Source organism: Pseudomonas sp. C7.1, assembly GCF_056312395.1.
The window spans coordinates 114,258-168,841 of sequence record NZ_JBWDTL010000003.1 but is presented as its reverse complement, the minus strand read 5'-3'; the positions used below and the strand labels follow the sequence as shown (position 1 = coordinate 168,841).

Annotated in this window: 55 protein-coding genes, 3 pseudogenes and 1 riboswitch (2 of these 59 cut by a window edge); of the genes and pseudogenes, 26 read left to right on the top strand and 32 right to left on the bottom strand. The window is 59.7% G+C overall.

Features of this window, described 5'->3' with window-relative positions:
* Positions 1-933, bottom strand: the beginning of a protein-coding gene (gene dnaK, locus AC0T4W_RS04125) for a molecular chaperone DnaK (RefSeq protein WP_476316497.1). It extends 984 nt beyond the left edge of the window; only the first 933 of its 1,917 coding nucleotides appear in the window; the start codon lies at positions 931-933; its stop codon lies off the left edge, out of view.
* Positions 934-1,032: 99 nt separating this feature from the next.
* Complete coding sequence (grpE, locus tag AC0T4W_RS04120) at positions 1,033-1,602, bottom strand: nucleotide exchange factor GrpE (protein ID WP_476316494.1); 570 nt, start codon at positions 1,600-1,602, stop codon at positions 1,033-1,035.
* A gap of 155 nt (positions 1,603-1,757) precedes the next feature.
* Between grpE and recN the strand changes: the two genes are divergently transcribed.
* Complete coding sequence (gene recN / locus AC0T4W_RS04115; protein WP_476316491.1) at positions 1,758-3,431, top strand: DNA repair protein RecN; 1,674 nt, start codon at positions 1,758-1,760, stop codon at positions 3,429-3,431.
* Positions 3,432-3,493: 62 nt separating this feature from the next.
* Here recN and fur read toward each other — a convergent pair whose 3' ends face one another.
* Complete coding sequence (fur, locus tag AC0T4W_RS04110; protein WP_476316489.1) at positions 3,494-3,898, bottom strand: ferric iron uptake transcriptional regulator; 405 nt, start codon at positions 3,896-3,898, stop codon at positions 3,494-3,496.
* Positions 3,899-3,995: 97 nt separating this feature from the next.
* On the opposite strand from fur, the gene AC0T4W_RS04105 reads away from it, so the two are divergent.
* Positions 3,996-4,514 (top strand): outer membrane protein assembly factor BamE, encoded by a 519-nt coding sequence (locus AC0T4W_RS04105; RefSeq protein ID WP_476316486.1) that lies wholly within the window; start codon positions 3,996-3,998, stop codon positions 4,512-4,514.
* 73 nt (positions 4,515-4,587) lie between these two features.
* On the opposite strand, the gene AC0T4W_RS04100 is transcribed toward AC0T4W_RS04105, so the two are convergent.
* From AC0T4W_RS04100 to AC0T4W_RS04090, 3 genes are read right to left on the bottom strand one after another with little or no spacing between them, the layout of a single operon-like run.
* Positions 4,588-4,908, bottom strand: coding sequence for an RnfH family protein (locus AC0T4W_RS04100; protein WP_476316483.1), 321 nt, complete (start codon positions 4,906-4,908; stop codon positions 4,588-4,590).
* A complete protein-coding gene (locus AC0T4W_RS04095) occupies positions 4,901-5,335 on the bottom strand; it encodes a type II toxin-antitoxin system RatA family toxin (RefSeq protein WP_476316480.1) in 435 nt (144 codons plus the stop codon). The genes AC0T4W_RS04100 and AC0T4W_RS04095 overlap by 8 nt, the downstream gene beginning before the upstream one ends.
* Before the next feature lie 34 nt (positions 5,336-5,369).
* On the bottom strand, positions 5,370-6,773 hold the full coding sequence (locus AC0T4W_RS04090) for a sodium-dependent transporter (protein ID WP_476316477.1): 1,404 nt from the start codon (positions 6,771-6,773) through the stop codon (positions 5,370-5,372).
* A gap of 166 nt (positions 6,774-6,939) precedes the next feature.
* Here AC0T4W_RS04090 and smpB point away from each other — a divergent pair, with 166 nt between their 5' ends.
* The gene (smpB, locus tag AC0T4W_RS04085) at positions 6,940-7,422 is read left to right on the top strand and encodes an SsrA-binding protein SmpB (protein ID WP_476316474.1); all 483 of its coding nucleotides are present in this window, start codon (positions 6,940-6,942) and stop codon (positions 7,420-7,422) included.
* 200 nt (positions 7,423-7,622) lie between these two features.
* On the opposite strand, the gene AC0T4W_RS04080 is transcribed toward smpB, so the two are convergent.
* Complete coding sequence (locus AC0T4W_RS04080; RefSeq protein ID WP_476316471.1) at positions 7,623-8,252, bottom strand: LysE family translocator; 630 nt, start codon at positions 8,250-8,252, stop codon at positions 7,623-7,625.
* 82 nt (positions 8,253-8,334) lie between these two features.
* Here AC0T4W_RS04080 and AC0T4W_RS04075 point away from each other — a divergent pair, with 82 nt between their 5' ends.
* The 4 genes from AC0T4W_RS04075 (at position 8,335) to AC0T4W_RS04060 (ending at position 11,703) form a co-directional block, all read left to right on the top strand.
* Entirely contained in the window at positions 8,335-9,300 is a 966-nt protein-coding gene (locus AC0T4W_RS04075; protein ID WP_476316469.1) for a 2-hydroxyacid dehydrogenase, read from the top strand.
* 28 nt (positions 9,301-9,328) lie between these two features.
* Positions 9,329-10,327: a methyltransferase gene (locus tag AC0T4W_RS04070; protein ID WP_476316466.1), complete on the top strand. Its 999-nt coding sequence runs from the start codon at positions 9,329-9,331 to the stop codon at positions 10,325-10,327.
* A gap of 35 nt (positions 10,328-10,362) precedes the next feature.
* A riboswitch (yybP-ykoY riboswitch) is annotated at positions 10,363-10,494 on the top strand.
* A 76-nt stretch (positions 10,495-10,570) separates the two neighbouring features.
* Positions 10,571-11,155, top strand: coding sequence for a TMEM165/GDT1 family protein (locus AC0T4W_RS04065; protein ID WP_476316463.1), 585 nt, complete (start codon positions 10,571-10,573; stop codon positions 11,153-11,155).
* A 104-nt stretch (positions 11,156-11,259) separates the two neighbouring features.
* Positions 11,260-11,703, top strand: coding sequence for a ketosteroid isomerase-related protein (locus AC0T4W_RS04060; RefSeq protein ID WP_476316460.1), 444 nt, complete (start codon positions 11,260-11,262; stop codon positions 11,701-11,703).
* A gap of 58 nt (positions 11,704-11,761) precedes the next feature.
* On the opposite strand, the gene AC0T4W_RS04055 is transcribed toward AC0T4W_RS04060, so the two are convergent.
* Positions 11,762-12,574 (bottom strand): M48 family metallopeptidase, encoded by an 813-nt coding sequence (locus tag AC0T4W_RS04055; RefSeq protein WP_476316458.1) that lies wholly within the window; start codon positions 12,572-12,574, stop codon positions 11,762-11,764.
* A gap of 168 nt (positions 12,575-12,742) precedes the next feature.
* Between AC0T4W_RS04055 and AC0T4W_RS04050 the strand changes: the two are divergent.
* Together AC0T4W_RS04050 and AC0T4W_RS04045 are read left to right on the top strand one after the other, a co-directional pair.
* A pseudogene (locus AC0T4W_RS04050) lies at positions 12,743-14,035 on the top strand (PDC sensor domain-containing protein); the annotation flags it as partial.
* Between the two features lie 15 nt (positions 14,036-14,050).
* The gene (locus AC0T4W_RS04045) at positions 14,051-14,893 is read left to right on the top strand and encodes a methyl-accepting chemotaxis protein (RefSeq protein ID WP_476323447.1); all 843 of its coding nucleotides are present in this window, start codon (positions 14,051-14,053) and stop codon (positions 14,891-14,893) included.
* Between the two features lie 62 nt (positions 14,894-14,955).
* On the opposite strand, the gene AC0T4W_RS04040 is transcribed toward AC0T4W_RS04045, so the two are convergent.
* The 3 genes from AC0T4W_RS04040 to AC0T4W_RS04030 all read right to left on the bottom strand — a co-directional run bounded on the left by AC0T4W_RS04040 (position 14,956) and on the right by AC0T4W_RS04030 (position 16,098).
* Complete coding sequence (locus AC0T4W_RS04040; protein WP_476316455.1) at positions 14,956-15,573, bottom strand: SOS response-associated peptidase; 618 nt, start codon at positions 15,571-15,573, stop codon at positions 14,956-14,958.
* Positions 15,574-15,655: 82 nt separating this feature from the next.
* A complete protein-coding gene (locus tag AC0T4W_RS04035; protein ID WP_305594336.1) occupies positions 15,656-15,916 on the bottom strand; it encodes a putative signal transducing protein in 261 nt (86 codons plus the stop codon).
* Positions 15,916-16,098: a CPXCG motif-containing cysteine-rich protein gene (locus AC0T4W_RS04030; protein ID WP_476316451.1), complete on the bottom strand. Its 183-nt coding sequence runs from the start codon at positions 16,096-16,098 to the stop codon at positions 15,916-15,918. Before AC0T4W_RS04030 ends, AC0T4W_RS04035 begins: the two co-directional genes overlap by 1 nt.
* A gap of 128 nt (positions 16,099-16,226) precedes the next feature.
* Here AC0T4W_RS04030 and AC0T4W_RS04025 point away from each other — a divergent pair, with 128 nt between their 5' ends.
* Positions 16,227-17,393: a 1-acyl-sn-glycerol-3-phosphate acyltransferase gene (locus AC0T4W_RS04025; protein WP_476316449.1), complete on the top strand. Its 1,167-nt coding sequence runs from the start codon at positions 16,227-16,229 to the stop codon at positions 17,391-17,393.
* Positions 17,394-17,456: 63 nt separating this feature from the next.
* Here the strand turns inward: AC0T4W_RS04025 and AC0T4W_RS04020 are convergent, their stop codons facing one another.
* Positions 17,457-17,744, bottom strand: coding sequence for a hypothetical protein (locus AC0T4W_RS04020; protein ID WP_476316446.1), 288 nt, complete (start codon positions 17,742-17,744; stop codon positions 17,457-17,459).
* A gap of 270 nt (positions 17,745-18,014) precedes the next feature.
* Between AC0T4W_RS04020 and AC0T4W_RS04015 the strand changes: the two genes are divergently transcribed.
* Positions 18,015-18,221: a hypothetical protein gene (locus AC0T4W_RS04015; RefSeq protein WP_476316443.1), complete on the top strand. Its 207-nt coding sequence runs from the start codon at positions 18,015-18,017 to the stop codon at positions 18,219-18,221.
* A gap of 67 nt (positions 18,222-18,288) precedes the next feature.
* Here the strand turns inward: AC0T4W_RS04015 and AC0T4W_RS04010 are convergent, their stop codons facing one another.
* On the bottom strand, positions 18,289-18,873 hold the full coding sequence (locus AC0T4W_RS04010; RefSeq protein WP_476316440.1) for a YajG family lipoprotein: 585 nt from the start codon (positions 18,871-18,873) through the stop codon (positions 18,289-18,291).
* Between the two features lie 206 nt (positions 18,874-19,079).
* Between AC0T4W_RS04010 and AC0T4W_RS04005 the strand changes: the two genes are divergently transcribed.
* Both AC0T4W_RS04005 and mqo read left to right on the top strand, forming a co-directional pair.
* Positions 19,080-19,313: a hypothetical protein gene (locus AC0T4W_RS04005; protein ID WP_476316437.1), complete on the top strand. Its 234-nt coding sequence runs from the start codon at positions 19,080-19,082 to the stop codon at positions 19,311-19,313.
* A gap of 456 nt (positions 19,314-19,769) precedes the next feature.
* Complete coding sequence (mqo, locus tag AC0T4W_RS04000; protein WP_476316435.1) at positions 19,770-21,272, top strand: malate dehydrogenase (quinone); 1,503 nt, start codon at positions 19,770-19,772, stop codon at positions 21,270-21,272.
* 63 nt (positions 21,273-21,335) lie between these two features.
* On the opposite strand, the gene AC0T4W_RS03995 is transcribed toward mqo, so the two are convergent.
* The 3 genes from AC0T4W_RS03995 to AC0T4W_RS03985 all read right to left on the bottom strand — a co-directional run bounded on the left by AC0T4W_RS03995 (position 21,336) and on the right by AC0T4W_RS03985 (position 22,623).
* Entirely contained in the window at positions 21,336-21,698 is a 363-nt protein-coding gene (locus AC0T4W_RS03995) for a PilZ domain-containing protein (protein ID WP_476316433.1), read from the bottom strand.
* Between the two features lie 60 nt (positions 21,699-21,758).
* A complete protein-coding gene (locus AC0T4W_RS03990) occupies positions 21,759-22,181 on the bottom strand; it encodes a DUF4124 domain-containing protein (RefSeq protein WP_476316430.1) in 423 nt (140 codons plus the stop codon).
* Between the two features lie 67 nt (positions 22,182-22,248).
* Positions 22,249-22,623 carry a tetratricopeptide repeat protein gene (locus tag AC0T4W_RS03985; RefSeq protein WP_476316427.1) on the bottom strand — a complete coding sequence of 125 codons (375 nt, stop codon included), beginning with the start codon at positions 22,621-22,623 and terminating at the stop codon, positions 22,249-22,251.
* 148 nt (positions 22,624-22,771) lie between these two features.
* Between AC0T4W_RS03985 and AC0T4W_RS03980 the strand changes: the two genes are divergently transcribed.
* From AC0T4W_RS03980 to AC0T4W_RS03970, 3 genes are all read left to right on the top strand, one after another.
* Positions 22,772-23,569, top strand: coding sequence for a tetratricopeptide repeat protein (locus AC0T4W_RS03980; RefSeq protein WP_476316424.1), 798 nt, complete (start codon positions 22,772-22,774; stop codon positions 23,567-23,569).
* Positions 23,570-23,657: 88 nt separating this feature from the next.
* Positions 23,658-25,109: a pyruvate kinase gene (gene pyk / locus AC0T4W_RS03975; RefSeq protein ID WP_476316421.1), complete on the top strand. Its 1,452-nt coding sequence runs from the start codon at positions 23,658-23,660 to the stop codon at positions 25,107-25,109.
* A 520-nt stretch (positions 25,110-25,629) separates the two neighbouring features.
* The gene (locus tag AC0T4W_RS03970) at positions 25,630-26,637 is read left to right on the top strand and encodes a hypothetical protein (RefSeq protein WP_476316419.1); all 1,008 of its coding nucleotides are present in this window, start codon (positions 25,630-25,632) and stop codon (positions 26,635-26,637) included.
* Positions 26,638-26,952: 315 nt separating this feature from the next.
* Here the strand turns inward: AC0T4W_RS03970 and AC0T4W_RS03965 are convergent, their stop codons facing one another.
* From AC0T4W_RS03965 to AC0T4W_RS03955, 3 genes are read right to left on the bottom strand one after another with little or no spacing between them, the layout of a single operon-like run.
* Entirely contained in the window at positions 26,953-27,726 is a 774-nt protein-coding gene (locus AC0T4W_RS03965) for an enoyl-CoA hydratase (protein ID WP_476316417.1), read from the bottom strand.
* A 46-nt stretch (positions 27,727-27,772) separates the two neighbouring features.
* Positions 27,773-28,714, bottom strand: coding sequence for an iron-sulfur-binding ferredoxin reductase (locus AC0T4W_RS03960; RefSeq protein ID WP_476316414.1), 942 nt, complete (start codon positions 28,712-28,714; stop codon positions 27,773-27,775).
* The gene (locus AC0T4W_RS03955; protein WP_476316411.1) at positions 28,707-29,834 is read right to left on the bottom strand and encodes a GGDEF domain-containing protein; all 1,128 of its coding nucleotides are present in this window, start codon (positions 29,832-29,834) and stop codon (positions 28,707-28,709) included. Before AC0T4W_RS03955 ends, AC0T4W_RS03960 begins: the two co-directional genes overlap by 8 nt.
* Positions 29,835-30,135: 301 nt before the next feature.
* Between AC0T4W_RS03955 and AC0T4W_RS03950 the strand changes: the two genes are divergently transcribed.
* Both AC0T4W_RS03950 and AC0T4W_RS03945 read left to right on the top strand, forming a co-directional pair.
* Positions 30,136-31,659, top strand: coding sequence for a fumarate hydratase (locus tag AC0T4W_RS03950; RefSeq protein WP_476316409.1), 1,524 nt, complete (start codon positions 30,136-30,138; stop codon positions 31,657-31,659).
* A 322-nt stretch (positions 31,660-31,981) separates the two neighbouring features.
* On the top strand, positions 31,982-32,635 hold the full coding sequence (locus tag AC0T4W_RS03945) for a TIGR04211 family SH3 domain-containing protein (protein WP_476316406.1): 654 nt from the start codon (positions 31,982-31,984) through the stop codon (positions 32,633-32,635).
* A gap of 53 nt (positions 32,636-32,688) precedes the next feature.
* Here AC0T4W_RS03945 and AC0T4W_RS03940 read toward each other — a convergent pair whose 3' ends face one another.
* Together AC0T4W_RS03940 and AC0T4W_RS03935 are read right to left on the bottom strand one after the other, a co-directional pair.
* On the bottom strand, positions 32,689-33,459 hold the full coding sequence (locus tag AC0T4W_RS03940) for a methyl-accepting chemotaxis protein (protein WP_476323444.1): 771 nt from the start codon (positions 33,457-33,459) through the stop codon (positions 32,689-32,691).
* 90 nt (positions 33,460-33,549) lie between these two features.
* Positions 33,550-34,656: pseudogene (locus tag AC0T4W_RS03935) on the bottom strand (HAMP domain-containing protein); the annotation flags it as partial.
* A gap of 334 nt (positions 34,657-34,990) precedes the next feature.
* On the opposite strand from AC0T4W_RS03935, the gene AC0T4W_RS03930 reads away from it, so the two are divergent.
* The 3 genes from AC0T4W_RS03930 (at position 34,991) to AC0T4W_RS03920 (ending at position 38,048) form a co-directional block, all read left to right on the top strand.
* Positions 34,991-36,010: an IS110 family RNA-guided transposase gene (locus tag AC0T4W_RS03930; protein ID WP_476316403.1), complete on the top strand. Its 1,020-nt coding sequence runs from the start codon at positions 34,991-34,993 to the stop codon at positions 36,008-36,010.
* A gap of 369 nt (positions 36,011-36,379) precedes the next feature.
* The gene (locus AC0T4W_RS03925; RefSeq protein WP_476316401.1) at positions 36,380-36,928 is read left to right on the top strand and encodes an REP-associated tyrosine transposase; all 549 of its coding nucleotides are present in this window, start codon (positions 36,380-36,382) and stop codon (positions 36,926-36,928) included.
* 58 nt (positions 36,929-36,986) lie between these two features.
* On the top strand, positions 36,987-38,048 hold the full coding sequence (locus AC0T4W_RS03920) for a 5'-nucleotidase (protein ID WP_476316399.1): 1,062 nt from the start codon (positions 36,987-36,989) through the stop codon (positions 38,046-38,048).
* 139 nt (positions 38,049-38,187) lie between these two features.
* Here the strand turns inward: AC0T4W_RS03920 and AC0T4W_RS03915 are convergent, their stop codons facing one another.
* From AC0T4W_RS03915 to aptA, 3 genes are all read right to left on the bottom strand, one after another.
* Positions 38,188-38,970, bottom strand: coding sequence for a gamma-glutamyl-gamma-aminobutyrate hydrolase family protein (locus AC0T4W_RS03915; protein WP_476316397.1), 783 nt, complete (start codon positions 38,968-38,970; stop codon positions 38,188-38,190).
* Positions 38,971-39,381: 411 nt separating this feature from the next.
* Entirely contained in the window at positions 39,382-40,878 is a 1,497-nt protein-coding gene (locus AC0T4W_RS03910) for a CoA-acylating methylmalonate-semialdehyde dehydrogenase (protein WP_476316394.1), read from the bottom strand.
* A 98-nt stretch (positions 40,879-40,976) separates the two neighbouring features.
* On the bottom strand, positions 40,977-42,323 hold the full coding sequence (gene aptA / locus AC0T4W_RS03905; protein ID WP_476316391.1) for an omega-aminotransferase AptA: 1,347 nt from the start codon (positions 42,321-42,323) through the stop codon (positions 40,977-40,979).
* Between the two features lie 203 nt (positions 42,324-42,526).
* Here aptA and AC0T4W_RS03900 point away from each other — a divergent pair, with 203 nt between their 5' ends.
* From AC0T4W_RS03900 to AC0T4W_RS03885, 4 genes are all read left to right on the top strand, one after another.
* Positions 42,527-43,444, top strand: a complete 918-nt coding sequence (locus tag AC0T4W_RS03900) for a LysR family transcriptional regulator (RefSeq protein WP_476316388.1) — start codon at positions 42,527-42,529, stop codon at positions 43,442-43,444.
* A gap of 165 nt (positions 43,445-43,609) precedes the next feature.
* On the top strand, positions 43,610-44,281 hold the full coding sequence (locus AC0T4W_RS03895) for a TetR family transcriptional regulator C-terminal domain-containing protein (protein WP_476316385.1): 672 nt from the start codon (positions 43,610-43,612) through the stop codon (positions 44,279-44,281).
* The gene (locus AC0T4W_RS03890) at positions 44,281-44,865 is read left to right on the top strand and encodes an IMPACT family protein (protein ID WP_476316383.1); all 585 of its coding nucleotides are present in this window, start codon (positions 44,281-44,283) and stop codon (positions 44,863-44,865) included. Before AC0T4W_RS03895 ends, AC0T4W_RS03890 begins: the two co-directional genes overlap by 1 nt.
* A gap of 153 nt (positions 44,866-45,018) precedes the next feature.
* Complete coding sequence (locus tag AC0T4W_RS03885; RefSeq protein WP_476316380.1) at positions 45,019-45,966, top strand: adenosine deaminase; 948 nt, start codon at positions 45,019-45,021, stop codon at positions 45,964-45,966.
* A 27-nt stretch (positions 45,967-45,993) separates the two neighbouring features.
* On the opposite strand, the pseudogene AC0T4W_RS03880 reads toward AC0T4W_RS03885, so the two are convergent.
* From AC0T4W_RS03880 to AC0T4W_RS03845, 8 genes and pseudogenes are all read right to left on the bottom strand, one after another.
* A pseudogene (locus AC0T4W_RS03880) lies at positions 45,994-46,527 on the bottom strand (cytochrome b/b6 domain-containing protein).
* Positions 46,527-46,793, bottom strand: a complete 267-nt coding sequence (locus tag AC0T4W_RS03875; RefSeq protein WP_476316377.1) for a PepSY domain-containing protein — start codon at positions 46,791-46,793, stop codon at positions 46,527-46,529. The pseudogene AC0T4W_RS03880 and the gene AC0T4W_RS03875 overlap by 1 nt, the downstream one beginning before the upstream one ends.
* Positions 46,794-46,947: 154 nt before the next feature.
* Positions 46,948-47,430, bottom strand: coding sequence for a copper chaperone PCu(A)C (locus tag AC0T4W_RS03870; RefSeq protein ID WP_476316374.1), 483 nt, complete (start codon positions 47,428-47,430; stop codon positions 46,948-46,950).
* 183 nt (positions 47,431-47,613) lie between these two features.
* On the bottom strand, positions 47,614-48,369 hold the full coding sequence (gene istB / locus AC0T4W_RS03865; protein ID WP_476316371.1) for an IS21-like element helper ATPase IstB: 756 nt from the start codon (positions 48,367-48,369) through the stop codon (positions 47,614-47,616).
* A gap of 16 nt (positions 48,370-48,385) precedes the next feature.
* Positions 48,386-49,906, bottom strand: a complete 1,521-nt coding sequence (gene istA, locus AC0T4W_RS03860) for an IS21 family transposase (protein ID WP_476315339.1) — start codon at positions 49,904-49,906, stop codon at positions 48,386-48,388.
* 241 nt (positions 49,907-50,147) lie between these two features.
* Positions 50,148-51,674, bottom strand: coding sequence for a PepSY domain-containing protein (locus tag AC0T4W_RS03855; protein WP_476316368.1), 1,527 nt, complete (start codon positions 51,672-51,674; stop codon positions 50,148-50,150).
* A gap of 11 nt (positions 51,675-51,685) precedes the next feature.
* Positions 51,686-53,839 (bottom strand): TonB-dependent receptor, encoded by a 2,154-nt coding sequence (locus tag AC0T4W_RS03850; RefSeq protein WP_476323441.1) that lies wholly within the window; start codon positions 53,837-53,839, stop codon positions 51,686-51,688.
* A 96-nt stretch (positions 53,840-53,935) separates the two neighbouring features.
* Complete coding sequence (locus tag AC0T4W_RS03845) at positions 53,936-54,322, bottom strand: DUF2946 domain-containing protein (RefSeq protein ID WP_476316365.1); 387 nt, start codon at positions 54,320-54,322, stop codon at positions 53,936-53,938.
* 260 nt (positions 54,323-54,582) lie between these two features.
* On the opposite strand from AC0T4W_RS03845, the gene AC0T4W_RS03840 reads away from it, so the two are divergent.
* Positions 54,583-54,584 carry a 2-nt sliver of a PAS domain-containing protein gene (locus AC0T4W_RS03840; protein ID WP_476316363.1) on the top strand. 1,381 nt of this gene lie beyond the right edge of the window, so just 2 of its 1,383 coding nucleotides fall inside the window; its start codon straddles the right edge of the window (only 2 of its three bases are visible, at positions 54,583-54,584); the stop codon falls past the right edge of the window.

Sequence of the window (54,584 nt, the reverse complement as noted above, 5' to 3'; positions counted from 1 at the left end):
GTCTTCAACCAGCGACTCCAGCTTGGCGCGGGAAATCTTCACGTTCAGGTGCTTAGGACCGGTAGCGTCTGCAGTGATGTACGGCAGGTTAACATCGGTCGACTGGCTCGAAGACAGCTCAATCTTGGCTTTTTCCGCAGCTTCTTTCAGGCGCTGCATGGCCAGCGGGTCACCTTTAAGGTTCATGCCGCTTTCTTTCTTAAATTCGTCAACGAGGTAGTCGATCAGACGAATGTCGAAGTCTTCACCGCCAAGGAAGGTGTCACCGTTGGTGGCCAATACTTCAAACTGGTGCTCGCCATCGACTTCAGCGATTTCGATTACGGAAACGTCGAAGGTACCGCCGCCCAAGTCATAGACGATCACGGTGTGGTCGCCCTTGGCCTTGTCCATACCGTACGCCAGCGCAGCTGCAGTTGGCTCGTTGATGATGCGCTTGACGTCCAGACCCGCGATACGGCCGGCGTCTTTGGTGGCCTGACGCTGGCTATCGTTGAAGTAGGCCGGCACGGTGATCACCGCTTCGGTCACTGGCTCGCCGAGGTAGTCTTCGGCGGTCTTCTTCATCTTTTTCAGAATTTCAGCGGAAATCTGTGGCGGCGCCATCTTCTGGCCGTTCACTTCTACCCAGGCGTCGTTGTTGTCAGCTTTGACAATTTTGTACGGCACCATCTGGATGTCTTTTTGCACGACATCTTCGTCAAAACGACGACCGATCAGACGCTTTACCGCGTACAGGGTGTTGTGCGGGTTGGTCACTGCCTGACGCTTGGCCGACTGACCCACCAGAATTTCGCCATCGTTGGCATACGCAACGATCGACGGCGTGGTGCGCGCGCCTTCGGCGTTTTCGATAACTTTAGCGACACCGTTTTCCAGAACCGAGACGCACGAGTTGGTGGTCCCCAGGTCGATACCAATAATTTTGCCCATATTCATTCTCCCGAAACTTTGATAATCCCGCCGCTGATCGTTGTCAGCGGCGGTAGCACTAAAACGCTTGACTGTTTAATGGGGGCAGCGCGGCGAATTTCAAGCCTGCTCATCAATCGAAGGCGGCGCTTGCGTCGGCGCCTTACTGACCACCACCATGGCGGGGCGCAGCAGACGACCATTGAGCATGTAGCCCTTCTGGAACACTTTGAGCACGCTGTTAGGCTCGACGCTGGTGCTTTCCTGCATCGCCATCGCCTGATGGTGCTCGGCATTGAACGGCGCGCCATGTGGGTCAATGACCTCCAACTGGTGGCGCTTGAGGGTGTCACCGAACAGTTTGAGCGTCAGTTCCATGCCCTCACGTACGGCCTTGATCGCCTCATCATCCGGATTCGACAGCTCAAGGCCGCGCTCCAGGCTATCCACCACCGGCAACAGGTCGTTGGCGAATTTCTCCAGAGCAAATTTATGCGCCTTCTCTACATCCTGCTCGGCGCGGCGGCGCACGTTCTGCAGATCGGCAGCCATGCGCAGCGACTGATCCTGCGCAGTGGCCAGTTGCTCTTCCAGCGCTTGCACGCGGGCAACCAGATCATCGCCCGCAGCCACTTCGGCAGCTGTTTGTAGATCGGGGTTCTGCGTATCCAGGGTCTGTTCGTCAGCCATGCGTCTCTCCTCGTAAAATCCGACGCGAGCCTCAACTCACGTGCCTGATCGCTATATGGGGTCAAAAAATCTGCTTTCAAGGACAGCAGACGGATTGCCAGCCCACAAAAAAACACTGTATAAATAACCAGACATGAACTTGGGAGGCCCTCGCCATGCTGGTGCACCTGTCGGTACACAACTACGCCATCGTTGAACACCTTGATCTAGAGCTGGACGCCGGCATGAGCGTGATTAGCGGGGAAACCGGCGCCGGCAAATCGATCATGCTCGACGCCCTCGGCCTAACCCTGGGCGACCGCGCTGACAGTGGCGTGGTACGCCCCGGCGCTGACAAGACGGACATCCTCGCCAGCTTCGACCTGCACGACATCCCCGAAGCCCGTGCCTGGCTGACCGAGCGCGATCTGAACAATGACGGGCCGTGCATCCTCCGTCGCGTGATTACCGCCGAAGGCCGCTCGCGCGGCTATATCAACGGCTCACCTTGCCCGCAAGGCGACCTCAAAGCCCTCGGCGAGCTGCTGATCGACATCCACAGCCAGCATGAGCACCAATCCCTGCTCAAGCCCGAGACCCATCGCCGCCTTCTTGATGAATACGCTGGCAGCCAGGAGCTGGCGCGCCAGGTACAACTCGCCGCGCAGCGCTGGAAGCAGACCAAGAACGAGCTGGAGCGGGTTTCCAGCATCGGCGACGAACAGCGTTCCCGCCATCAACTGCTCAGCTATCAGCTTGAAGAACTCGACAACCTGGCCCTGGGCGAAGACGAGCTGGACAACCTGGAGCAGGAACACAAAAACCTGACCAACGCCGAAAGCCTGCTCAGCGCCTGCCGCCTGGTGATCGAGCAGTGCAGCGAGAATGACGCCGGCAACGTGCTCTCGGCCCTGACCAACAGCCTTAATCGTCTCGGCGCCTTCCAAGGCCAGCCCGGCGCGCTGAGTGAAGCCACTAACCTGCTGGCCAGCGCGCAGATCCAGGTCGAGGAGGCCGTCGGCGAACTGAACCGTTTTCTCGATCACTTCGACGCCGATCCCGAGCGCTTGCGGCAGATGGAAGAACGCCTGGACGCGATCTACACCCTGGCGCGTAAGCATCGCATCCAGCCAACCGAGCTGGGCGCCATGCAGCAACAGCTGTTCGAAGAACTGGAAAGCCTCAACGCCGACGACCAGGCTGCCGAACGCCTGAGCGACGAACTGGCCGCCTTCGAACGGCACTATCAGGAAAAAGCGGCGGAACTCAGCACTTTGCGCAACAACGCTGCCAGCAAGCTGGCCAGCGCTGTGGAGCAGGAAATGCAAACCCTGGGCATGCCCGGCGGGCGTTTCAACATCAAGCTCAGCGCCAACAACAATAGCGAACCGCACCCCAATGGCCTGGAGCAGCTGGAGTTCTTGGTCAGCGCCAACCCCGGCCAACCCCTGAAAGCCCTGGCCAAGGTCGCCTCAGGCGGCGAGCTGTCGCGTATCAGCCTGGCGATTCAGGTGATCACCGCACAAACCTCGCGGGTGCCGACTCTGGTATTTGATGAAGTGGACGTCGGCATCGGCGGCCCCACCGCCGAAGTGGTCGGCCAGCTACTGCGCCGCCTCGGCGAACGCGGTCAGGTATTGACCGTCACCCACCTGCCGCAGGTCGCAGCGCAAGGCCATCAGCACCTGTTTGTGCACAAGGTGCGCGAAAGCGATGCCACCCGCACCGCAGTCAGCAAGCTCAGCCCAGCGCAGCGCGTCGAGGAAATCGCGCGCATGCTCGGCGGCGTGGACCTCACCGAAGAATCCCTGGCCCACGCCCGGCAGATGGTCGGCAGCGCTCAGGCTTGATTGCCCAGCCCGCAGAAAGCAAAAAGGCGACCCAAGGGTCGCCTTTGTTATGCCTGCACTAATCAGGTTTTCTTGCGCACATACAGCACAAGATTGTGATCAACAAGCTCGAAGCCGTGCTCTTTGACGATTTCTTTCTGGCGCTTTTCGATCTCAGCGTCGAAGAACTCGATGACCTCACCTGACTCCACACAAACCATATGGTCGTGGTGACCGCCATCGGCCAATTCAAAGACTGCATGACCGCCATCGAAGTTGTGGCGAACCACCAGACCTGCTGCTTCAAACTGGGTCAGTACGCGGTAGACAGTGGCCAAGCCTACGTCGTCACCCGCCTCCATCAGCGCCTTGTAGACATCCTCAGCACTCATGTGACGCTGACCGGCGTGGTCGAGCATTTGCAGTATCTTGACCCGTGGCAGGGTCACTTTCAGGCCAGCCTTGCGTAGTTCGCTATTTTCAACCATGGTCTGCTTTCTCACGGAAGCGGCTTCGCAGCTTCCTTTATTGCGGGTATGATCCGGGTTTATATTGCCCAGCCAAGATAGTGGAAGTCGCCCACCGATGCAAAAAACCAAAATCCTGCTGACCAGCCTCACCCTTACGGGGCTACTCGCACTCGCCGGTTGTTCATTCCCCGGGGTTTATAAAATCGACATTCAACAGGGCAATGTCGTGACGCAGGACATGATAGACCAGTTGCGTCCGGGAATGACCCGCAAGCAAGTGCGGTTTATCATGGGCAACCCCCTGCTCACTGACACCTTCCACGCCAATCGCTGGGATTACCTGTACAGCATCCAGCCGGGCGGCGGTAAGCGCCTGCAGGAGCGCGTCAGCGTAAACTTCAGCGCCGATGACCAGCTGGTTGGCTTGTCCGGTGACTTTATGCCGGGCGTCAGCCGCGACCAGGCCATCCTGGGCGAAGGCAGTGGTGTCACCACGCAGCAGACAACTCAGCAGCCGCAGGTTGAAGAGAAACCTGCTCCGGGTTCGCTACTTGAACAGATTCAGCGCGAAGTGGACGACGTTAAAGTCGTGCCGGTGCCAACACCAGAGCCGCTGGAAAGCACACCGCAGTAATATTTGCTGATAAAAAAGCCCGGACATGTCCGGGCTTTTTTTATGCCTGCCTCCCTACTAGCGGACTCAGCAACTACTGCGCAGCATCCTCGGCCTTGGCTTGCGCCGCTTTGGCCGCACGCTGCTTGCGCACTTCTTTCGGATCGGCGATCAACGGTCGGTAGATCTCTACCCGCTCACCGTCTTCCAGCACACGCTCATCGGGCTTGCTCACTGCCTTGCCGAAGATCCCCAGCGGACTGTTATGCAGGTCCAGATCGGGGAAATGCACCTGCATCCCGGACTGCACCGCCGCCTGCCGTACCGTGGTGCCGTAAGGCAGGCTCAGACGCAGCAGCTTCTGCTTGTCGGCCAGGGCATAGACCACCTCGACCACAATATTCGGCTTATCCATAGAGTTGCTTGGCCCGCTGGCAGAAAGCATCGACCAAGGTATTGGTGGCCTGATTGAACAGCGGCCCGAGGGTCGCGCGTACCAGCGGGCCGGCGTAGTCGAAGGTCAGATCGAGGCTGATCTTACAGGCCTTATCGCCCAGCGCCTTGAACTCCCAATGCCCATAGAGCTGGGTGAACGGCCCCTCAACCAGGGTCAGCTTGATCAATTCGCCCGGCACCAGGATATTGGCCGTGACAAAGCGCTGACTCAAGCCGCCTTTGGCCACCGCCAGGCTGGCGCGCATATGCGTGTCGCTGGACTCAAGCACCTCGCTGGCCGAGCACCAGGGCAGAAACTGTGGGTAACTGGCCACATCATTGACCAGATCAAACAGCGCCCGCGCGGGATAAGGCAACAGCGCCGAACGCTGAATATGAGTACTCATAACCCAACCACTTGGCTAAACAGGATGCAGGCGATCATTTACTTAGCTCTGCGACAAACACGATCAGCACACCAATTGGCGCGACCACACGAATCAACCAGTACACCACGTTGAACAGCAGCGGGCTTTTCATTGCCAGCTCTTCACGCACCACTTCACGCTTAAGCACCCAGCCGGCGAATAGGGCAAACGCAAGGCCACCGAACGGCAACAGAATGCGGCTGGTCAAGTAATCGATGGTGTCGAAGAAATTCCGCCCGCCTTCTGCTCCCCACTGAAACAGATGGAAACCATCTTCGCCAAAGACAAAAAACTTCGCTTCAGCCCCCACATTAAAAGACAGCACCGTGCCCATACCGACTACCCAACAGAGGAACGCCAGCACGCTGGTGACCAGCACTCGGCTGCGTTTGGTTCGCTCCACCAAGTAGGCCACTGCCGGCTCCAGCATGGAGATCGACGAAGTCCAGGCCGCGATCAACACCAGGATAAAGAACAATGTGCCCATAATCTGGCCAAAGGCGATATTACCGAACGCCACCGGCAGGGTGACAAACATCAGCCCAGGCCCGGCGCCAGGCTCCAGGCCACCCGCGAAAACGATCGGGAACAGCGCCATACCGGCCGTCAGCGCCACCAGAGTATCGAGAATGCCGACGGTGAGAATGGTGCCGCCAATCGAGGCGTTCTTCGGCATGTATGAGCCGTAGACCATGATCGCGCCCACACCCACACTCAAGGTAAAGAAGGCATGGCCCATGGCGGCAAGCACGCCATCAAGCACGCGGTCCGGCTGGAAGTTGAAGAGAAAATTAAAGCCCTGCATAAAGTGCCCGGTGGTCATGCTGTAACCCAGCAGCACCAGCAGCAAAACGAACAACAGCGGCATCATGATGCGCAGGCTGCGCTCAAGGCCGGCCACTACACCACGGGCGATAACAAAACCGGTTAGCAGCATAAACAGCGTATGCCACAAGGTCAGCCGCCAGGGATCAGCCGTCAGGGCGCCAAACGCGGCGCCAGCGCCCTCGGCACTGACGCCGGCAAATTGCCCGCCGCTCATGCTGAGAATGTAATCGAACGACCAGCCGGCCACCACGCTGTAGAACGACAGAATCAGCAGGGCGGCAACCATCCCCACCAGCGCGGCCCAAGACCATTTCGGCGAAGCGCCCGACTCGATGGCCAGGGTCTTCAGGGTATTCACCGGGCTCTGCCGGCCGCGTCGGCCGATCAGGGTTTCCGCCAGCATGATCGGCAGACCGACCATAAAGATGCACACCAGATACATCATTACGAAAGCCCCGCCGCCGTACATGCCGGTCATATAGGGGAACTTCCAGATATTGCCCAAGCCAACGGCCGAACCGGTCGCAGCCAGAATAAACACCCAACGGCTGGCCCAGGCGCCGTGTATCGAAACCTTGTCGTTCGCCATGCTCGGCTAACCCGCTCTATTGAAATAAGATCGCGCATTGTCGGGGATTCACCAGAGCGGCTCAAGCACAGCCGACGCCAGGCAGCACCATGGCGCCAGACAAAGCTGATTTTGCCCTGCCGCACACATAGCGCCCGCGCCAGTGACTCCCTATAATGCGCGCCCTATGGCTAAACAAAAGAAACACCCTCAAGGCACCATCGCGCAAAACAAGAAGGCGATGCACGACTACTTCGTCGAATCCCGGTTCGAGGCAGGCCTGGTCCTGGCCGGTTGGGAAGTGAAAAGTCTGCGCGCCGGCAAGGCCCAGTTGGTCGACAGCTACGTGCTGCTGAAAAACGACGAAGCCTGGCTGATGGGCTGCCACATCACACCGCTCACCGCGGCCAGCACCCATGTGATCGCTGACCCGACGCGCACCCGTAAACTACTGCTGAACAAGCGTGAGCTGGACAAGCTGTTCAGCGCCGTGCAGCAGAAAGGCTATGCCTGCGTGGCCATGTCGATTTACTGGAAGGCGCACCTGATCAAGTGCGAAATCGCCCTGGCTAAGGGCAAGAAGGACTTCGACAAGCGCCACACCGAGAAAGAACGCGACGCCGACCGTGAAGTGCAGCGTGCTATGCGCAGCAAAGGTAAAGACGAGTAAGAACCTGTTTTCAATCTGCTGCGCGTCGGCCCTGCGGCGTTAAAAACAGGCTCGGAATGCTCATGTACAAAAGTACACTCCGCTTCCTTGCCTGTTTTTGCCTTGCAGGACTCTAGCTCGCGAGATCGAAAATAGGTTCTAAGCACTACCTACAAACAAAACGCCCCGCAATGCGGGGCGTTTTCGTAGCAGCGCTGGGTTTAGCGCAACTCCGTAAGCGCCAGCTTAACGCCAAGACCCACCAGCACTGCCCCCATCAAGCGATCAAACCAGTGCCCCAGCCGAGCAAAGCCGGCACGCACCCGCTGATGGCTGAATAGCTGCGCGACCATGCAGAACCACAGCGCCGTGGCCACCGCCAGGTAAACCCCGTAGCCCGCCTGAATAGGCAGCGGCGTGTGCGGATTGATCACCACGGTAAACAGCGACAGAAAGAACAGCGTGGCCTTGGGGTTCAGGCCATTGGTCACAAAGCCGGCAACAAAGGCTGCACGCGGCGAGCGCTCGCCCTCATTCAGGCTCAACTCGGCCTCACTCGCACTTGCCGGTTTGGCGCGCAGCGCACGAATGCCGATATACAGCAGGTAGCCCGCCGCCAACCACTTCAGGGCGTTGAACAACACAATCGACTGCGACACGATCAAGCCGATACCCAGCAGCGAATAGGCCACATGGATAAAAATTCCGCAGCCCACGCCAATCGCACTGAAGATGCCGGCACGCCGTCCGTGCGCCACACTCTCGCGCACCACAATCGCAAAATCCGGGCCGGGGCTGGCCACGGCCAGCAAGTGGATCAGGGCCACAGCTAAAAACTCGGTCCAGTACATGGGCAGGCTCCGCGACGTCGAAATGATTCTGTTAGGCTCGCCACCTTACTCCCCGCTCAAACCCGCAGGATAGATACAGCTGATGAGTAACAGTCACCGCGCCGTCTTTCTCGACCACAGCTCACTCGACCTGGGCGACCTCGACCTGTCCAGCCTGAGCGCTTGCTTTGCCGACCTGCAGCTGTATCCGCACAGCACCCAGGCGCAAACCATCGAACGCCTGCAGAGTGCGCAGGTAGCGATTAGCAACAAGGTGCCGCTAAATGCCGAGGTATTCGCCGCCTGCCCGGAGCTGAAGCTGGTGCTGGTGGCCGCAACCGGTACCAACCCGATTGACCTGGCGGCCGCCCGCGCCCACGGCATCAGTGTGTGCAACTGCCAGGGCTACGGCACACCATCGGTGGCGCAACACACCTTGATGCTGCTATTGGCGCTGGCCACCCGCCTGCCCGATTACCAGCGCGACGTGCGCGCCGGCCACTGGCAACAGGCGCAGCAGTTCTGCCTGCTCGATTACCCGATCGTCGAATTGTACGGCAAGACCCTCGGCCTGCTTGGCCATGGCGAGTTGGGCGGCGCAGTCGCCAACCTGGCTGAGGCTTTCGGCATGCGTGTACTGCTCGGTCAGTTGCCCGGCCGGCCAACTCGTGCCGACCGCCTGCCTCTAGATGAGCTGCTGCCCCAGGTCGATGCGCTTACCCTGCACTGCCCGCTGAACAGCGACACCCTGAACCTGATCGACGCCCGTGAACTCAGCCTGATGAAGCCCACGGCGTTTCTGATCAATACCGCACGCGGCGGCCTGATCAACGAACAAGCCCTGGCCGACGCCCTGCGCGCAGGCCACCTGGGCGGCGCCGCCACCGATGTGCTGACCCAGGAGCCACCCAAAGACGGCAACCCCTTGCTCGCCGCCGATATTCCACGGCTGATCATCACCCCGCACAGCGCCTGGGGCAGCCGCGAAGCGCGGCAACGCATCGTCGGCCAACTGAGTGAAAACGCGCTGGCATTCTTCAACGGCGCGCCTGTGCGCGTTGTCAGCTAATCTACGCGACTTTTTTCAAGGAGCGCTTATGGACCCGCGAAGCGAAGTGCTGCTGCGCCAGGCAGATCTATTCAACGGCCCGCTGTTGTTGGCCGGCTTGCCGGCGGATGACCTGCTCGGTCAGTTCCCTGAGGCCCACGGCTGGAGCTGGCATGCCGGCGAGCACGCGCTGCTGGACGCCCGCTTCAGCAATCGTTGCCACTTTGGCACTCAGCCTGGCGAGCACGATGTTCAGGCGGCGGTGCTGTTTCTGCCAAAATCCCGCGAGCTGACCGATTACTTGCTCAATACCCTGGCAGCGCGCCTGAATGGTCGCGAGCTGTTTCTGGTGGGTGAAAAACGCGCCGGTATTGAGCGCGCCGCCAAGCAGTTGGCGAGCTTCGGCCAGCCGCGCAAACTCGACAGCGCCCGCCACTGCCAGCTCTGGCAGGTACGGGCTGAGCACGCCCCCGCCACGCCGGCCCTGCACAGCCTGGCGCAACGCTATGAACTGGCCCTGGCCGACGGGCCACTGCAGGTACTCAGCCTGCCGGGCGTATTCAGCCATGGCCGCCTGGACGTTGGCAGCGCACTGCTGCTCGAACACCTCAACGATTTACCCAGCGGGCATATCCTGGACTTCGGCTGCGGGGCCGGCGTACTCGGCGCGGCGTTGAAACGCCGTTACCCAGACAGCCAGATCACCCTACTGGATGTCGACGCCTTTGCCGTCGAAAGCAGCCGCCTGACCCTGGCCGCCAACGGTTTGCAGGCCGACGTCATCAATGGCGACGGCATCGATGCCGCGCCCACGGGATTGACTGCAATCCTCAGCAACCCGCCCTTTCATCAGGGCGTGCACACCCACTACCAGGCCACAGAACACCTGCTGCGTCAGGCCAGCCGACACCTGGCTGGCAAAGGCGAATTACGCCTGGTGGCCAACAGCTTCCTTAAATACCCACCGCTGATCGAACAGCACCTCGGCCCCTGTCAAACCCTGGCCGACGCCAAAGGCTTTCGCATCTACCGCGCCCGCAAAGGCTGAACGGGCTTGCCCTATCACGGATGCGCGGGCAGAATGCGCGCGTCCTAGGGGAGTAGTCTCCCGCGAGCGCCAGCTCGCCCGGCACGCGTCAACATACTTGCTCAGCAGAGCATGGCGCGTGCGACCCAAGGCCCACTCAGAGGGGCCTGCGGTTTGACCAGACCTATGACACGCACACCTTACCCGGGGCGGGAAGGCTGTACGTGTCATAGCCGTGTCGACCCGCCCCTTTAGGAAAGCCTGATGTTCGAATCCCTGTTTGTTCCAACCTTTATCGTTGCCTTGGCCGAAATCGGCGACAAGACGCAGCTGCTCGCTTTGCTGTTGGCAGCGCGTTTTCGCAAACCCTGGCCGATCATCTGCGGCATTGTGGTCGCCACCCTGGCCAACCATTTCGCCGCCGGCGCCATCGGCAACTGGGTTGCCAGCATCTTCTCCCCCGCCACCCTCAGCTGGGTTCTCGCCGCCAGTTTTGTTGCCGTAGCACTGTGGACGTTAATCCCCGACAAACTGGATGACGACGAAAGCTCCAAGCTCAAACGCTACGGCCCGTTTCTGACCACGCTGATTGCCTTCTTCATTGCGGAAATGGGTGACAAGACCCAGGTTGCCACCGTGATGCTGGCGGCGCAGTACCCGCACTTTATCCTGGTGATTATCGGCACCACCCTGGGCATGCTGATTGCCAACGTACCGGTGGTACTGGCCGGCAATTTTGCCGCCGAGCGCCTACCACTGACACTGATTCGCCGCCTGGCGGCCTGCGCCTTTGCAGCACTAGCCGTGTATGCGGGGTATCAGGCGCTTAAATACAGCGGGCTGATTTGACATTAAGTTGACGCTAGGGCACTGGCGCTTCGGCCAATACATGGCCTTCCAGGCGGCTGCTACAGTGCGCAACATCCTGCTCACTCAGCCGCTAGGGAGTCCCCATGCCATTGGATGATCGGAAGAAACTGGTGCGCCAGCATATTGACCTGTCGTGGAACAAAGGCCGCACAGCGCTGGCCGAGCAACTGCACAGTAAAGACTTTCTCTATAAGAGTTTGTTTATCGGCAGGCCACTGACCAGCCCAGCATTTGCCCAGCTGGTGCGGGACATCCGCCACGCCATGCCGGACCTGCAAGTGGTCATCGAGGAGTGTATTGCCGAAGACTACAAAGTAGTCACCTGGTGCACTTTGATCGGCACCATCCAGAAGCCCGCGCTTGGCTATCCGCCCAGCGACAAGGTGCTGAGCATTTCGGCCATGGCCTTCTGGACCATTACCCCAAGCAATGAAATCCAGGAAATTTGCACCATGTTCGACATGGAAAGCTTCCGCTCGCAACTGGGCCTGGCCAGCCAACCTTTTGCCGCCAAGGCACTGCCCTGAATAAATAAAGCCCAACAAAAAAGCCGCCTACTCAGGCGGCTTTTGTTTAACGCGCGTTTTAGCGCGCTTGCTTATAGAGCGGCATCACCTTGGGAATCGCCGCCTGCAGAGAAGCTATTCGGCTGCTCGATGCGGGGTGCGTGCTCATAAACTCAGGCGGCGCACCTTCGCTGGCGGCGGCCATTTTCTGCCACAGACTGACTGCAGCATTCGGGTTGTAGCCAGCACGGGCAGCCAGTTCCAGACCGATCAGATCGGCCTCATTTTCATTACCACGGCTGTTCGGCAGCATCATGCCGTACTGCACTGCTGCATCGGCCACGGCCATGCCGCCAGAACCCAGGCCGAGCAAGGCGCCAGCGCCCTGCTTGGCCATTTGCACACCATAGGCCTTAGACATCGCCTCACGGCTGTGCTCGCGCAAGGCGTGGGCCATTTCGTGACCCATGATGGCGGCGATCTCATCGTCAGTCAGCTTCAGCTTCTCGATGATTCCACTGTAGAAAATGATCTTGCCGCCTGGGCCGCAATTGGCATTTAGCTCAGTGCTTTTGATCAGGTTGACCTCCCACTGCCACTGCGCCGCATCCGGACGGAACAGCGGGGCATGCTTGATCAGGCGATTGGCGATCGTACGCAGGCGCTTGGCGTTATTGCTGGTTTTATCCAGCACACCCTTGCTGGACGCCTCGCCCAAGGTCTGCTGATAAGACTGCGCATACATCTGATTGACCTCTTGGGTCGAGAGCATGCTGAACATGTACTGCTTGCGCTCAACACCTACCGCGCCGCCACTGGTGGTGTTCACCGCCTGGCATCCCGCCAGCAACAGAGCCGTGCTCAAGGCGGCGAGGGGTAACAATTTGGCCATGTCAAAACTCCTTATGATAACTGCGACATCCTAGGCGGCTGAGCAGCTACGGACAACTACAAGCTTGCTCAATGCCAGTAAGCGATCTTTAGTAAGACAGGCGATTAAGGGTTTTCTCCCCTGCGGCCGATAAGCAGTCACGGCAACTCTTTCCTGCGTGGAGCTTCCATGAAATTTCGCTCGATCCAGACCACCATTGCCACTCTCGCTGGCGCCAGCATCTTGGCCATCGTCGTAGCCCTGATTCTCTATGCACTTTACGCCAGCGGCCGCAGCCAGGAACTGACTCAGGCACGTACCCAGGAGCTGCTTGAGCAGGTGATCAAACAACGCCTAAGCGCTCTGGCGCACACACAGACGCTGCAGATCCAGGCCGAGCTGGAATACCCGCTGATGATCACCGCCGAGCTGGCCAACACCAATCGCCTGCTTGGCCTGAAGACTGAGGACGGCAGCGCCATGCTCTCCATAAGCCGCGAAGAGCTCAGCAATATGGCCGGCGATCTTCTGGTACAGCACCCCAAACTGCTCGGTTCCTACATCGGCTGGACCGTCAACGGCCTGGATGACAGCGACGCCATCTACGCTGGCATCGGCAATTCGGCGGTTAACGAAAGCGGCCGCTTTATTCCCTGGTGGTATCGCAACGATGACGGCAGTCTGGCCCAGGAACTACTGACCGATCTGGAGGACGAGAAACCGCTGCCCACCGGCGTGCGCGCTGGCGAGTATTACCTGTGCCCACGCGATGCGAAAAAGGCCTGCGTGATCGATCCGGCGCCTTATGAGATGGGCGGCAAGATGGTGATGCTGGCCTCGTTCGTCAGTCCAATTCTTATCGACGGCACCTTCAAGGGCATGGTCGGCGCCGATCTGGGCGTCAATTTTATCCAGGACCTGCTGGTCAACGCTGACAGTCAGCTGTACGACGGCGCAGGTGAAATGACGCTAATTTCAAGCCACGGTCGTCTGGTGGCATCCACCCAAGCACCAGACAAACTGGGCAGTCCTGCCACCGAACTGCTTGATGCCAACGAGCTGGAAAACCTCAAACAACTCACGCCTGGGCAGATCATCTACGACATCCACCACGAGGCTAATCCAGCCGAGAGCCATATAGAGCTATTTCTCTCCTTCGGCATAGGTGACACCGATGCGCGGTGGACCCTGATGCTGGTCTTGCCACTCGACACCGTAATGGCCGAATTGCAGCAATTGCATGGCGACCTCACCGATCAGCGTCAAGCTGACACCCTGAATATGACCCTGGTCGGCCTGCTGATTGCCGCACTAGGCCTACTGGTGATTTGGCTGGTCAGCCGCGGTATCGCCAAGCCACTAAAGCAGATGGTGAGCATGCTGGACGACATCGCTCAGGGCGAGGGTGATCTAACCCGCCGCCTGGAGGTAAACCGCAGCGATGAACTGGGCGATATCGCCAAAGGCTTCAACACCTTCCTCGGCAAACTGCAAAACATGATTACCCAGGTGGTTAGCTCGGTGCAGAAGGTCAGCGACTCTTCCGAACACACCGCTGACATCGCCATCCGCACCAACACCGGTGTGCAGAAGCAGTTGGCGGAGATCGAACTGGTCGCCACCGCCGTGCATGAAATGACTGCCACTGCCCAGGACGTGGCGCGCAACGCTACCCATGCAGCCGAGGCTGCCAACCATGCGGACCGCGCTGCCAATCAGGGCAAGCAGACAGTGCAACACACCGCCGATGCAATTGCCGCCCTGGCGCAGGAGATCGGTCGTGCGGTCACCGTGGTGCAAACGCTGGCCAAGGACAGCGAAAACATCAACGCCATCCTCGTGGCGATTCGCGGGATTGCCGAGCAAACCAACCTGTTGGCGCTCAACGCGGCCATCGAGGCCGCCCGCGCCGGTGAACAGGGCCGCGGCTTTGCCGTGGTGGCCGACGAGGTGCGCAATCTGGCGCAGAAAACCCAGAAGGCCACCGAAGAAATCCAGACCATGATCCAGCAGCTGCAACAGGGCACGCGCGACGTGGTCAAGGTCATGGAAGACAGCCAGGGCAAAACCGAGATCAGCGTGCAGCAGGCCAGCCAGGCCGCCGAGGCGCTGGAATCAATTACCCAGGCGGTATCGGTGATCAACGACATGAACACGCAGATCGCCAGCGCCGCCGAAGAACAAAGCGCGGTGGCCGAAGACATCAACCGCAACGTCACCAATATCGGCCAAGTGGCCAATGAAGTAGCCGGTGGCGCCGACGAAGCCAGCCAGGCCAGCGCCGAGCTGACCCAACTGGCCGAACAGCAACGCCGGCTGATCAACCAGTTTAAGGTCTGATCAAGCAACAACAAAAAAGGGCGGACTGCCATAACAGTCCGCCCTTTTTGTTGCTGCGCTGGCTACGCCGGGGTCAGGCACTCAGGCGCATCAAGCTTGGGATCATTGATCAGGTTGGCCAGCACCCGCTCGCGCAGCGCCGGTTGCGGGCTCGCCAGCAAGGTCTGCAACTCAGTTACAGGGGTATCGCCAGCCAACCAGACGGCCTGGCCGGCCTCATCGAGAATCAGCGGGCGGCGTTGGCTGGCTGCAGCCTGAGTCACCACCGCCGCGCTCAGGTAAACACAGCCCTCAACCGGATAAGCCTCCCACAAGGCAGCGAAATACAGCGGTGTGGTCTCACCGGTGAGCCAGTACGGGCGTTTGCGTGCAGTGCCGCGCCATTCATAAAAGCCGTTGGCCGGTAGCAGGCCGCGACGCAGGCGAAACGCTTCACGAAACATCGGCTGTTCGGCCAGGGTTTCGGCACGGGCCTGGGCCGGGGTCTTGGTCAAGTCAGTTAACCAGGGCGGCGTCAGCCCCCAGCGCGCGCGCGTTAGCTGACGCTCGCCCTCGATGTTGCGCAGCAGCAGCACCTGGCTATGGGGGGAAATGCTCCAGTGCGGTAACTGATCAGCAGGAAAACCGGGAATCGCCGCAAATGCAGGCGTCCAACGGAACAGGGCATAACGTCCACACATGGAAAACTCGATAGCGTTCAGCAGTCAATGCACCGACCAGACGGCCAGCAAGAAGTAAGTCAGGTGCGCCGCAAAATTAGATTTAGCAGAGCAGCGAGCCTTGAAAGCTTTCAGGCTCATCCGTCGGCAGCGGCAGCGCGGCATTGTACGCGGCGATCAGCTGTTGTGCGCTGTGCGCCTGATCATCCTCAACCATCACCCCGAGCAAACCACAGGCGGGCAACTCGCCCACCGCGCCGGCCAGGTGCTGCCCAGTGAGATAGGCGTCGATCCCCTCACTGGCCAACATCCCCAGCAGCAGCTCGCCTTCCATCAGGTCCTGCGGTTCGTAGATTCGCTGCATCAATCGTTCTCCCCGCGCACGTCCAGGCTCCAGTCTTGGCCATCGGTCTGCAACGAAAACACGATGGGCCGGCAGCACACCGGACAATCTTCGATGTACTGCTGATCGCCGGCAGATAGGTCGAGCAGCGCCTCAACCTGCTCGCCACAATAAGGGCATTGGTAATCCTGACTTTCCAGCATCGCTGTCTCCTTGTGACTTGGGCGTATAATCGCCGGTCTATAGCTGGCCCTGCAGTCACGCAGTATCCATTATCACGCGCGACAACCCGCGCAGTGAGCATCTCCACAGCCAACCACAATAAGAGAGCATGATGGGCGAATTCGATGCCATCCGACCTTACGCCGACGCCGAAGTCCCTGCCGTGTTGGCGCGCCTACTGGCCGACGATGCGTTTCTCGGCATTCTCACCCAGTTCCGCTTCCCGCGTCTGGCGGTATCTTTAGGCTGGCTGCTTAAACCACTTATAGCCTATCGCCTGCGTCTTGAGTTTCGCGACGTGAGTTCGGTGGCGCAGTTACAGACGCGCATCGAGAGCTATGTCGACCACACCATTGAGCAGGCCACCGACGGCGTGAGCTATTCCGGCATTGAGCATCTGCAGGCCGGCAAGGCCAGCCTGTTTCTTGCCAACCACCGCGATATCGTTATGGACCCGGCGTTTGTCAACTACGCGGTGTACCACGCGGGCCTACCGACGCCGCGCATCGCCATCGGCGACAACCTGCTGCAGAAGCCCTTTGTCAGCGACCTGATGCGCCTGAACAAGAGCTTTATCGTGCACCGATCGATCAGTGGACGGCGCGAGAAGCTGGCGGCCTACCAATTGCTGTCGGCCTATATCAATCACTCGATCCGCACTGATGGCGAGTCGATCTGGATCGCTCAGGCCGAAGGCCGCGCCAAGGATGGTGATGACCGCACCGATTCGGCGATCCTCAAGATGTTCCACATGAGCCGCAAGGGCGAGCCGTTCGCCGAGGTGATCAACGCCCTACGCCTAACCCCAGTATCGATCAGCTACGAGTACGACCCCTGCGACCAGGCCAAAGCCCGTGAGCTGTCTATCCGCGCCAGCAGTGGCAGCTACACTAAGGTCGCCGGTGAAGATGACCAGAGCATCGCCCTCGGCATCACCGGCTACAAAGGCCGCGTGCACATACATTTTGGCGCGCCCGTCAGCCAAGGTCTGGAAGATAGCAAACTGCTGGCAGCAGAGATGGACCGGCAGATTCTTACGGGTTATCGACTGTTTCCCGTGCACTACCTGGCCTATGCCATGTGGGCTGATCGCGACCCGGAACTGGCCGTACCCAACGCCGCAGAGCTATTCCCTGCCGCAGAGCTCAGCGCCGCCAAGAGCGAATGGCAACGGCGCCTCGCCAACTGCCCGCGCGAGCAACAGCCCTACCTGATCCTGCAGTACGCCAACCCGGTGCGTAACCAATACAGGATTAAAGCTAGCCTGCCGCTGTAGGCAAATCGCAGCCATAAAAAACGGCAGCCAATGGCTGCCGTTTTTATTAGCCGAGAAACCGGGTTATAGCAGCGTGCTAAACCAGGACAGCAGCAGGCCCGACGCTAGGCAGGCATAACCAAAACGGTAGAAAAACTGGTTCAGACGCAGTGTCGGCTCATCACAGGTATAGGCCTCATCCGTCAGCTCATTCAGTTCACTGCCGGCCAGCAGCCGCGCCGACGCCCGTTGCTCACGCATGCGAGTGGCAAGCAACAGCCAGGCGCCGGCCAGGGCAAAAAACAGCGCCAGCCCATTTAGCCACTGCCCAGGCTGACCCTCGATCAGTAACCAGAGCGCTTGCAACGACATGCTCACCCTCAACTTCTATAAGGCATGCGATCAACGTCGCGCCTGATTAGCAGCACACCCGATGCAGCATTGGGCAGTCCAAATACGGGCGCGGAGTCTACCGAAAGTTGCAGCGCTCGCGGTTTGATTCCGACGAATCACAGCCGCTATGACCAAGCGGTCTAAACACTGTCATTTTCGTGAGCTATGGTCTAACACTCGTCCCAACGCCTTGGCCCAAAAAGCCTCAAGCACGGCGACAGGTCTTAAACATCCATGGAGGAACACCGCATGCTGCATGCCCAACCGCAAGACCGCGACTACCTAATTGATTCGTTGGATGACATAGACGCCGTCATCGACGGACTGTCTTTCAATGTGCAGGACGACCACTGGCTGGTCTACTGCGCTATGGGCGGTCACGAGCATTACGCCCTGCCCGATGTCGATACGCGCACCGGCATGAGCTTGCCCGAGCTTTACAGCGAAGCGGCCTGAAAGGCTGCAAAGCGCAGCTGTAAAAAAGCCTGGAATAATCCAGGCTTTTTTATTACCGCTACAAGGTTTACTGCGCGAGCATCTGGCTGATGGTCGGGTCCTTGAAGGCGCGGGTCAGGGCATCGCTCAACACATCGCTGATCAGCTTGGTGTTGGTCGCCTGATTCGGCGCCATGCCGAAGCGCTGGTTCAGCGAAGCGCCGTAACGGCCACTGTAACGACGGCTGCTGTTCTGCACATCAAGGCGGAAGGTCGCAGTCATGTCAGCTTCGGTCACGTACATCCCTTCTTTCGGCGACTGGTACTTGAGTTCCGCTAGGGTCAGGGTTAGCTGCGGCGCGTTGAAGGCATTGGCACTTGGGGTAAAGCCGAGCAGACGCACAGCCGTTTCAGCCTGGGCCTGTAGTTTGGGCAGAATATCCTGGCCAGTCACGCTGATGGCGCTGGTTTCTGGGTAGAGACCGCCGCGGGTGCCCAGTACCGGTGAAGGACGGCCATCGGCCACCCGCACCACCACAGGCTGGCCCTGGCCAACGGCCGTCAGCGGGCTATTGAGTTTGGGTTGTGGGCTGAGTTGTTGCGGGCTGTGGGCACAACCCACCAGAGTAAGGCTGGCAACAGCCACCAGACCAAACAGCAGACGATGCAGCATGCTCAACTCTCCATAAATAAGGGGTAGACGTGGCGCGCAGTATAACCAGCGTGGTAAATGCCTGACAGCGCTGCTTGCTAGACATGGCTCGCGATGAAACGGCAACAGACCCTAGGACGTTTATCGCACCAACAGGTTCCCGTAACGCCCTTGTCATGCGCGTCAGGCATAAGACTTTAGTCTTCTCTGTTTGTGAGTGATCCGCCATGTTCTCACTGCGCAACCTGCTCACCCCACGCCGCCCGATGCGTTCGTTTGCCCTGGTCGATGCGCAAGGCATCTGTCGCGCCCTGCGCCAGTCAGCCCAGGCACCGCAGGGCTCCGGCTGGATTGAGGTGCAACACAGCTGCCTGAGCTGGCTCAATCGACCGCTGCCAGCCGGTGTCAGAACCGCCCAGGTCACGCCATGCCTGCGCGTGCAGCAAACGCTGGCAGCCTGACCAGCGGAAGAAGAAAAGTCACACCAGGCGATCAATTTTCCTGCTTTGCCCTTATAATCTCGCCCCGATTATAAGGACGCCTCCTGTTCGGGCCCTGCCGTCACGCTGATGCACCATTCATCGGCCGCGCCCCAGAGAGTCGCCCACTTCGCGCCGCCTTCCGGCTGCCGCTTTTTCCCACTGTGAAACGCCATGCAGTTGCTGCGATGGTCATTTTATGTCGTGGAAAACTCGGCCTAGGCAGACGTGTTTTGAGGTTCACGACTCCAAAAGAGCGTGAAAAAACGGTTTGGAAAACTTCACAAGAGTGTGGCGAAAATGAACGATCTCGCGGTTGGCATCTGCACCCAGAAGCCTGCTTCCTTCAACCCTGAGCGTCTCGCCGACTGCTGATTGGCTGTGTACATACACAAGCTGCCTAACGTCTATTGAGTGCTGGTTTGCGGAGAAGTAGTAATGGCGCAAAACGATTACGAAACAATGGATGTGGTGCTGGTTGGTGCCGGCATCATGAGTGCGACCCTGGCTGTACTGTTAAAAGAACTCGACCCAGCGATCAAGCTGGAAGTCCTCGAGATGATGAGCACTGCGTCAAGCGAAAGCTCTTACCCGTGGAACAATGCGGGTACTGGCCATGCAGCCTTGTGCGAGCTGAACTACACGCCGGAAGCGGCCGACGGTTCGATCGACATCAAGAAGTCGGTGACCATCAATGCCCAATTCGAAGAGTCCAAGCAATTCTGGGCCTACCTGGTCGAGAAGGGTCGCTTTGGCTCGCCCAAGTCGTTTATCAGCCCGGTTCCGCATCTAAGCTTTGTACGTGGCCAGAAAGGCATCGACTTCCTGAAGAAGCGCTTTGCCGCGCTGACCGTGCACCACGCCTTCACCGAGATGGAATACACCGAAGACCGCGCCACCATGGCTGAATGGATGCCGTTGATGCTGCCGGGCCGTGACCCGAGCGAGCCGATTGCCGCCACCCGCGTAATGGCCGGTACTGACGTCAACTTCGGCGCCCTGACCAAGCACCTGCTCGACCACCTCGGCCAGCAGGCAGACGCCAACGTCACCTGCAGCCAGAAGGTCGTTGGCCTCAAGCGCAGCGGCCAAGGCTGGCGCGTCAGCGTCAAGGACCAGCAGAACGGCAGCAGCCGTGAAATCCAGGCCAAGTTTGTCTTCCTCGGCGCCGGCGGCGCGGCCCTGCCGCTGCTGCAGATGTCCGGCATTCCAGAAGGCAAAGGCTTCGGCGGCTTCCCGGTCAGCGGCCAGTGGCTGCGTTGCGACAACCCTGAAATCGTCAAGCAACACCAGGCCAAGGTTTACAGCCAGGCTGCTGTCGGCTCTCCGCCGATGTCAGTACCGCACCTGGACACCCGTGTGGTGGATGGCAAGACCTCACTGCTGTTCGGCCCTTACGCCGGGTTCACCACCAAGTTCCTCAAGCGTGGCTCGTTCCTCGACCTGCCACTGTCGGTCCGCCCAAACAATATCGGCCCGATGCTGGCCGTAGCGCGCGACAACTTCGATCTGACCCGCTACCTGATCAAGGAAGTGCTGCAGTCCGAAGAGAAGCGCCTGGAAACCCTACGCGGCTTCTACCCACAAGCCAAAGCCGAAGACTGGCGCCTGGAAATAGCCGGTCAACGCGTACAGATCATCAAGAAAGACGCGAAGAACGGCGGCATCCTGCAGTTTGGTACCGAACTGGTGGCTGCAGAAGATGGCTCCATCGCCGCCCTGCTCGGCGCATCGCCAGGTGCATCGGTCACCGTGTCGATCATGCTCGACTTGATCCAGCGCTGCTTCGGCGCGCAGGCTAAATCAGAGCAGTGGAGCAGCAAGCTGAACGAGATATTCCCCGCCATGGCTGCGGTGCTCGCCAGCGATGCCGAACGCTACCGCGAGGTACAGTCGCGCTCCGATGCCTTGCTGCAGCTGGAGCAGACCGTCAGCGCCTAAACCGCGCTGCAATAAGAAACCGCCTCTCGGGGCGGTTTTTTATGTCCTGCCGAACGTGGTCAATCAGACCGATGCCGCAATTGAGCGGAAGCTGAAGTAATGGCGCAACGCATCGACCATCTCAACATAGTCAGCCGGCGGCGCGACCAGGGCGAAACCTGAGTCGTAGCAACCTGGGGTGACATCCTCGCGGGACCATTGGCAGGTGGCCGAAAAATCGATGTAGTGCAAGGCAGCGCGCCCTGGAATCTTCAAACGCATATCAAAGCGCGCGCCAACTAACAGGGGCAGCTGGCTGATCAGCATCAGGCCGTCCAGAGACACGTTACCGATATTGCCCATGGGCTTGTCGGTGATGCGATTGAACACCTTGAGGTAGTACGGCAACTGATGGCGTTCGATGCTGCGCTGAATATGCTTGGGCATAGTGGCGAATCGCTATAGATGGCCATTTAGTATGACCCCACTACTGCGCTTAAACCAGTTTCAGGAACAGCGTTCAGACACCCGGTTCTGCAGTTGCTGACGAGCGGTATCGAGCTGTTCATCACTGTAATAACTGCGCTGCCCATCCGCCTCCGTGCGGTAATAGCGACGACCTTCGGGGATCGAAGACAGTTTATTGCGCAGTTCGCGGCATTCTTCGGCACGCTTGGCCTGACGCTCGGCGGCGACCACCGAAGCCTGAGCCTGCTCCTCGCGGCGCGCGTCATAAAAGCGATTGGTGCGCTCTTCGCGCTCACGGGTCAGCTGATCACGCTCGACCACTTGCGGTTTGACCTCAACCTTCTCGGCCCCAGCCGCCGCCGGGCGCTGGCCGAAATGCACCTGGCCATTGGCATCGGTCCAACGATAAATTTCCGCAGCCGCCAAACCCGGCAATAACAACAGGCACAACAAGACGCGCATGGATTCCCTCCCGTAAAAACTCAGCTTACCGCCGAGGATAGCCTTCTATGGCTGTAACGACCAGCGGTCATGGCTTGACCGGAGTGACCTTAACCGTAGCCTCAGCTCCTTCATGCCCCAACTGGCGCAAGGTATCCATGCGCGCGCGAGCACGGTAGGCGTACTCACTGGCAGGGTACTGGGTGGCGATAAATTGATAGGTCTGCATAGCATCGACAAACAATGCCTGGCGCTCCAGGCACTGGCCACGCAGCAAAGAAATTTCCGGCTGTATATAGCTGCGCGAGCGACTGCTGCGCTCTGCCCTAGACAAATAAAGGATCGCCTCCTCACATTCGCCACGGTCATAGGCCTCATAGGCATTGTTCAAATGCCTATCCAGGCTATGCCGGCTACATCCCACCACGCTCAACATCAGCAATACCAACACAAGAATCCGCATAAGCCTCTCCTCCGATGAGCAGTGTATCGACTGCCCAGGAAAATTCTGCAGCAACATATCCTCTGATGGGTAATGCCGCCAACCACTTGGCCAGCGCCCGCACGCCTGACTAGACTGTGCGCAACGGCCATTGCGCCCAGGAGCTATCATGTCGTCGTCACCTCGCCTGTTATTGCTGCTATGTACCGCTCTGTTAAGTGCCTGCTCACCCACCACGCCGCTGTTTATTGCGCAGATCACCACCAACGAAGTGGTCGAATACAAAACCCTGAAAACCAATCGCATGCTCGCCGCCATCGAGGATGAAGGCGATCTGCTGACCTACAGCGCCCAGGCCATCCGCGATGCCAAGAGTGAACAGGCCGAGCAGTTGTACCTCACCGGTTACCGTGACGAAAAGCTCAGCGGCGAAGTGCGTGCCATCTCGCTGTACCAAATCGGCCTGCTGTATATGAACCGCTTCAACGAGCAGCGCGATGACAACAAGGCGCTCAACTACTTCTATCAGGTGCTCAACCAGTTCCCCGCCAGCCGCGCCGCCGCACGGGCCGAGGCGCGGATTGTGATGATCCGCGAGCGCGCAGACGAGCCCGTGCACAAGACCTCGCGCGAGCTGCTGGCGCACTGGAAGCCCAACCAACAGCTCGACCTGTACAAGCCCAGCCTCGACCCGGACATGACCCTGCTGTCGCGCCGCGCCGTGCTGAAAAACCGCGTCGATGAAGCCGAAGAGCTGTATCTACTGGCCCTGAGCGACCCTCGCATCCCCGCCGATATCAAAGAAAAAGCCCTGTACCAGCTAGGCCTTATGTACCTGGCCCCGGACAACGCGCAGGCTAACCGCGACAAAGCCATCACCTACCTGCGCCGCCTCCTGGTGCAATACCCCGGCAGCGAGCTAAACACCAAAGCCGCCCGCCATCTGGATCAGGCACTTAATCGCTAGCAGGCAGGCCAAGGTAGTAGAGAGGAACAATGACTACAGGGTTGCGGCATAGTAGCCTCGTGCTCAGATGCAACTCAGGAGTCTGTGCATGACCATTCGCCGCACCAAAATCGTCGCCACCCTCGGCCCATCCAGCAATAGCCCCGAAATTCTCGAACAGCTGATCATCGCTGGCCTCGATGTGGCTCGCCTGAACTTCTCCCACGGCAGTCCAGACGAACACAAGGCCCGCGCCAAGCTGGTGCGTGAGCTGGCCGCCAAGCATGGCCGCCACGTTGCTCTGCTCGGCGACCTGCAAGGCCCGAAAATCCGCATCGCCAAGTTCGCCGACAAGCGCATTGAGCTCAAGCTCGGCGACCGCTTCACTTTTTCCACCAGCCACCCGCTGACGGCCGGCACGCAAGAAATTGTCGGCATCGACTACCCGGACCTGGTCAAAGATTGCGGCGTCGGTGACGAGCTGCTGCTCGACGATGGCCGCGTGGTAATGCGCGTTGTCAGCGCCACCAGCGATGCCCTGCACTGCGAAGTGATCATCGGCGGTCCGCTGTCCGACCACAAAGGCATCAACCGCCGTGGCGGTGGCCTGACTGCGCCGGCGTTAACCGAAAAAGACAAAGCCGATATCAAGCTGGCTGCCGAGATGGAGCTGGATTACCTGGCCGTATCCTTCCCCCGCGATGCCGAAGATATGCACTATGCGCGCAAGCTGCGTGACGAAGCCGGCGGCACTGCCTGGCTGGTTGCCAAGATCGAACGCGCCGAAGCCGTAGCCGACGACGAAACTCTCGACGGCCTGATCCGTGCCAGTGACGCGGTGATGGTTGCCCGTGGCGATCTGGGCGTGGAAATCGGCGACGCCGAACTCTGCGGCATCCAGAAGAAAATCATTCTGCACGCGCGCCGCCACAACAAGGCGGTGATCACCGCCACGCAGATGATGGAGTCGATGATCCAGAACCCGATGCCGACCCGCGCTGAGGTCTCCGACGTGGCCAACGCCGTGCTCGACTACACCGACGCCGTAATGCTCTCGGCGGAAAGCGCGGCCGGCGCCTACCCGCTGGAAGCGGTACAGGCCATGGCGCGCATCTGCCTGGGCGCGGAAAAGCACCCGACCAGCAAGGCCTCCAGCCACCGCATGGGCACCGAGTTCGAGCGCTGCGACGAAAGCATCGCCCTGGCGGCCATGTACACGGCTAACCACTTCCCTGGGGTGAAGGCCATCATCGCCCTGACCGAAAGTGGCTACACCCCGCTGATCATGTCGCGCATCCGCTCTTCGGTGCCGATCTTCGCCTTCTCCCCGCACCGCGAAACCCAGGCCCGAGTGGCCATGTTCCGTGGCGTCTACACCGTGCCATTCGACCCAGCCGCCATGCAACCGGCGCAAGTCAGCCAGGCTGCAGTGGACGAGCTGCTCAAGCGCGGCGTGGTGCAGGCGGGGGACTGGGTGATCCTGACCAAGGGCGACAGCTACCACACCATCGGCGGCACCAACACCATGAAGCTGCTGCATGTCGGTGAAGCGCTGGTGTAAAGCGCACGTAACACAAAAAGGCCGCTCACTGAAGGCCAGTGAGCGGCCTTTTTTGTAGCCCGGATGAAATCCGGGAGAAGGTCTAACGACTGATACCGCTCCCGGATTGCATCCGGGCTACGCTCTGCGCCGTAACGTAAATCTGACGTAGGTTGGTGCTGAGCTGCGAAGCCCAACTTAGCAACCATAATCCCGAGAGCCGGGGCTGTAACGCTAAGGCCCCCAGTAACAAAATCAAGCCCATCGATAGTCGCCGAGCCCCATAGTCACGTAACAACCAGACCTAGCACGCGGAGCCAGTCTTACGCGAGGTGCCTGAGAGGCGAATCTCGCCGCTCAGTAAATATATTTGGTGCTGGACTAATCCGATCAGTGCTCCCTACTGGCTAAATCTTGCAGCTAGAAACGGTTTAAGCGATATTTCATAATGGGGTTACATTGAATGCATTTTGCAATCAGCAGTACTGCCCTCCCTCTCCCCCACCCTCAGCTGCATTTTAGTTTTTATAAGGACGTAGAGATGCAAGAAACATTCAAGATGGCAGGCCGCGTAGCCGCGCATGCAGTGCTCAGTGTTAGCGATGGCGAACTACTAGTTCCGATCTATGGGTACCTGAGTGATGATGGCAAGACGCAGATGGTCCGCGTGGCTTCTGCAAGCTCCGAAGAAGCTATGGTTAGAGGGCAAAAAATGTATGCCGATAACCCTTGGCAGGCAAAGGGTGGTGTTTGGACCGTCGATGCATTTATCACCCTACCAGACGTAGGGAAAGTCGATGCTTTGTTACTCAACATCTGCACATACGACGAGCCAAAGCGCGAGATGAAACTGGCGATTCCCTACCGGCACGCCCTGGCCAACGAAGGCTTCGCAGTGTTCAAACCTAAAGTGCTTGGCCTCACTAACATGGAAGTAAGTGAACTACAGCCACTGATAGATGCATTCTTCGAAGGCCGCGACGAGCACACTGAGGCTGCTCCTTTATGGAACGCGCAGTCCCAAGCGCAGCCAACGAGCATATCTGGATTTTCGGGTTTCTCTTCGGATGAGTGGGCGAATCTTCGCGATGCTCCACTTGCGGTGTTCTTCATGGTAGCAAGTGCCGACGGCAAGATTGATAAGAAAGAAGTCAACGCCTTCGGAGAGCTGTTTAAAGAGTCCGGCAAATACCCAAGCATTCTAATGCAGCGTGTCATGAGTGAACTGACCCCCAGCGCACCACAGGGCCAAGAATTACTTGCGGACTTCCTAACCCGATTCGCGGGTGGCGAATTCAACGCTGCGCAATACTTTGCTGGCATAAACACCTTGCTGTCCAAAAATACTGAAGAAGCACCTGCGGAAGCCTTCAAAAAAGACCTGATGGCATTCGGCACTGCGGTTGCTTCATCATCCGGCGGCGGTTTCCTAGGATTTGGTAGCAAGATCAGCAAGGAGGAAAAAGGCGTATTGGGAGTGATCGAAACGTTGCTTACGTCGCCTCCAGAACTCGGGCAGTTTATGGCAGACCTAGTTCGCCCCGCATAGGTCATAAAAAGTCTGGAATTCCTCCCATACTTTATATCAGGGGCGCGGAAGGGGATTACTCAAACTCTGCCGTAAGCCCCTTTGGTTTGTATTACTCAATTCAAATTCACAAGAAATCAACCCCGACTCTGACCAAGCATGAGTCTGCGGCCATCAGGGATGATGGTGACTACATCTGGCCATTTCTCTGGAAAGTTCTGTTTCGTTGAGGTCTATGGCCTGTTGAGGGCCCCGCTTTGTGGGCCGCTCAGGTTCACTATGGCCACACTCAAGCGATTCGCAATGCTCAGCCTACCTAACGCAGAAACAACCGTCTTACGCAAACTTGCTGAAATCCGGCGTGCGGCGCTGCATAAAGGCGGTCAGCGCCTCGATGGCTTCCGGCGAACGCAGGCGTTGGCCGAACAAGGCGCCCTCCTCTTCGATTACCCGGCGCAGTTGCTCGCGATCCGGCGCGCGCATCAGGCGTTTGCTGTCTGCTACCGCCGCTGGTGCAAGCTGCTGAAAGCGCAGGGCCATTTCGCGGGCCTTGGCCAAGGTCGCCGCGCCATCATCAAGCGCCTGATTGGCAATGCCCCAGGCTGCGGCTTGCTCACCGGTAAAGCGTTGCCCAAGCAGCAGCAACTCGGCAGCACGAGCGTGACCGAGCAAACGCGGCAGGATCATACTGGAACCGTATTCAGGGCACAGGCCAAGGTTGACGAAGGGCATCTTCAGCGTGGCATCACGGCTGGCATACACCAGGTCGCAGTGCAGCAGCATGGTCGTGCCAATGCCGACCGCAGGGCCGTTGACGGCGGCCACCACCGGCTTGCTGAACTCGAACAACGCCTGCATAAACTGGAACACTTCGCTGTTCAGCCCGGTGGGCGGCGCCTGAATAAAGTCGGCGACATCATTACCGCTGGTAAAACAGCTCTCGCCGCCGGTGATCAGCACGGCGCGTACGCTTTTATCCTGATCGGCCTGCACCAGCACTTCGGCCATGCCGCTGTACATGGCGCGGCTCAGGGCATTCTTTTTATCAGGGCGGTGCATGCGCAGGGTCAGCAACCCTTGTTCGCGCTCAACCAGCAGGTGCTCGCTCATCATCAGTCCTCACGGCAGGCCACCCGCGAGCTGAGAACCTGAACGGCTAGCGCGCGTGGGGCAAAAATACGTCAGCGAACACCTGGCTGCGCGGTAAACCCGCCAGATACAGGCGGCGCGCAAAGGTTTCGACGCTGTCGGGGTGGCCGCAGAGTAAGGCGATGGTTTGCCGTGAAACAAGGCGCAGTTCGGCCAAAGCAGCCGGCAGCTCGGCCGCCACAAGCAGCTCGACCTGCACCTGCGGATGGCTGGCCGCCAATGCCTGTAAGGGCTCGGCCAGGTAATGCGCGGACGCATCATGGGCCAGGTGCATAACCCGGATCACGGCCTGATGATCCTGGCGTAGCGCCTCACGCAGCACTCCGTACAACGGCGCTAGCCCGGTGCCGGCAGCCATCAGCCAGAGCGGTCGGGCTTGCCAGTCCGCATCATAGTGCAACGCCGCACCGCGCAATTCACCGAGGCGCAGGCTGTCGCCCGGCTGAAACGCCCGCGCTGCGGTGGCAAACGTGCCGCCCAGGCGGCAGTCGATATGAAATTCCAGCCACGGATCATCGCCCGGAATACTGGCCAATGAGTAAGGCCGGGCGATCCCGCTGGGCGTCCAAAGCTGCAGGTGCTGGCCAGCGCTGTAGCGCAGCGGCCGCTGTGGCGTCAGGCGCAGGCGCAGCACATGGCTGCCGAGCCAATCACAACTGTGAATAACGGCTGCAGCCGCATCGCGCTGCGGGTCGAACACCTCGACCTGCACGTCCTCGATCACTCGGCATTGGCACGCCAAACGCCAGCCCTGCTCGCGCCGCGCATCGTCCAGAGCTTCGGGTTTGGCATCGAGCAATTCGCCACTCACGCAACGCACCAGGCAGGCATGGCAACTGCCGGCGCGGCAGCTATAGGGCACGGCAATGCCGGCAGCCAGCAGGCTGCTCAGCAAGTTACTGGCGGGGGCGACCTCAAGGCAGCGTTCAGCGGCCCGTAACTCAGGCATCCGCATCCTCCCAGGTCGCCGCGCAACGGTTACGCCCGTCACGTTTGGCCTGGTACAGCGCCTGATCGGCACGTTGCAGGGCTTCGTCGAGATCATCGTGCACAGTCAACAGAGTCATGCCGATGGACACGCTCAGGCTGGTCACCTGTAAGCCTAACGGCTCAGCGCGGCTAAAGGCCTCACGCAGACGCTCGCAGCAGGCGGTGAACTGATCAGCTTCGGTATTGGGTAACAACAATACAAATTCCTCACCGCCGTAGCGGGCTACCACATCACCGTCGCGCAGGCAGGCGCGGGCAACGGCGGCGAAGGTTTGCAGCACACGATCCCCGGCGGCGTGGCCATGGATATCGTTGATCCGCTTGAAATGATCCAGGTCGAGCAACGCCAAGCCATGTTGGCGTCCATCACCCAGCCCCTCCAGCTCACGGCTGGCCAGGCGCAGAAAGTGCCTGCGGTTGCACAACCCAGTTAACTCATCCGTGGCAGCCAGGTCTTCCAGCTGGCGCATCATGCCACGCAGCGTGTCCTGATGCGCCTGCAGGGCAAAACGCCGTTGGCGCATACGCTGGCGCATGGCCTGGGCGTAACTGGCAAACAGGCACAGCCAAACCAGCACCACCGCCAGCACGCACGCCTGCATCAGCGCCACACGCGGTTCGCTCAGCTGCAGGGTATAGGCTTCATACAGGTTCAAGCCGGCAAAGCCGGAGAAGGCAAACAGCGCGCAACGGGCGAACACCCGTGGCGGCAACTGAAACACGCCAAACAGCAAAATCAGCAGATAGATCACCAGCATGCTGCCGCGACCTTCGCTGAACAGCGACAGCAGCACGGTCAGCCAGGCCAGCGCCACCAGCACCTGGGGTTCAGTCAGGCTAGGGTCGGCTAGCCGCAGGTTGAAGCGCGACAGAAACAGCCCGAGAAACACCAGCTGACTAAGGGCGGCCAGGGCCGTGATGCTCAGCGTGGCGAGGGTAGATGCATGAAACAGCCCGGCAAATACACCAATCCCGCACAACAGCCCAGTCAGCACATAAGTTGCCACCCCCATGCCGAAACGCTTCAGCAGCAGGCTTTGTAGAGATCGCTGGGTTACCCGCTGATTACTTAGGCTCATGGGTTTATGGGCTCCATCCCATGCTGGCATCTAGCCGCCACTGTACCCCTGTGGTCACAGAATGCCTAGGCCGCTGCTACGTCATTAGTCGGCTCAACTGGCCGATCCGCGACCAGGGTCTGGAGCCGTACAGGTGTCCGCCTGGCAGCGTGCGCGGTATACTGCTGCGCCTTTTTAGCTTGTGCTTTGGCTTTGTCCTTTGACCTTGCCCTTTGACCTTGATGGCCCTGCGCCGGGCCGTGACCCAGCGCTCCGCAAAGCCCCTGCCCTACTCCTCCCCCTAGAAAAAGGAGCGCCAAGCATGACCGTGATCAAGCAAGACGACCTGATCCAGAGCGTCGCCGACGCCCTGCAGTTCATCTCCTACTACCACCCCGTGGATTTTATCCAGGCCATGCATGAGGCCTACCTGCGCGAAGAGTCGCCAGCGGCCAAGGACTCCATGGCGCAGATCCTGATCAACTCGCGCATGTGCGCCACCGGCCACCGGCCGATCTGCCAGGACACCGGCATCGTCACCGTATTTATCCGCGTGGGCATGGACGTACGCTGGACCGGCGCGACCATGAGCGTCGACGACATGATCAACGAAGGCGTGCGCCGCGCTTACAACCTGCCGGAAAACGTCCTGCGCGCCTCAATCCTCGCCGACCCGGCAGGCGCGCGCAAAAACACCAAGGACAACACCCCGGCGGTGATCCATTACTCCATCGTCCCAGGCGACAAGGTGGAAGTGGACGTCGCAGCCAAAGGCGGCGGCTCCGAGAATAAATCGAAGATGGCCATGCTCAACCCGTCCGACTCCATCGTCGACTGGGTACTCAAGACCGTACCGACCATGGGTGCCGGCTGGTGCCCGCCGGGCATGCTCGGCATCGGCATCGGCGGCACCGCCGAGAAAGCCGCAGTAATGGCCAAGGAAGTGCTGATGGAGCACATCGACATCCACGAACTTCAGGCCCGTGGCCCATCCAACCGTATCGAAGAGCTGCGCCTGGAGCTGTTCGAAAAGGTCAACCAGCTGGGCATCGGTGCCCAGGGCCTGGGCGGCCTGACCACAGTGCTCGACGTCAAGATCATGGATTACCCGACCCACGCCGCCAGCCTGCCGGTGTGCATGATCCCCAACTGCGCCGCCACCCGTCACGCCCACTTTGTGCTTGATGGCACTGGCCCGGCCGAGCTTGAAGCGCCGGATCTGTCCGCCTACCCGGAAATCGTCTGGGAAGCCGGCCCGAGTGCACGCCGCGTTGATCTGGATACCCTCACGCCGGAAGACGTGAAGAGCTGGAAGCCGGGCGAAACCGTGCTGCTCAACGGCAAGATGCTCACCGGCCGCGACGCTGCGCACAAGCGCATGGTCGATATGCTGAACAAGGGCGAAGAGCTGCCGGTCGATCTCAAAGGTCGCTTTATCTATTACGTCGGCCCGGTCGATCCGGTGCGCGAAGAAGTCGTCGGCCCAGCCGGCCCGACCACCGCCACGCGGATGGATAAGTTCACCCGGCAGATCCTCGAAAGCACCGGCCTCCTGGGCATGATCGGCAAATCCGAGCGCGGCCCGATTGCCATCGAAGCGATCAAGGACAACCAGGCCGTGTACCTGATGGCTGTTGGCGGCGCGGCTTACCTGGTCGCACAGGCGATCAAGAAGTCGCGCGTGGTGGCCTTCGCCGAACTGGGTATGGAGGCCATCTACGAGTTCGAGGTGAAAGACATGCCCGTCACCGTGGCGGTCGACACCAAGGGCGAGTCGGTGCATATCACCGGCCCGGCGATCTGGCAGAAAAAGATTCACGACAGTCTGGCGGTCGAGATCAAGTAAAGCCTGCTGCAATCCCAACAAACCCGGCCACGCGCCGGGTTTGTTGTTTTTAGCGATAACGAATGCAGCGCCTGGTTAAGCAGCTCGCATGCCCACAACACTGGGAAAAATTGCCGACCATCCATCCCGCAACCCGCCGCTTAGTGAACTCCCCGCGCTCGGCCAGTGTCTGTCTGCTGTCGGCCCGCCGGGTGGATTGCATGGCCATTTACCCAGCGCGCCGCACCATCCCGACCGCCCAACTGCTCACGGCCATGCGCCTGGCCCGCACTTATCGCACCCGCCTGAGGGTTTCGTTTAATTGCCCTATGAAGATTGCCCCATGCCCCTATTCCGTCATCGCCCCACCACCTTTACCCCACTGCACAGCCTGGCTTTCGCGGCCTGCCTGCTGGCAAGCGCCAGCACTCAAGCCGAAGAAACGGCCAGCAGCAACCGCTGGGTCAGCGACAGCTTGAATACCTATGTACGCAGCGGCCCAACCGACGGCTATCGCATCGTCGGCACCCTGCTCTCCGGGCAGAAAGTCACCCTGCTGCAAACCTCCGGCGATTACAGCCAGGTGCGTGGCGATAACGGCAGCGCTGTGTGGATTGCCAACCGTGACCTGCAGGATGTCCCCGGTCAGGCCGAACGCCTGCCGCAGCTTGAAGAGAAAGTGGCCGAACTCAGCGCAGAACTCGACGGCATCAACGACACCTGGAAAACCCGCGTACAAGGCATGCAGGAAACCCTGGATTCACGCAAAACCCTGATCGACGAACTGCAAACCGCCCGCTCGGCACTGGACATTGAACTAAGCCAGGCCAACTCCGAACTGCGCGCACTGCAAGCGCAGCTAGGCGAAGAAAACCAGCAGGTACTAATGCGCTATATGGCCTACGGCGGCGGCATCGCCGGTGGCGGATTGCTCGCCGGGCTGATCCTGCCGACGATGCTGCGGGTGCGGCGTAAGCGCAATGATCAGTGGGTTTGATGCGTATCGCTACGCTTAATCCATCCCACAGGCTGGGATTAGTCCACGCTGACCTACTCCGTGCGGAAGCGCACCACCAGCTGTTTTAGCTGACTGCTCAGGCCGCTTTGTTCCTGGGCGTAGCTTTCCACCTCGGCGGCCTGGGCCGATATCTGCGTGACCGCGTCGTTGATCGCGACGATATTCTGGTTGATTTCCTCGGTCACCAAATGCTGCTCCTCGGTCGCGGTAGCGATCTGCATGGTCATATCGCGGATCATATGCACCTTGTCTTCAATGCTTTCGAAGGCGGCCATAACCTCCCCGGACAGCACGATTGCCTTGCCCGATTCGACCAGGCTCTGGTCCATGCTCACCGTCACTTCCTTGATACGGTTAACCAACAGGCTGAGGATATTGTTGACCTGCTCGGTGGAGTCCTGGGTGCGTTTGGCCAGGCTGCGCACCTCATCGGCCACCACCGCAAACCCGCGCCCCTGCTCACCCGCGCGAGCGGCTTCGATGGCCGCGTTGAGGGCCAGCAGGTTGGTCTGCTCGGCGATTTGCTGAATGGTCGAGAGGATGTTGTTGATATTGACCGTTTCCTTCTCCAGCTCCTGAATCACCTTGCTGGAACTCTGGATGCTGGCACCGAGCTTGTTGACCCCCGAGGTACTGCGAGCAATCACCTCTTTGCCATTGCGCGTGGCCACCAGGCCCTGCTCCGACACATCGGCGGTCTGCACGCAGGTCTTGGCCACCTGATTGGCCGCCGAAGACATCTCCGTCACCGCCGTGACGATCTGCTCCACCGAACTCAACTGACGTTGCAACGTGGCGGACATCGCCGTGGTGCGCTTGTTGGTCTCGCTGGACACCCCATCCATGCTGATGGCGTTCTCCTTGATCACCCGGATCATGCCCTGGATTGACTCGATAAACTGATTGAACCACTTGGCCAGCTCGCCAGTTTCATCGCTGCTGAGCAAGTCCAGCCTGCGGGTCAGGTCACCCTCACCCTGGGCGATGGTGCGCAGCCCGTCCTTCACCAGGTTGATCGGGTTGACGATACGGTTGGCGATCACCACCCCAGCCAAGCCGAATACCAGCACCAGCACGATGCACACCACCAGGGTGATCCACGTTAGCTCACGGGCGCTCGCATAAATCTCATCTGACTGCTTGAAGCCAACAAACTTCCAGCCCAGCTCCGGCGAGGTATAGACGTTGGCCATATAAGCCACCCCGTCGATCTCCACCTCGACCAGGCCGTTCTCGGTTTTGCCGATGGCTGCAAAGTGCTCACCGGGTAGCTCGCTGACCTTTTTGAAATTGTTTTCCGGCTGCAGACCATCCACCAGCAAGGTGCCACTGCCCTCGGCCAGCATCAGAAAGCCGGTTTCGCCGAAGCGCACCTTCTGCGCCATATCCGTCAGCGCCTTGAGCGATACATCCACCGCCACCACCCCGGCAAATTGCCCGGCGTTGTCCTTGAAGCCCTTGAGCACCGAGACATACACCGCGTCATCCGGCTCCCAGTAATAACCGTCGCGGCGGCCCAGGGTGAAGTTGGCGTCTCGGCCAATGGGGTACCACTCGCGCGTACGCGGATCCCAGTCGCCATAATCCCCGGTGCCCGGCCACTCCACATAGCCGCCCTTGGTGTCGCTCATATACACGTAGCCAAAGGTGGGGTTGTTCTTACCGATGCTGGAGAAGTAATCGAAAATCTGCTTCTCGCGCCCACCATTGGCGGTGGCCACCGCGCCCGGCTTGCGCGCCTCACCGAAGTAGGTGGTCAGCTCGCCGTTCTGGGCATCCTTCACGGCGGGATACTCCGCCAGGGCGGAAACGGTGTAACCCACCGAATCAAAGAAGGTGGCGAAGCTGTTGTTCACCAGCTTCATATCCAAGCTGCTGGCTGCCAGAAAGTTCTCTTTGGCCTGCTGCGTGACATTGCGAATCGTCAGCAGCGCCACCACCAAAACCGGGATCAGGGTTGCAACCAGAAAGCTCACCAACAGTTTGGATTTGATACGCATGGGATGTCGCCTTCTAGCTGGCCAGTAATACGCTCAATCGGCGTTTGTAGAGGATAGTTAAGGCTTATGACAGCGCCAGCGCGGCGCGTGACGACAAACCCGACGAAACCGGGCAGGAGCAAGGGGCAAGACCTTTTGCTTACTTTTGGGGCGTTTGCCAAAAGTGAGCAGCCGTAAGGGCGGAACCAATATCAAATCCACCACACAGGCGGCGGACACACACCTAACGCCAAGCAACACCCGTAGGACAATGAGATGGACTCCTCCCTCCTACGGCGTCTATGCGCCAGACTGAGGTTGTCACAACCAAACAGCCACGAAGGGAGGAGTCACCATGAAACTTAAGCGAATCGGCATCGATTTGGCAAAACAGGTTTTTCAAGTTCATGGCGTCGATAGCCACGAGCAGGTGAAGTGCCGTAAGCAGCTCAAGCGTTCACAGATGCTGGATTTCTTCCGCCAACAAGAGCCGTGCCTGGTGGCGATGGAAGCCTGTGGTAGTTCGCATTACTGGGCGCGCGAGCTAGGCAAGTTGGGGCATGAAGTGCGGTTGATTGCGCCGCAGTTCGTCAAACCCTACGTCAAGAGTGGTAAGAACGACGCCAACGACGCGGAGGCGATTTGCGAGGCTGCCAGCCGACCCACGATGCGTTATGTCGCGGTGAAGAGTGCCGACCAGCAAGCTGGGCAGTCGGTGCACCGGATCAGAAGCCGGTTAATCAGGGCGCGTACAGCGTTGGTTAACGAGATACGTGGCTTGCTTGGCGAGTTCGGTTTGGTTGCGAGTCGCCAGGGAATAGCGGCCACCCGCGCGTTGCTGCAGCAGGCGCTGGACGAACACCAGACATTACCGGGCGAGCTGCACGAAATGCTGGAGCTCTTGCGTGATGAGCTGCAGGGACAGGATGAGCGAATCAAACAGCTGGACGGCATGCTTCACCGTCAGGTTAAGACGGATGAGCGTGTCCAGCGTTTGCTGCAGGTGGAGGGCGTTGGCCCGATCAGCGCGACTGCCGTGGTGTCTGCAGTGGGTGATGCACGGCAGTTCAGTTCGGGCAGACAGTTCGCGGCCTGGCTGGGATTAGTGCCGAGCCAGCATTCAAGTGGCGGCAAAGAACGTCTGGGGCACATCAGCAAAAAGGGTGACTGTTACCTGCGCACGTTATTGGTCCATGGCGCTCGTGCGGTGCTGAAGACCTGTAAGGAAAAGACGGATCGACGCAGCACCTGGCTGCAGCAGTTGCAGTGTCGACGCAACACAAATATCGCCACGGTCGCCCTGGCGAACAAGAATGCCCGGATCATCTGGGCAATCCTCAGCAAGGGGGAAGACTATCAACCTGCTGAGGCGTAAACCTGAAGTACCCAAGCAGGAATGAAGTGACACCGTAGAAGATCCACCACGATTGCACAGTGACATGCAGTGATGACGAACCGGTCGAGCCGGCATGTGTAAAACCTGCTTTACCCACAGGCCCTCTGTAAACCAAGGCCGCTAGGGCGATCAGGAACACATGAGCGGATATTCATCATGGCTCAAGGCACCCAACGCCTTATTAGAAGCCGGATATACGGAAGCAGTCGTACCTAGGTTCGTTGGATGTGTATTTCACTGGCAAAACGGGAGGAGTCCATATATGGGTTGAGCAACGCGATACCCATCAATCCCACATAAAACCGCTACTACACTCAGCCAACCCCACCTCTGCAAAGGACTGCAGCCATGACTGACTACCGCCGCGATCACACCCCAGGTGCCAGCTGGTTCTTTACCCTCAACCTGGCAGACCGCCGCCAGGCGTTATTGACCGAACAGATCGACCTGCTGCGCGCCAGCTTTCGCAAGGTCATGCGCCAATATCCGTGGCAAATCGACGCCATCGTGATCCTGCCGGACCATCTGCATGCACTATGCACCCTGCCCGTCGGTGATGCCGATTTCGCCGTGCGCTGGCGCTTGATAAAAACCGGCTTCTCCCGCGCCTTGCCCTACGGCGAACACATATCCGCCAGCCGACAGCGCAAGGACGAACGCGGCATATGGCAGCGCCGTTATTGGGAACACCGCATCCGCGATCAGGCGGATTTCAACCGGCATATCGATTACATCCACCACAATCCACGCAAACACGGGCATGTGCAGCGCGTGGTCGATTGGCCATGGTCATCATTTCATCGGTATGTGCGGGCGGGGTTATTGCCGGGGGATTGGGCGGGGGATGAAGATACGGACATAGTCGGTGGAGAACGCAGCAGCGATGATTTCAGATAGCCATTATTGATGGGTATCGCTACGCTCAACCCATCCTACGGGAATTGTGTGACTCAGCATGCCCCCCCAAGGAAGGGTAGAGAAACGAACCCACCCTTATTTATTAGATAGCAAGAGCATAAATAGAGAACGTATTAAAATGCCCATAGACTTCAAGAACACACTAGTGATCGGAGTATCCTCACGAGCGCTATTCGATCTAGAGAAAGAAAACAAAATATTTGAAACAGGCTCTGTTGATGAATACAGAAAATACCAACTCGAACACGAGGATCTAATACTAGAAAAAGGTGCCGCTTACTATCTCGTAGAGGCACTTTTGAAGCTAAACAAGTACGCATCTGAGCCAAGCCAAAGACTCGTAGAAGTCATAATCATGTCAAAAAACTCACCCGACACAGGACTTCGAATACATAATTCAATCAAACACTACAATCTTGATATAACAAGATCCGCATTCTCCGGAGGAGAATCTCTAGCCCCATTCCTTCAAGCCTTCGATGTAGACCTCTTATTAACCAAGCACTCTGAGGACGTCCAAACTGCCATTGACACCGAGCAATGTGCAGCAGCAACAATATATGACGCACCATCAGACTACTTACCAGACGAAGAGAGAATACGATTTGCCTTTGACGCCGACGCAGTTATTTTTTCCGAAGATTCAGAGTACATATACAAAACCAAAGGTATGGATCAGTTCCAGAGCAACGAACTACAGAACGAAGATATAGAGTTAAAAGATGGGCCATTCGCAAAACTCATACGAGTACTCTCAACCATCCACAATAAGATTGGATCAGAAAAGTCACCTATCAAAATATCAATTGTCACCGCCAGGAACAGCCCTGCACACGTCCGAGTAATAAAGACACTGAGAAAATGGAACGTATATGTTGACCAAGCCTTTTTCTTAGGAGGACTGGCTAAAGAAAAGGTTTTAAAAGCATTAAAGCCTCATATTTTCTTTGACGACCAAAGACTTCACGTCGAACCCGCTTCAAAAGTAGTCCCATCAAGCCAAGTCCCTTACAAAACTGGCTCTCCACTTCGAAAATTTTTAGAAGAAAATGCCACTTTAGAGCTGACCCCAGTAAGTCCAGTAGCAAATAAGCTATAACTATTAAAATCCACCACTTAGCAGGCATTACCCTATCAGCAGCACGTAGGATGGGTTGAGCGCAGCGATACCCATCAACTTTCAAAAAAAAGGCCCGCCAATCGACGGGCCTTTTGTTTAAATCACAGCGTAGTAAGAATCAGACCAACACCGCTTCGCTGCGACGCTCAAGCTTCTTAACCTGATACTCCCTCGCCGCCTGATGAAACGCCCCCAGCAACGCGTTGTAATCCGCCTTCTCCCAATAGCGATACTCGGGATGCCACTGCACCCCAACAGCAAACGCCTTGGCGCCAATCACGCTGACCGCCTCGATCTGCCCATCCTCGGCCACGGCTTCAACCTGCAAATCCTCGCCGAGGCGATCAATCCCCTGACCGTGCAGCGAGTTGACCTTGATCTGCCGCTCGCCGAGCAGCGAGTGCAGCACGCCGCCCTCAGTCAGGGCGACGTTGTGGATCGGGCCGTAGGCCACGTCGTCCGGTACGTCTTTCACCTCACGGTGATCAAGCCGCCCTTCCACTTCATGCACTTCACGGTGCAGGGTGCCGCCGAACAAGACGTTGAGTTCCTGCACGCCCCGGCAGATGCCGAGGAAGGGAATACCGCGCTCCAGGCAGGCGCGCATCAGCCGTAGCACGGTTGTATCGCGGGGTTTGTCGGCCAGGCCGAGGCCGGGGTGGTCGTCGCCGTAGAAGCTGGGGTGCACGTTGGAGAGTGAGCCGCCGAACATAATGCCGGACACGCTATCGAGCACCGTGTCCATATCCAGCTCGTCGCCGAAGGCCGGGATCATCAGTGGGAAGGCACCGAAGCCGGTGACGGCGTGGATGTACTTCTCGCCAACCAGGTGAAACCAGCCAATATCACGGCTGGTTAGCTGCCAGCGGCACAGGGGTAGGCCAATCATGGGTTTTGTCATGGGGAGTCCTCTTCATAATTAATTGAAGTGGGCTGCCCTTGGGAGAGCGGGCTTACGGGTCAGGAAACCCTGAACCCGCTCACCCAAGGGGTGCCGTAACCTGCGGTCACTGCACCAACGCCGCGCCCGCGCGGCTGGTTTGTTGCGTAAAGCGGTTGTTGCTTGATGGGTATCGCTGCGCTCAACCCATCGGTGCTGCTTGTGTAGGAGCGGGGGGACGCCTAGTCCTTGCCCGCGATTCGGTGGTGCCCTTGATCGCGGTCATGGACCGCTCCTACGGGATGATTGTGGCTGTGGGTGATACATCCTAGACGATGGTCGCTAAAAGCATCGCCAGCAAGCTGGCTCCTACAGGTAGTAATGCACATCAAAAAAGGGGGCTGATCCTGCGATCAGCCCCTTGGGTGTTACTTAACCATTACTCGGGAAAGCAAACTGCGCCGCTTCATGGCTGGCGCGCTGCGGCCAGCGTTGGGTGATGGCTTTTTTGCGGGTGTAGAAGCGCACGCCGTCCGGGCCGTAGGCGTGCAGGTCGCCGAACAGCGAGCGCTTCCAGCCGCCGAAGCTGTGGTAGCTGACCGGTACGGGCAGCGGTACGTTGACGCCGACCATGCCGACTTCAATCTCGTCGCAGAACAGCCGCGCCGCTTCACCGTCACGGGTGAAGATGCAGGTGCCGTTGCCGTATTCGTGGTCGTTGATCAGCTGCATGGCCGCTTCCAGGCTGCCGACGCGGACGATGCACAGCACTGGGCCGAAGATTTCATCGGTGTAGATGGTCATCTCTGGGGTCACCTTGTCAAACAGGGTGCCGCCGACAAAGTAGCCGTTCTCGTTGCCAGCCACGACCAGATCACGGCCGTCGACTACCAGGCTTGCGCCCTGGGCCACACCGGTATCGATATAGCCTTTGACCTTGTCACGCGCCGCAGCGGTAACCAGCGGGCCCATATCCAGGCCGCAGGAGGTGCCGGCACCGATTTTCAGCGCCTTGATTTGCGGCACGATCTTCTCGACCAGCGCATCGGCGATCTGATCACCCACGCACACGGCCACGGAGATGGCCATGCAGCGCTCGCCGCAGGAACCGTAGGCCGCGCCCATCAGGGCGCTGACGGCGTTGTCCAGGTCGGCATCGGGCATCAGTACGGCGTGGTTCTTCGCGCCGCCCAAAGCCTGTACGCGCTTACCGCGCTTGGTGCCTTCGCTGTAGATGTATTCGGCAATCGGCGTGGAGCCGACAAAGCTCAGGGCTTTGACTTCCGGCGCTTCGATCAGCGCATCCACCGCTTCTTTGTCGCCGTGCACCACGTTGAGCACGCCTTTCGGCAGACCGGCCTCTTGCAGCAGTTGAGCGATATACAGGGTTGAGCTTGGGTCACGCTCGGACGGCTTCAAGATAAAGCAGTTGCCGCAGACGATGGCCAGCGGGTACATCCACAGCGGCACCATGGCCGGGAAGTTGAACGGGGTGATGCCGGCAACAACGCCGATGGGCTGCATGTCGCTCCAGGCGTCGATGTTCGGGCCGACGTTGCGGCTGTACTCGCCTTTGAGGATTTCCGGGGCGGCGCAGGCAAATTCGACGTTTTCGATGCCGCGCTTGAGTTCACCAACGGCGTCTTCGATGGTTTTGCCGTGTTCTTCGCTGATCAGTTTGGCGATGGTCGCTTCGTGCTGCTCCAGCAGTTGCTTGAAGCGGAACATCACCTGGGCGCGCTTGGCTGGCGGGGTGTTGCGCCAGGCCGGGAAGGCGCTCTTGGCTGAGTCGATGGCCAGCTGAATGGTGGCGCGGTCGGCCAGGGCGACTTGCTTGGACACGGTGCCGGTGGACGGGTTGAACACGTCAGCGCTGCGGCCGGTACCGGCGGTCATTTCGCCGTGGATCAGATGGGTAACGGTGGTCATGGCAATTCCTTAATAACGGATCTTGTTTTTGTAGGAGCGGCCCATGGCGCGATGCGTTTCGCGGGCATAGCCCGCTCCTACAGGGAATAGGGTTTGGCTTAATCCAGGCTGTTCAGCACATCACCCACCGCGTTGAACACGGAGTCCAGCTGCTCAGGCGTGGTGTTGAAGGTTGGCCCGAACTGCAGGGTGTCGCCGCCGAAGCGTACGTAGAAGCCGGCGTTCCACAGTTTGATGCCGGCCTCGAATGGGCGGATCACCGGGTCGCCGTCACGCGGGGTGATCTGGATCGCGCCAGCCAGGCCGCAGTTGCGGATGTCGACGACGTTCTTGCTGCCTTTGAGGCCGTGCAGTTTCTCTTCGAAGATCGGTGCCAAAGCGGCGGATTGCTCAATCAGGTTGTCGCGCTGCAGCAACCCCAGCGTCGCCAAGCCAGCGGCGCAGGCCACCGGGTGGCCTGAGTAGGTGTAACCGTGGCCAAACTCGACCATGTGCTCGGGGATCGCCTGGTTCATAAAGGTGTTGTAGATCTCGCTGGAGGCGATCACCGCGCCCAGTGGAATAGCGCCGTTGGTGACCTGCTTGGCGGTGTTCATGATGTCCGGCACCACGCCGAAGAATTCGGCACCGGTCCACTTGCCCATGCGGCCGTAAGCGGTGATCACTTCGTCGAAGATCAGCAGGATGTTGTGCTGGGTGCAGATTTCACGCAGGCGCTGCAGGTAGCCAACTGGCGGCACGATCACGCCAGCGGAACCGGACATTGGCTCGACAATCACGGCGGCAATGTTGGAGGCATCGTGCAGTTCGATCAGTTTCAGCAGTTCGTTGGCCAGCTCGACGCCGCCGGTTGCCGCCATGCCTTTGGTGAAGGCCAGGTGCGACTGCAGGGTGTGCGGCAGGTGGTCGGCGTCCATCATCTGGCCGAACATCTTACGGTTACCGCCGATGCCGCCCAGCGAGGTGCCGGCGATGTTCACGCCGTGATAGCCACGGGCGCGGCCGATAAATTTGGTTTTGCTCGGCTGGCCTTTCAAACGCCAGTAGGCCTTGGCCATTTTCACCGAGGTGTCGGCGCACTCGGAGCCGGAGTCGGTATAGAACACGTGGTCAAGGCCGGCTGGGGTCAGCTCGGTGATTTTTTCGGCCAGCTGATAAGACAGCGGGTGGCCGTATTGGAAGCCCGGCGCGTAATCGAGGGTGCCCAGCTGCTTGGCCACGGCTTCCTGAATTTCTTTGCGGTTATGCCCAGCACCGCAGGTCCACAGGCCGGACAGGCTGTCGAATACGCGACGGCCCTTGTCGTCGATGAAGTGATTGCCATCGGCGCCGACGATCAAACGTGGGTCGCGCTTGAAGTTGCGGTTGGCGGAAAACGGCATCCAGTGCGCATCCAGCTTGAGCTGGCTGGCCAGGGACGGGACTTCGGTCTGCGGCATGTTCATGGTACGGCCTCGCAAGGAAGGTCTAATTTTGCTGTCCGTAGGAGCGGGCCATGCCCGCGAATAACAGGGATCACAGGCATGGGACTGGGCGCCCTCTGCGCCTACAGCGCTATTGCAGACAAAGGTGCCACGGGCTTAGATTCAGGAAAACACGACTCTTCTTATCTTTAGTTAACCATCTACTAAACAATGAGCCAAAGCCAATGAGCACTCGCCGCCCCGATCCACTGGCCCAGGTCAGTGACTTTGATATTCGCCTGCTCAAGCTGTTTCGCAGCGTGGTGGAGTGCGGCGGCTTTTCCGCTGCTGAAAGCGCCTTAGGGATAGGCCGCTCGGCCATCAGCCAACAAATGAGCGATCTGGAACAGCGCCTCGGGCTGCGCCTATGCCAACGTGGCCGCGCCGGCTTTGCCCTGACCGAAGAAGGCCGCGAGGTGTACCAGAGCACCCAGCAGTTGCTGGCAGCGCTGGAGAGTTTTCGTACCGAGGTCAACGGCCTGCACCAGCACCTGCGCGGTGAGCTTAATATCGGCCTGACCGACAACCTGGTGACGGTGCCGCACATGCGCATCACCAACGCCCTGGCGCGGTTGAAGGAGCGCGGCCCGGATGTGCATATCCATATCCGCATGACCCCGCCCAGCGAAGTGGAGCAAGGCGTGCTCGATGGCCGCTTGCATGTCGGCGTGGTGCCTCAGGTGACGGCGCTGTCCGGCCTGGACTATCAACCGCTGTATGACGAACGCTCGCTGCTCTACTGCGCGGTCGGCCACCCGCTGTTCTATGTCGATGATCAGCTGTTGGAGGACGAGCGGCTGAACGCTCAGGAAGCCATCGCGCCGACTTTCCGCCTGCCGCCCGAGGTGCAGAGCCACTACCAGGCACTCAACTGCACCGCCAGCGCTTCAGATCGTGAAGGCATGGCTTTTCTCATCCTCACCGGGCGCTACATCGGCTACCTGCCCGACCACTACGCCCAGGCCTGGGTGCAGCAGGGCCGTCTGCGCGTGCTCAAACCCGACAGCCGCTTCTATGACGTCAGCCTGGCCTCGGTGACCCGCAAAGGCCGCCGCCCACACCTGGTGCTGGAGAGCTTTCTGGAGGCGTTGGCCGAAGCTTGATACACGCGGCAGAAGCCAGTGCTCCGAATACTTAACGTGCACGAACAGAGACAAACACCCGCCAAAATGGCGTTATCGCACTTTTCTGCCCCTTGCGCTTGTCACCTCGGCGACTGTGGGTTATCAGTGCAGTCGTCCGAAAACCTGACCCCTGCGGAACCGCCCATGACTGTTGAAGTACTTGCGCATCGAGCCGACCCGAGCACTAAACCCGCCGGACGGATTCGGCAGAAAAACGAAGAAGCGATCATCAAGGCCGCCGAGGAAGAGTTCGCCCGTCACGGCTTCAAGGGCACCAGCATGAACACCATTGCGCAGAACGTCGGCCTGCCCAAAGCCAACCTGCACTACTACTTCAACAACAAGCTGGGCCTGTACCAGGCGGTGCTGAGCAATATCCTCGAGCTGTGGGACAGCACCTTCAATAACCTGACAGTGGACGACGACCCGACTACCGCACTGGCCGACTACATCCGCGCCAAGATGGAGTTTTCCCGCCGCCATCCAAAAGCATCACGTATCTACGCCATGGAAGTGATCAGCGGTGGCGAGCACCTCTCGCAGATGCTCAATCAGGACTATCAGGCCTGGTTCCGTGGCCGCGCCGCCGTGTTCGCCGCCTGGAGCGCCGCCGGCAAGATGGACCCGGTCGACCCCGTGCACTTGATCTTCTTGCTGTGGGGCAGCACCCAGCACTACGCCGACTTCTCCTCGCAGATCTGCCGTGTTACCGGCACCTCGCGCCTGACCAAGCAGGATTACGAAGAAGCCGGCGACAACCTGATCCGCATCATCCTCAAGGGCTGCGGCCTGACGCCTCCTATCAAAGACGCCTGATGCCATTTACTCTGCTAGCCCCTTGCGAGTACCGCGAGGAGATTCGCAAAAGCCGCTTTATCGCCCTCGCCGCGCCGGTTACCAGCGCGGCCGAGGCGCAGGCGTTTATCGCGGCGCACAGCGATGCCAGTGCCAGCCATAACTGCTGGGCCTGGAAGGTCGGCGCGCAGTACCGCTTCAGCGACGACGGCGAACCTGGCGGCACCGCCGGCAGGCCAATCCTCGCAGCGATTGAAGCGCAGGAGACGGATCAGGTCGTAGTGCTGGTGATCCGCTTCTACGGCGGCATCCAGCTCGGCACCGGCGGCCTGGCCCGCGCCTACGGCGGCAGCGCCAAAAAATGCCTACAAAGCGCCCCGCGCATCGAGCTGGTCGCCCGCGAGCAGTATCGCTGCCACTGTCTGTTCGCCGAACTGCCGCTGCTCAAGGCGCGCCTGGCGGAGTTCGACTGCCTGCTGGAGCGCGAAAACTACGACGCCACGGGAGCCGAACTGCACCTGGCCATCCCCACGCCACGGGTCGCCGAGTTGCAGCGGCTGCTGGCGGATATCAGCCGTGGGCGGAGTGAGCTGCTGCCGCAGTAGATGCATTGCATTACGCTTCTGCATTGTGGCTGTGAGCCTGCAGCTTATTTCACGAATTAGCGCGGGCAAGGCGATTGAGCGCCCAGCGATTCGGCGAAGTCCTGTCCTTGCGGTTAAAATTGTCGCAACTACGCCTGATAACGAGATCAAACCATGTACGACTGGCTCAATGCCCTGCCCAAGGCCGAACTGCACCTGCACCTGGAAGGCTCGCTGGAGCCCGAGTTGCTGTTTGCCCTGGCCGAGCGCAACAAGATTGCCCTGCCCTGGAATGACGTTGAAGCACTGCGCAGCGCCTACGCCTTTAACAACCTGCAGGAGTTTCTCGACCTGTATTACGCCGGTGCCGATGTGCTGCGCACCGAGCAGGATTTCTACGACCTGACCTGGGCCTATCTGCAGAAATGCAAGGCGCAGAACGTCATCCATACCGAGCCGTTCTTCGACCCGCAAACCCATACTGATCGCGGCATACCCTTTGAAGTGGTGCTGCGCGGCATCAAGCAGGCGCTGGTCGATGGCGAGAAACAGCTGGGCATCAGCCACGGTTTGATCCTGAGTTTCTTGCGTCATCTGTCCGAAGAAGAAGCCTTCAAAACCCTGGAGCAGGCCAAGCCGTTTCGCGATGCCTTTATCGCCGTAGGCCTGGACAGCTCGGAAATGGGCCACCCGCCGCGCAAGTTCCAGCGGGTGTTCGACAAGGCGCGCAGCGAAGGGTTGCTGACGGTGGCCCACGCCGGTGAAGAAGGCCCGCCCGAGTACATCTGGGAAGCGCTCGACCTGCTGAAGATCGAGCGTATCGACCACGGCGTGCGCGCCATCGAAGACGAGCGGCTGATGCAACGTATTATCGATGAGCAGATCCCGCTGACCGTTTGCCCACTGTCCAACACCAAGCTCTGCGTGTTCGACGACATGCGCCAGCACAATATCCTGCAAATGCTCGAACGCGGGGTGAAGGTGACGGTGAACTCGGACGACCCGGCCTACTTCGGCGGTTATGTCACCGAGAACTTCGCCGCCCTGCACGAGAGCCTGGGCATGACCCAGGACCAAGCCAAACGCCTGGCGCAGAACAGCCTGGATGCGCGGCTGGTCTGAGCCTGACAGATAAAGACAACCGCCGGCTCAGTGATCCAGCTTGCGCCGCTTGCCGGTGACCATCGACAGCGGCAGGTTTTCCTTCAGGCGGTAGCTTTCAAACAGCGCCGCCGCGATGTGCAGGCCCACCAGGGCCATCAGCGCGTTGGCGCAGAATTCATGAATCTCCTCGGGTAAATCAGCGCCCCAGAAGTAGTCGACTTCCTCCATTAGAAAGCCGGTCACGCCCAGGCCGAGCATCAGTAGCATCATGCCGATCATCACCAGAGCGCCCAGCGGGGAATGCCCCATACGGTGGTAATCGCGCCCGCTGAACAGTGCCCGCAGGTGTTCAGCCAGGCGCGCCCGGGTCGGCCAGAAGTCCGCCCAGCGCGCTGCCGGTGTACCGGTAAAACCCCACACCAGGCGAATCGCCAACCAGGCCACGGCGTAGTAACCGAACCAGCGGTGTCAGTTCTCGCCCTCTTCGGTGAAGAAGTAATTGGCCAGGAAGGCGCTCGCCAAAGACCAGTGGAACAGCCTGACCAGCGGGTCCCAAAGGCGTGTGGTGGAGGTGTTCATCAGTCTTCAACACCACCTTTGACGACTTTACCCGTGACCGGATCAAAGTAGATTTCGACCTTCTGACCTTCTTTGTTGAAGCCGTAAATTTCGTAGCAGTTGCCGCCGGTAACTTTGAACTTCTTGATCTCGTAGCCCTGGACTTTAAGGTCCGCCTGGAATTTGTCCTGATCCTGCCACTGCGCTTTGTCGGCGGTGGTGCATTGGGTGGCGGCGAAGGTCAGCGGGCTGGCCAAAGCCAGGGACAGCAGAAGTAATTTACGCATGGTGTAGTCCTCGTGATGCAGGGGAAGTTGTGTCTGCGAGGACTACTTTCGCGCGGCAAGCTTAAGGCTGTATTAGGTAACGGCCAGGCCCAAGCGAATATTGGGCCCAGACCTTACCGAGCGTGTACGGACTGATACCACTCCCAGGGGCCGATCAGTGGGCGTGTCCCTCCCCGTGGCCCTTGTCGCTAGCCGGCGCGTCTTTCTGCACCGCCACTTCAACCTCAACTTCACCGGCCTTCTCGAAAGTCAGAGTCAGCGGAAAGCGCTCACCGTCCTTGGCCTGCTGCTTCAGGTTGAACAGCATGACGTGGTAACCCATGGGCTCGAATTTCACTTCGCCACCGGCGGGAATGGCCACGGTCTGTACCTGCTGCATCTTCATCAGGCCATCGGCGTGGATATGCTCATGCAGCTCGGCCTTGCCCGCCACAGGGGTGCTGACGCCCAGCAAGCGATCAGCCTCGGCGCCCTTGTTGTGCACCACAAAATAGGCGGCCGCCGTTGGCGCTACCGCCGGCATCTCCCGCGACCAGGGATGTTCGATATGCAGCTCGCCGGCGTTGTATTCGTGAGCATTGGCAAACAGGCTGGGGCTTAGCAATGCGGCGAGCAGCAGGGTCTTTTTCAATAACATGGTGTTCCTCCAAAGGTGGACTAAATGTCCATTAAACGTGTTGTAACGCAAAGCCGTGAGGCGGGCCAAGCCTGAGCGTGCGGATTCCACGCCATTCGGACACTCAGCCCACGCTGATCCGGACACCTGTTCCACGGTCATCCGGACAGGCAGTCGGAGCGCAGCGACGCAGGATATGCATTGTTAGTCTGAGGTGCCCGGCGTCGTCAATTTCTTCGCCCGCCTGCGCATCGACTCTCCCTTCAGGTTGATCCGGTAGGCGTTGTGCACCAGGCGGTCGAGGATGGCGTCGGCCAGGGTCGGATCGCCGATCAGTTCGTGCCAGTTGTCCACCGGCATCTGACTGGTCACGATGGTTGAGCGTTGGCCGTAGCGGTCGTCCAGCAGCTCCAGCATGTCGCGGCGCTGTTCGTTGGTGAACGGTGCCAGGCCCCAGTCATCGAGGATCAGCAGGTCGGTCTTGGCGTAGCTGCTCATCAGCTTGACGAAGCGGCCGTCGCCATGTGCCAGGCCCAGTTCTTCCAGCAGCCGTGGCAGGCGCAGATAGCGCACGCTGCAGCCGTCCCGGCAGGCCTGGTGGGCCAGGGCGCAGGCCAGCCAGGTTTTGCCGACGCCGGTGGGGCCGCCGATGATCAGGTTGAGGCCGTCGCGCAGCCACTGGCCGCTGCGCAGTTGCAGGATCAGCGCCTTGTCCAGCCCGCGCGGGGCGCGGTAGTCGATGTCTTCGAGGCAGGCGTTGTGCTTGAGCCGGGCCTGGCGTAGGCGGTTGCTCAGGCGCTTGTCGTCGCGCTCGGTCAGCTCGCGATCGACCAACAGGCCGAGGCGTTCTTCGAAGCTCAGGCTGTCGATGTCGGGTGTTTTCAGTTGCTCGGCGAGGGCTTTGAGCATGCCGTGCAGGCGCAGGGTTTGCAGCTTGTCCAGGGTCGGGTGAGGCAGCATGGTGGGATTCCTTTGTTCAGTGGTAGTAGCCGGGGCCGCGCAGGTTGGCGTGGTCGTCCGGTAGTAGGGGTAGGTTCTGTTGAGCCAGCGGCAGGTTTTCCAGGCCTTGGCGCAGAATCGATTCGAGGCTTTTGTAGCTACAGGCACCGAGGCTTAGGGCGCGCTGGCAGGCGGCTTCCAGCCGTTCTTCGCCGTGGTGCTTGCCCAGGCGCAGGATGCCCAGGCAAGCGCGGTAGCCATGCTGCGGATGCACGCGCCGTTCGAGGATGTGGCCGATCACCCCGGCGGTGTTCGGGCCGGTCTGCTCGGCCCAGCGGATCAGCCGTTGCGGCGTCCACTCGGCATGCTCGCGATGGCTCTTGGGCATGTGCTCGGTCTGCGTGCTGTGCCGGCCTTTGTGCAGGGAGCGTACGTGGCTGGCCACCCGCTGGTTGGCGTGGAAGCACTCCACGGTGCGCGCCGTCAGACGCACCTCCAGCTGCTTCTTCACCAACTGGTAGGGCACCGAGTAGTAATGCCCATCGACCTCGACGTGGTAGTCGATGTGCACCCGCGCCTTCTTCCACTCGGCATAGACGTAGGGCTGCTCCGGTAAAGGCCGCAGGGCCGGGCGATCCAGGCTGTCGAAAGCCGCCTGGCGGGAGCCCGGTAGCTTCTTGAACGGCCGTTGGTTGAGTCGCTCCAGCAGCACGGCGATGGCCCGGTTGAGTTCGTCCAGGGAGAAGAACTGGCGATGGCGCAAGGCGGCGAGGATCCAGCGCTCGACCACCTGCACGCCGACCTCGGCCTTGGCCTTGTCGCGGGGCTTACGCGCCCGCGCCGGCACCACCGCCACGCCATAGTGCTCGGCCAAGTCGCGGTAGCTGGGGTTGATGTCCGGTTCGTAGCGATGGGCCTTGCTCACCGCACTGCGCAGGTTGTCCGGCACCACGATCTCCGGCACCCCGCCGAGGAAGGCGAAGCAACGGGCATGGGAGCCCAGCCAGTCCGGCAACTGCTGCGACCAGGTGGCCTCGGCGAAGGTGTAGCTGGAGGCACCGAGTACCGCGACGAATACCTGCGCCTGGCGGATCTCGCCGCTGTGACGGTCGATCACCGGCATCGTCTGACCTGCGTAGTCGACGAACAGCTTTTCGCCGACGCGGTGCTCCTGGCGCATCACCACATCGACCTTGCCGGCCCAGGCCCGGTAGTGCTCGCAGAACCAGCTGTACTGGAAGCCCTGTGGCTGGCCCAGCCGATACTCCTGCCAGAGCAGCGCCAGGGTCACGCCTGGTCGGCGCAGCTCGGCATGCACCCAGGCCCAGTCGGGAGTTGGTCGTTGCTCAGAGGGGATCTCCGGCGGTGGCGGGAACAGGCGCCGCTCCAGCTCGGCGTCGGACAACTCAGCAGGGAGCGGCCAGGAGAGGCCGCAGGCCGTGAATCGGCAAAGGTAATCACCGGCACTGCTGTGACCTATGCCCAGACTGCGGGAGATCTTACGGACAGACAGCCCGCAATCGAACTTGAGGCGCAACACTTCACGGATTTTACGCATGGATAAACGCTCCACGACGACCTCTCTGCTTCGAAAAAGAGGCCAATGGTAGTGAATAAATCCTGCGTAGCTGCCTGCCAGAAAGTGTCCGGATGGCTGTGGAATCAGTGTCCGGATGCTCGTGGAATGGGTGTCCGGATCAGCGTGGAATCACTGTCCGGATGTGCGTGGAATGGGTGTCCGAGTCAGCGCGGAATCCGCACCTGAGCGACCTAGACCGAATAAGTGAGCGCATCAGACCTCAACTTGAATCGCTCTGTGATTCATACACCGTACGCGGCACGCGCGGCCGTTTGCTGACTCGCACAGCGCGCCGCCCACGCAGCCTCCGCCAGCCCATCACCGTGCCGCTCAGGCAGATCAGTAAACCGCCCAGACTGGCCAGCCACATCCAGCCATCCCAGAGGGGCCTGTGTTGCAGCAGCGGCAACCAATCCCAACTGTGCAGCAGGGCAAACAGCCAGCGCGAGGTGCGCAGCCCTTCATCCATTCGTCCGAGCAATGCACCCGTGCGCGGGTCGAGGTGCAGCCAGGTACTGGCCGGGTCATTGAAGCGCACTCGCAGGATCGGCAATGGCCGTTCCAGGTGCCCGCTCATGCTGTGCCCGGCCCGGGCGTAGTAGTAAAAATCGTAGGCCGTCAGGCGCTCGACAGTGGGTACATCCCCTGGCCGAATCGCCTGAGCTGCCCGCAATACTTCCGCTTCATCCAAACCCCACTGCGGTGTGGATGCATCCATGGCCAGCAGCGCGCTGGCACCCGTATTGTCCACCCCCAGCAGATAGCCACGGCCACCCAGCAGGCGCCAATGCAGCTCACGCACCTGCAGCCCCATCGCATTGAAACGCGACAAAGCCTGTTCAGGCCCGAGAGGGAAGGCCTCGGCCTGCAATGTTCCGCCTTGGTAGGGCGCCAGGCTCAAGGGAGCCGGGCTGTCCAGCAGCCGCCAGGGGTTCATCGACATCAAACCACTGAAAATCCAGGTCAGCGCCAACCCACCAAACAGCAAACCACCGATATGGTGCCAGCGCGCCAGCCCTTTATAAGGGCTGCGCGCGCCACTGCGATAAGGCGCAGCAAAGCGCCAACGCAGAACGCCAACCACAATGCCCAGGAGCGTCATCAGGGTGGCGGCCACGGACAGATAGATCACCACATCACTCCACCAGCGATCCAGCACGCCGCCGCGCAGGGGATAGACCCAGTGCAGCCAGGCACCCAACCAATTCCAGGTCCGCTCGGTGAAGGTGGCATCCCGCACCACTTCACCGCTGCGCCCTGAGACATACAGCAGTGTGCCGTCGTCCAACTCCACGCGATGCAGCGGCCGATCGCCATCCAAGGCGCGTGAATGCGTCCAGGCGTCCTCCTGCACGGATGCTTGAAAATGCACCGTACGCTCACCGGCAAAGGGTTGAGCGGCGGCCACGGCCTCAGATGGGGTCACCGAGTCAATACGCTTGCCGCTGCGCGCATCAACCGCCACCGCTCCCGTCGCAAACCTGACGACAAAGCGTGGTTCGCCAGCCACGCTGGTCAGGCGAATAGACATTGGCGCGGCACTTTCCCCTGTGACAGCGAGCACCTGGGCCAGCGGCACGCAGCAGCCTTGTAGATTCAGCGGCGGCAAATGGGCCAGGTGCTCACGCTGGGTCAGCTTGGGATAACCGACATATATCATCACCAAGCCGGAGACGAACCAGAGCGCCATCAACAGGCACAGAAAAATACCCAGCCAGCGATGCCACAGGTAGAGATAGCGCTTCATCCGGCGGCCTCTTAAAAGCGTGACTGCAAGGCCAACTCAAACGAGCGTGGCGCACCGAGGAACAGCATGTCGCGGCTGGCCCAGCTGGCATATACCTCGTCTGTCAAGTTGCGCGCCCGCAAGGTCAGCAGGCTGTCGGCATCCAGGCGGTAGCTGACAAATGCACCGAACAAGGTATAGGCCGGTGCCTTTAACTGGTTGGCCGCGTCGGCATACACCGAGGCCACATGGCGGCTGTCTGCGCCAACCTGCCAATGCGACGTGAGGTCGTAGGTCAGCCACAGGTTGGCAACCTGATCCGGCACATTGCTCGGGGTATTGCCTTTACGTGAGACCGACTGCCCGCTGACGCTTTCATTGAACTGATCATATTGGGCATCAATCCACGCCAGGTTGGCTTCCGCCAGCAGGCGTGGGGTGATGCGCAGCGCTGTTGCCACCTCGAAACCAAGCGTCGATTGCTTACCCACCGGCAACGTTTGCCCAGGGTTAGCGGGGTCGCGCGTGGCCAGGTTTTCGCGTTCGGTCTTGTAAGCGGCAACAGTGGTGGAGGCTCGCCCATCGAGGAAATCAAACTTGCTGCCGACCTCCAGTTGACGGCCCTTGGTCAGGTCAAAGTCCTTTACTTGTCCCAGAGTAGCAGTCGTGAGAACCCCAGCAGGCGGGTCGGCAGCCGTGCTGTATTGCACATACACATTAGCGGCCGGACTCAAGGCGTAGACCATACCTACACGGCCAGTGGTGGGTTCATACTCACGGGCGAAAAACGCCGGGTTGGTCAGGCTTACAGCTTGGTGGTTAGTCACTTCAAGATCGATGCGATCATGCCGCAGGCCGGTGAGCAGGGACAGACGCTCTGTCAGCTCCAGACGGTTTTCGACAAACAATGCCCAGGTATCGAGTTGATTGGTGCGCTGGCGGGCGTAACCAGGGGTCATACCGGGTAGGTCGAAGAAATGCCCGGGGCCGAAGTGCTCAGCATCCAACACATCGAAGGGACCTGCGACCGAACGCGGATAGCGTGTTTGCACGTTATGGCTGTAATCCAGGCCGGCAGCCCATTCGCTCGACAGGCCAAACAGCCCGCCCTGATGACGCACTTCAAACCGATTGCCATTGAGCTCCTGATCATGCCGTTGCAGCAGTGCGTTACTGCGCTGCACGGCGCTATTGGTGGCATCCGTGTAGGCGTAGGTCTCCAGGTTGCGGTAATCACGCTGCGCGTTGTAGTGGTAGAGCGTATTACGCAGGCTGGTGATATCCGTCAGTTGATACTCGGTGATGGAGCGTGCCCAGCGCACACGCTGTTCATAGCGTCCGTCTGCAACGTTGTAGTTCTCAAAGCGTCGACTCTCGTCCACCTTCAGATCACCGGAGCGGCCCTTGAGCACCGGGCTGCCCCAGTAAGGGCTGTCGACCTGTTCTTCCTGATACTCAAACGCCAGTGTGTGCGAAAGCTGCTCGTTGAAGTCCGTCAGCAGGGAAAAGGCACTGGTCCACGACTCACGCTGTTCGCGATCTACATAGCCATTGCTGCTGGTGCGGCTGACATCCATGCGCAGGTGATTGGCCTCGCCCAACGACTGGTTGAAACCATAAGCCAGTTCGTTGGCATCGAACGAGCCATAACTGATACGCCCTTCGCTGAACGCCTGATCGCGCGTGGCCAATTTGGTCAGGTAGTTGATCGATCCACCGACAGCACCTGATCCATTGAGAAAGCTGGACGCGCCGCCAACCGCCTCAACGCGCTCATAAATCCAGCTGTCCACCGGGCGCGCCGCAATGGCGTCGTACTGCACCGTAATGCCGTTGAACATCTGCGTGACCTGGCTGCCGGTAAAACCACGCCACGAGACAGCACCGGCAAACCCGGGTGGCGCCGCAGCCACCACACCCGGTACGCCATTGAGCATCTGCTGGGTGTTGTCCGCACCGCGACGCTCAATTTGCTCGCGGTTAACGATGCTAACCGAAGCCGGCGTTTCCCTAGGCGTCAGGCCCAGACGTGAAGCGCTCTCTGTTGGGATGTCGAGTGACAGCTCAGAAGCCAATGCAGCACGGCCACGGACTTCACTGTCAGGCAAAGTAACGGCCTGTTCAGCCCAGAGTGAAGGGGTTACAGCGCACAGCAAAGCGGCGCTCAAGGCGCGCGAGGACGGCATAGACATAGCGTATTGTTTTCCTGAAAACTCAAGCAATTGCACGCGGCATAGCATCGCCACATGCAAACGGTAGGCGCGCCATTAAGGCGCCGTGCATCAGGAAAGTGGAGAAGCGCGGGGATTGGCCGAGGGCCAGAGGTAGCGGACAGGTCGCGGAGTGAAGAAGAACGTCAGCAGTGGCGCACGGCTGGGAGCCAGCAACCCCAGCAGACCGAAGAACGCAGCGAGGATGATCGCGCTAAAGGTGGAACTCAGGGAGCAACCGGAGCCGGTGGCAGGGTTGGGCGCTACCACGCCGGAGCCATCCAGATCGGCACCGGCGCCGAAGTTGCCGTCGAAAGAGCAGTACTGACTGCTCAAGCCGCTGAGCTGCAGGCCAGCCATCTGCCCGTGACCGATACTGCAGGCGAACGCACTGAACAGCACGCTGAAATACAGCATCCAGGCCAGCAGGCGACGACGGTCAGTACGGGGCAATTTCATGGGGCGCGACTCTAGCATTGCTCTGGGGCGCATGTGACACAGCAGCACTGCGATGGATTGCCGCAGCGCGCTGGCGGCAATCTTAGTTCGGCCAGGGCGCATCCGCCAATAGCTCGGTACACCTTAGTTGCGCGCTGCTCGAACAGCTTTTTTATCGTGCGCCCTGCATTCAACAGGGGGCCGACTAGACTCAATGCATTGCCTCTTTCAGGCAATGCCCATTCAATACTCTCGACCTGGCTAGCTATTGGCGGTAAGGGAT

Excerpts from the sequence above, each read along its gene's own strand:
- aptA (WP_476316391.1), bottom strand. The coding sequence starts at position 42,323 with ATGAACATGCCGCAGACCGAAGTCCCGTCCCTGGCCAGCCAGCTCAAG.
- AC0T4W_RS03920 (WP_476316399.1), top strand. The coding sequence starts at position 36,987 with ATGCCCCCCCAAGGAAGGGTAGAGAAACGAACCCACCCTTATTTATTA.
- AC0T4W_RS04005 (WP_476316437.1), top strand. The coding sequence starts at position 19,080 with ATGTTCTCACTGCGCAACCTGCTCACCCCACGCCGCCCGATGCGTTCG.
- AC0T4W_RS03870 (WP_476316374.1), bottom strand. The coding sequence starts at position 47,430 with ATGTTATTGAAAAAGACCCTGCTGCTCGCCGCATTGCTAAGCCCCAGC.
- AC0T4W_RS03970 (WP_476316419.1), top strand. The coding sequence starts at position 25,630 with ATGCAAGAAACATTCAAGATGGCAGGCCGCGTAGCCGCGCATGCAGTG.
- AC0T4W_RS04015 (WP_476316443.1), top strand. The coding sequence starts at position 18,015 with ATGCTGCATGCCCAACCGCAAGACCGCGACTACCTAATTGATTCGTTG.
- AC0T4W_RS03895 (WP_476316385.1), top strand. The coding sequence starts at position 43,610 with ATGACTGTTGAAGTACTTGCGCATCGAGCCGACCCGAGCACTAAACCC.
- AC0T4W_RS04030 (WP_476316451.1), bottom strand. The coding sequence starts at position 16,098 with ATGCTGGAAAGTCAGGATTACCAATGCCCTTATTGTGGCGAGCAGGTT.
- AC0T4W_RS03855 (WP_476316368.1), bottom strand. The coding sequence starts at position 51,674 with ATGAAGCGCTATCTCTACCTGTGGCATCGCTGGCTGGGTATTTTTCTG.
- AC0T4W_RS03885 (WP_476316380.1), top strand. The coding sequence starts at position 45,019 with ATGTACGACTGGCTCAATGCCCTGCCCAAGGCCGAACTGCACCTGCAC.
- AC0T4W_RS03965 (WP_476316417.1), bottom strand. The coding sequence starts at position 27,726 with ATGAGCGAGCACCTGCTGGTTGAGCGCGAACAAGGGTTGCTGACCCTG.
- AC0T4W_RS04055 (WP_476316458.1), bottom strand. The coding sequence starts at position 12,574 with ATGGCCAAATTGTTACCCCTCGCCGCCTTGAGCACGGCTCTGTTGCTG.
- AC0T4W_RS03850 (WP_476323441.1), bottom strand. The coding sequence starts at position 53,839 with ATGCCGTCCTCGCGCGCCTTGAGCGCCGCTTTGCTGTGCGCTGTAACC.
- istA (WP_476315339.1), bottom strand. The coding sequence starts at position 49,906 with ATGCGTAAAATCCGTGAAGTGTTGCGCCTCAAGTTCGATTGCGGGCTG.
- AC0T4W_RS04075 (WP_476316469.1), top strand. The coding sequence starts at position 8,335 with ATGAGTAACAGTCACCGCGCCGTCTTTCTCGACCACAGCTCACTCGAC.
- recN (WP_476316491.1), top strand. The coding sequence starts at position 1,758 with ATGCTGGTGCACCTGTCGGTACACAACTACGCCATCGTTGAACACCTT.
- AC0T4W_RS03890 (WP_476316383.1), top strand. The coding sequence starts at position 44,281 with ATGCCATTTACTCTGCTAGCCCCTTGCGAGTACCGCGAGGAGATTCGC.
- AC0T4W_RS03930 (WP_476316403.1), top strand. The coding sequence starts at position 34,991 with ATGAAACTTAAGCGAATCGGCATCGATTTGGCAAAACAGGTTTTTCAA.
- AC0T4W_RS04060 (WP_476316460.1), top strand. The coding sequence starts at position 11,260 with ATGCCATTGGATGATCGGAAGAAACTGGTGCGCCAGCATATTGACCTG.
- AC0T4W_RS03955 (WP_476316411.1), bottom strand. The coding sequence starts at position 29,834 with ATGAGCCTAAGTAATCAGCGGGTAACCCAGCGATCTCTACAAAGCCTG.
- AC0T4W_RS04100 (WP_476316483.1), bottom strand. The coding sequence starts at position 4,908 with ATGGATAAGCCGAATATTGTGGTCGAGGTGGTCTATGCCCTGGCCGAC.
- AC0T4W_RS03875 (WP_476316377.1), bottom strand. The coding sequence starts at position 46,793 with ATGCGTAAATTACTTCTGCTGTCCCTGGCTTTGGCCAGCCCGCTGACC.
- AC0T4W_RS03950 (WP_476316409.1), top strand. The coding sequence starts at position 30,136 with ATGACCGTGATCAAGCAAGACGACCTGATCCAGAGCGTCGCCGACGCC.
- mqo (WP_476316435.1), top strand. The coding sequence starts at position 19,770 with ATGGCGCAAAACGATTACGAAACAATGGATGTGGTGCTGGTTGGTGCC.
- AC0T4W_RS03985 (WP_476316427.1), bottom strand. The coding sequence starts at position 22,623 with ATGCGGATTCTTGTGTTGGTATTGCTGATGTTGAGCGTGGTGGGATGT.
- AC0T4W_RS04090 (WP_476316477.1), bottom strand. The coding sequence starts at position 6,773 with ATGGCGAACGACAAGGTTTCGATACACGGCGCCTGGGCCAGCCGTTGG.
- AC0T4W_RS04065 (WP_476316463.1), top strand. The coding sequence starts at position 10,571 with ATGTTCGAATCCCTGTTTGTTCCAACCTTTATCGTTGCCTTGGCCGAA.
- pyk (WP_476316421.1), top strand. The coding sequence starts at position 23,658 with ATGACCATTCGCCGCACCAAAATCGTCGCCACCCTCGGCCCATCCAGC.
- AC0T4W_RS04035 (WP_305594336.1), bottom strand. The coding sequence starts at position 15,916 with ATGCAGCGAATCTACGAACCGCAGGACCTGATGGAAGGCGAGCTGCTG.
- AC0T4W_RS04045 (WP_476323447.1), top strand. The coding sequence starts at position 14,051 with ATGATTACCCAGGTGGTTAGCTCGGTGCAGAAGGTCAGCGACTCTTCC.
- grpE (WP_476316494.1), bottom strand. The coding sequence starts at position 1,602 with ATGGCTGACGAACAGACCCTGGATACGCAGAACCCCGATCTACAAACA.
- AC0T4W_RS04080 (WP_476316471.1), bottom strand. The coding sequence starts at position 8,252 with ATGTACTGGACCGAGTTTTTAGCTGTGGCCCTGATCCACTTGCTGGCC.
- AC0T4W_RS03900 (WP_476316388.1), top strand. The coding sequence starts at position 42,527 with ATGAGCACTCGCCGCCCCGATCCACTGGCCCAGGTCAGTGACTTTGAT.
- smpB (WP_476316474.1), top strand. The coding sequence starts at position 6,940 with ATGGCTAAACAAAAGAAACACCCTCAAGGCACCATCGCGCAAAACAAG.
- AC0T4W_RS03960 (WP_476316414.1), bottom strand. The coding sequence starts at position 28,714 with ATGCCTGAGTTACGGGCCGCTGAACGCTGCCTTGAGGTCGCCCCCGCC.
- AC0T4W_RS03940 (WP_476323444.1), bottom strand. The coding sequence starts at position 33,459 with ATGTCCGCCACGTTGCAACGTCAGTTGAGTTCGGTGGAGCAGATCGTC.
- AC0T4W_RS03845 (WP_476316365.1), bottom strand. The coding sequence starts at position 54,322 with ATGAAATTGCCCCGTACTGACCGTCGTCGCCTGCTGGCCTGGATGCTG.
- AC0T4W_RS03980 (WP_476316424.1), top strand. The coding sequence starts at position 22,772 with ATGTCGTCGTCACCTCGCCTGTTATTGCTGCTATGTACCGCTCTGTTA.
- AC0T4W_RS03995 (WP_476316433.1), bottom strand. The coding sequence starts at position 21,698 with ATGCCCAAGCATATTCAGCGCAGCATCGAACGCCATCAGTTGCCGTAC.
- AC0T4W_RS04010 (WP_476316440.1), bottom strand. The coding sequence starts at position 18,873 with ATGCTGCATCGTCTGCTGTTTGGTCTGGTGGCTGTTGCCAGCCTTACT.
- AC0T4W_RS04095 (WP_476316480.1), bottom strand. The coding sequence starts at position 5,335 with ATGAGTACTCATATTCAGCGTTCGGCGCTGTTGCCTTATCCCGCGCGG.
- AC0T4W_RS04070 (WP_476316466.1), top strand. The coding sequence starts at position 9,329 with ATGGACCCGCGAAGCGAAGTGCTGCTGCGCCAGGCAGATCTATTCAAC.
- AC0T4W_RS03925 (WP_476316401.1), top strand. The coding sequence starts at position 36,380 with ATGACTGACTACCGCCGCGATCACACCCCAGGTGCCAGCTGGTTCTTT.
- AC0T4W_RS03990 (WP_476316430.1), bottom strand. The coding sequence starts at position 22,181 with ATGCGCGTCTTGTTGTGCCTGTTGTTATTGCCGGGTTTGGCGGCTGCG.
- fur (WP_476316489.1), bottom strand. The coding sequence starts at position 3,898 with ATGGTTGAAAATAGCGAACTACGCAAGGCTGGCCTGAAAGTGACCCTG.
- AC0T4W_RS04025 (WP_476316449.1), top strand. The coding sequence starts at position 16,227 with ATGATGGGCGAATTCGATGCCATCCGACCTTACGCCGACGCCGAAGTC.
- AC0T4W_RS03910 (WP_476316394.1), bottom strand. The coding sequence starts at position 40,878 with ATGACCACCGTTACCCATCTGATCCACGGCGAAATGACCGCCGGTACC.
- AC0T4W_RS03915 (WP_476316397.1), bottom strand. The coding sequence starts at position 38,970 with ATGACAAAACCCATGATTGGCCTACCCCTGTGCCGCTGGCAGCTAACC.
- AC0T4W_RS04105 (WP_476316486.1), top strand. The coding sequence starts at position 3,996 with ATGCAAAAAACCAAAATCCTGCTGACCAGCCTCACCCTTACGGGGCTA.
- AC0T4W_RS04040 (WP_476316455.1), bottom strand. The coding sequence starts at position 15,573 with ATGTGTGGACGTTATGCCCTGTTCCGTTGGACGCCTGCATTTGCGGCG.
- istB (WP_476316371.1), bottom strand. The coding sequence starts at position 48,369 with ATGCTGCCTCACCCGACCCTGGACAAGCTGCAAACCCTGCGCCTGCAC.
- AC0T4W_RS04020 (WP_476316446.1), bottom strand. The coding sequence starts at position 17,744 with ATGTCGTTGCAAGCGCTCTGGTTACTGATCGAGGGTCAGCCTGGGCAG.
- AC0T4W_RS03945 (WP_476316406.1), top strand. The coding sequence starts at position 31,982 with ATGCCCCTATTCCGTCATCGCCCCACCACCTTTACCCCACTGCACAGC.